At 69.0% G+C, this 57,095-nt stretch carries 52 protein-coding genes and 1 pseudogene (2 of these 53 only partly in view); 34 read left to right on the plus strand and 19 right to left on the minus strand.

Annotated features, from left to right (window positions below; genetic code table 11):
* Positions 1-1,201 carry the 3' portion of a M1 family metallopeptidase gene (locus tag ACIBD9_RS20190; RefSeq protein WP_396719685.1) on the plus strand. Its footprint begins 140 nt before the window's first position, so only the last 1,201 of its 1,341 coding nucleotides appear in the window; its start codon lies off the left edge, out of view; its stop codon occupies positions 1,199-1,201.
* 103 nt (positions 1,202-1,304) lie between these two features.
* Here ACIBD9_RS20190 and ACIBD9_RS20195 read toward each other — a convergent pair whose 3' ends face one another.
* Complete coding sequence (locus tag ACIBD9_RS20195; protein ID WP_396719687.1) at positions 1,305-2,576, minus strand: CehA/McbA family metallohydrolase; 1,272 nt, start codon at positions 2,574-2,576, stop codon at positions 1,305-1,307.
* 179 nt (positions 2,577-2,755) lie between these two features.
* Here ACIBD9_RS20195 and ACIBD9_RS20200 point away from each other — a divergent pair, with 179 nt between their 5' ends.
* The 5 genes from ACIBD9_RS20200 (at position 2,756) to ACIBD9_RS20220 (ending at position 9,239) form a co-directional block, all read left to right on the plus strand.
* Positions 2,756-2,962 carry a hypothetical protein gene (locus ACIBD9_RS20200; protein ID WP_396719689.1) on the plus strand — a complete coding sequence of 69 codons (207 nt, stop codon included), beginning with the start codon at positions 2,756-2,758 and terminating at the stop codon, positions 2,960-2,962.
* A 145-nt stretch (positions 2,963-3,107) separates the two neighbouring features.
* Positions 3,108-4,019, plus strand: a complete 912-nt coding sequence (locus ACIBD9_RS20205) for a GNAT family N-acetyltransferase (protein WP_396719691.1) — start codon at positions 3,108-3,110, stop codon at positions 4,017-4,019.
* A gap of 130 nt (positions 4,020-4,149) precedes the next feature.
* Positions 4,150-4,776, plus strand: coding sequence for a DUF642 domain-containing protein (locus tag ACIBD9_RS20210; protein ID WP_396719693.1), 627 nt, complete (start codon positions 4,150-4,152; stop codon positions 4,774-4,776).
* Between the two features lie 550 nt (positions 4,777-5,326).
* Complete coding sequence (locus ACIBD9_RS20215; RefSeq protein ID WP_396719695.1) at positions 5,327-7,771, plus strand: non-reducing end alpha-L-arabinofuranosidase family hydrolase; 2,445 nt, start codon at positions 5,327-5,329, stop codon at positions 7,769-7,771.
* Positions 7,772-7,910: 139 nt separating this feature from the next.
* A complete protein-coding gene (locus tag ACIBD9_RS20220) occupies positions 7,911-9,239 on the plus strand; it encodes a ricin-type beta-trefoil lectin domain protein (protein WP_396719697.1) in 1,329 nt (442 codons plus the stop codon).
* A 205-nt stretch (positions 9,240-9,444) separates the two neighbouring features.
* Here ACIBD9_RS20220 and ACIBD9_RS20225 read toward each other — a convergent pair whose 3' ends face one another.
* The gene (locus ACIBD9_RS20225; protein WP_396719698.1) at positions 9,445-9,882 is read right to left on the minus strand and encodes an ATP-binding protein; all 438 of its coding nucleotides are present in this window, start codon (positions 9,880-9,882) and stop codon (positions 9,445-9,447) included.
* Between the two features lie 192 nt (positions 9,883-10,074).
* On the opposite strand from ACIBD9_RS20225, the gene ACIBD9_RS20230 reads away from it, so the two are divergent.
* Positions 10,075-11,295: a PP2C family protein-serine/threonine phosphatase gene (locus tag ACIBD9_RS20230; RefSeq protein ID WP_396719700.1), complete on the plus strand. Its 1,221-nt coding sequence runs from the start codon at positions 10,075-10,077 to the stop codon at positions 11,293-11,295.
* Positions 11,296-11,300: 5 nt separating this feature from the next.
* Here the strand turns inward: ACIBD9_RS20230 and ACIBD9_RS20235 are convergent, their stop codons facing one another.
* From ACIBD9_RS20235 to ACIBD9_RS20245, 3 genes are all read right to left on the minus strand, one after another.
* The gene (locus ACIBD9_RS20235; protein ID WP_396719702.1) at positions 11,301-11,756 is read right to left on the minus strand and encodes a hypothetical protein; all 456 of its coding nucleotides are present in this window, start codon (positions 11,754-11,756) and stop codon (positions 11,301-11,303) included.
* A gap of 258 nt (positions 11,757-12,014) precedes the next feature.
* Positions 12,015-12,617, minus strand: coding sequence for a response regulator (locus tag ACIBD9_RS20240; RefSeq protein ID WP_396719704.1), 603 nt, complete (start codon positions 12,615-12,617; stop codon positions 12,015-12,017).
* The gene (locus ACIBD9_RS20245) at positions 12,614-13,768 is read right to left on the minus strand and encodes a sensor histidine kinase (protein WP_396719706.1); all 1,155 of its coding nucleotides are present in this window, start codon (positions 13,766-13,768) and stop codon (positions 12,614-12,616) included. Before ACIBD9_RS20245 ends, ACIBD9_RS20240 begins: the two co-directional genes overlap by 4 nt.
* A gap of 107 nt (positions 13,769-13,875) precedes the next feature.
* Between ACIBD9_RS20245 and ACIBD9_RS20250 the strand changes: the two genes are divergently transcribed.
* The 3 genes from ACIBD9_RS20250 to ACIBD9_RS20260 are packed head-to-tail and all read left to right on the plus strand — an operon-like array spanning position 13,876 to position 16,183.
* Positions 13,876-14,757 (plus strand): ABC transporter ATP-binding protein, encoded by an 882-nt coding sequence (locus ACIBD9_RS20250; RefSeq protein WP_396719708.1) that lies wholly within the window; start codon positions 13,876-13,878, stop codon positions 14,755-14,757.
* 29 nt (positions 14,758-14,786) lie between these two features.
* Positions 14,787-15,506, plus strand: coding sequence for an ABC transporter permease (locus tag ACIBD9_RS20255; RefSeq protein WP_396719710.1), 720 nt, complete (start codon positions 14,787-14,789; stop codon positions 15,504-15,506).
* The gene (locus tag ACIBD9_RS20260) at positions 15,503-16,183 is read left to right on the plus strand and encodes a GPP34 family phosphoprotein (RefSeq protein ID WP_396719712.1); all 681 of its coding nucleotides are present in this window, start codon (positions 15,503-15,505) and stop codon (positions 16,181-16,183) included. Before ACIBD9_RS20255 ends, ACIBD9_RS20260 begins: the two co-directional genes overlap by 4 nt.
* A 34-nt stretch (positions 16,184-16,217) precedes the next feature.
* On the opposite strand, the gene ACIBD9_RS20265 is transcribed toward ACIBD9_RS20260, so the two are convergent.
* Complete coding sequence (locus ACIBD9_RS20265) at positions 16,218-17,420, minus strand: low temperature requirement protein A (RefSeq protein ID WP_396719714.1); 1,203 nt, start codon at positions 17,418-17,420, stop codon at positions 16,218-16,220.
* A 319-nt stretch (positions 17,421-17,739) separates the two neighbouring features.
* Here ACIBD9_RS20265 and ACIBD9_RS20270 point away from each other — a divergent pair, with 319 nt between their 5' ends.
* Both ACIBD9_RS20270 and ACIBD9_RS20275 read left to right on the plus strand, forming a co-directional pair.
* Positions 17,740-19,902, plus strand: a complete 2,163-nt coding sequence (locus ACIBD9_RS20270; protein WP_396719716.1) for a hypothetical protein — start codon at positions 17,740-17,742, stop codon at positions 19,900-19,902.
* A gap of 184 nt (positions 19,903-20,086) precedes the next feature.
* Positions 20,087-21,172: a hypothetical protein gene (locus ACIBD9_RS20275; protein WP_396719718.1), complete on the plus strand. Its 1,086-nt coding sequence runs from the start codon at positions 20,087-20,089 to the stop codon at positions 21,170-21,172.
* A gap of 113 nt (positions 21,173-21,285) precedes the next feature.
* On the opposite strand, the pseudogene ACIBD9_RS20280 reads toward ACIBD9_RS20275, so the two are convergent.
* Positions 21,286-22,494, minus strand: a pseudogene (locus ACIBD9_RS20280) (low temperature requirement protein A).
* 247 nt (positions 22,495-22,741) lie between these two features.
* On the opposite strand from ACIBD9_RS20280, the gene ACIBD9_RS20285 reads away from it, so the two are divergent.
* On the plus strand, positions 22,742-24,082 hold the full coding sequence (locus tag ACIBD9_RS20285; protein WP_387174998.1) for a carbohydrate-binding protein: 1,341 nt from the start codon (positions 22,742-22,744) through the stop codon (positions 24,080-24,082).
* Positions 24,083-24,203: 121 nt separating this feature from the next.
* Here ACIBD9_RS20285 and ACIBD9_RS20290 read toward each other — a convergent pair whose 3' ends face one another.
* A complete protein-coding gene (locus ACIBD9_RS20290) occupies positions 24,204-25,154 on the minus strand; it encodes an N-acetylglucosamine kinase (RefSeq protein ID WP_396719720.1) in 951 nt (316 codons plus the stop codon).
* A 96-nt stretch (positions 25,155-25,250) separates the two neighbouring features.
* Between ACIBD9_RS20290 and ACIBD9_RS20295 the strand changes: the two genes are divergently transcribed.
* The 6 genes from ACIBD9_RS20295 to ACIBD9_RS20320 all read left to right on the plus strand — a co-directional run bounded on the left by ACIBD9_RS20295 (position 25,251) and on the right by ACIBD9_RS20320 (position 31,435).
* Positions 25,251-26,168, plus strand: coding sequence for a MurR/RpiR family transcriptional regulator (locus tag ACIBD9_RS20295; RefSeq protein ID WP_396719722.1), 918 nt, complete (start codon positions 25,251-25,253; stop codon positions 26,166-26,168).
* On the plus strand, positions 26,165-26,914 hold the full coding sequence (locus ACIBD9_RS20300) for a sugar isomerase domain-containing protein (RefSeq protein WP_396719724.1): 750 nt from the start codon (positions 26,165-26,167) through the stop codon (positions 26,912-26,914). The genes ACIBD9_RS20295 and ACIBD9_RS20300 overlap by 4 nt, the downstream gene beginning before the upstream one ends.
* A gap of 16 nt (positions 26,915-26,930) precedes the next feature.
* A complete protein-coding gene (gene ngcE / locus ACIBD9_RS20305) occupies positions 26,931-28,355 on the plus strand; it encodes an N-acetylglucosamine/diacetylchitobiose ABC transporter substrate-binding protein (protein ID WP_396719726.1) in 1,425 nt (474 codons plus the stop codon).
* Positions 28,355-29,263 (plus strand): carbohydrate ABC transporter permease, encoded by a 909-nt coding sequence (locus ACIBD9_RS20310; RefSeq protein WP_396719728.1) that lies wholly within the window; start codon positions 28,355-28,357, stop codon positions 29,261-29,263. The genes ngcE and ACIBD9_RS20310 overlap by 1 nt, the downstream gene beginning before the upstream one ends.
* 55 nt (positions 29,264-29,318) lie before the next feature.
* A complete protein-coding gene (locus ACIBD9_RS20315) occupies positions 29,319-30,206 on the plus strand; it encodes a carbohydrate ABC transporter permease (RefSeq protein WP_396719730.1) in 888 nt (295 codons plus the stop codon).
* A 62-nt stretch (positions 30,207-30,268) separates the two neighbouring features.
* Positions 30,269-31,435: a glycosyl hydrolase gene (locus ACIBD9_RS20320; RefSeq protein ID WP_396719732.1), complete on the plus strand. Its 1,167-nt coding sequence runs from the start codon at positions 30,269-30,271 to the stop codon at positions 31,433-31,435.
* Positions 31,436-31,494: 59 nt separating this feature from the next.
* Here ACIBD9_RS20320 and ACIBD9_RS20325 read toward each other — a convergent pair whose 3' ends face one another.
* The 5 genes from ACIBD9_RS20325 to ACIBD9_RS20345 form a co-directional block, all read right to left on the minus strand.
* Positions 31,495-33,390 carry a CocE/NonD family hydrolase gene (locus ACIBD9_RS20325; protein ID WP_396719734.1) on the minus strand — a complete coding sequence of 632 codons (1,896 nt, stop codon included), beginning with the start codon at positions 33,388-33,390 and terminating at the stop codon, positions 31,495-31,497.
* A gap of 120 nt (positions 33,391-33,510) precedes the next feature.
* Complete coding sequence (locus ACIBD9_RS20330; RefSeq protein WP_396719736.1) at positions 33,511-34,089, minus strand: TlpA family protein disulfide reductase; 579 nt, start codon at positions 34,087-34,089, stop codon at positions 33,511-33,513.
* Entirely contained in the window at positions 34,086-34,520 is a 435-nt protein-coding gene (locus ACIBD9_RS20335) for a hypothetical protein (RefSeq protein ID WP_396719738.1), read from the minus strand. Before ACIBD9_RS20335 ends, ACIBD9_RS20330 begins: the two co-directional genes overlap by 4 nt.
* An 85-nt stretch (positions 34,521-34,605) precedes the next feature.
* On the minus strand, positions 34,606-36,651 hold the full coding sequence (locus tag ACIBD9_RS20340) for a M6 family metalloprotease domain-containing protein (RefSeq protein ID WP_396719740.1): 2,046 nt from the start codon (positions 36,649-36,651) through the stop codon (positions 34,606-34,608).
* Positions 36,652-36,828: 177 nt separating this feature from the next.
* Positions 36,829-37,746: a dihydrodipicolinate synthase family protein gene (locus ACIBD9_RS20345; protein WP_396719742.1), complete on the minus strand. Its 918-nt coding sequence runs from the start codon at positions 37,744-37,746 to the stop codon at positions 36,829-36,831.
* Positions 37,747-38,003: 257 nt separating this feature from the next.
* Here ACIBD9_RS20345 and ACIBD9_RS20350 point away from each other — a divergent pair, with 257 nt between their 5' ends.
* Positions 38,004-39,233, plus strand: a complete 1,230-nt coding sequence (locus ACIBD9_RS20350) for a PucR family transcriptional regulator (RefSeq protein WP_396719744.1) — start codon at positions 38,004-38,006, stop codon at positions 39,231-39,233.
* 107 nt (positions 39,234-39,340) lie between these two features.
* On the plus strand, positions 39,341-39,622 hold the full coding sequence (locus ACIBD9_RS20355) for a hypothetical protein (protein WP_396719746.1): 282 nt from the start codon (positions 39,341-39,343) through the stop codon (positions 39,620-39,622).
* Between the two features lie 144 nt (positions 39,623-39,766).
* Here the strand turns inward: ACIBD9_RS20355 and ACIBD9_RS20360 are convergent, their stop codons facing one another.
* On the minus strand, positions 39,767-40,171 hold the full coding sequence (locus ACIBD9_RS20360) for a winged helix-turn-helix transcriptional regulator (protein WP_396719748.1): 405 nt from the start codon (positions 40,169-40,171) through the stop codon (positions 39,767-39,769).
* 54 nt (positions 40,172-40,225) lie between these two features.
* On the opposite strand from ACIBD9_RS20360, the gene ACIBD9_RS20365 reads away from it, so the two are divergent.
* A complete protein-coding gene (locus ACIBD9_RS20365) occupies positions 40,226-41,041 on the plus strand; it encodes an alpha/beta fold hydrolase (RefSeq protein WP_396719750.1) in 816 nt (271 codons plus the stop codon).
* A 51-nt stretch (positions 41,042-41,092) separates the two neighbouring features.
* Here ACIBD9_RS20365 and ACIBD9_RS20370 read toward each other — a convergent pair whose 3' ends face one another.
* Entirely contained in the window at positions 41,093-42,457 is a 1,365-nt protein-coding gene (locus tag ACIBD9_RS20370) for a BNR repeat-containing protein (protein ID WP_396719752.1), read from the minus strand.
* Positions 42,458-42,511: 54 nt separating this feature from the next.
* On the opposite strand from ACIBD9_RS20370, the gene ACIBD9_RS20375 reads away from it, so the two are divergent.
* Positions 42,512-42,955, plus strand: coding sequence for a zinc-binding dehydrogenase (locus ACIBD9_RS20375; protein WP_396719824.1), 444 nt, complete (start codon positions 42,512-42,514; stop codon positions 42,953-42,955).
* A gap of 291 nt (positions 42,956-43,246) precedes the next feature.
* Positions 43,247-43,666 carry a cupin domain-containing protein gene (locus tag ACIBD9_RS20380; protein ID WP_396719754.1) on the plus strand — a complete coding sequence of 140 codons (420 nt, stop codon included), beginning with the start codon at positions 43,247-43,249 and terminating at the stop codon, positions 43,664-43,666.
* A 131-nt stretch (positions 43,667-43,797) separates the two neighbouring features.
* On the opposite strand, the gene ACIBD9_RS20385 is transcribed toward ACIBD9_RS20380, so the two are convergent.
* A complete protein-coding gene (locus ACIBD9_RS20385) occupies positions 43,798-44,679 on the minus strand; it encodes a LysR substrate-binding domain-containing protein (protein WP_396719756.1) in 882 nt (293 codons plus the stop codon).
* 70 nt (positions 44,680-44,749) lie between these two features.
* On the opposite strand from ACIBD9_RS20385, the gene ACIBD9_RS20390 reads away from it, so the two are divergent.
* Entirely contained in the window at positions 44,750-45,229 is a 480-nt protein-coding gene (locus tag ACIBD9_RS20390; RefSeq protein WP_396719758.1) for a GNAT family N-acetyltransferase, read from the plus strand.
* A 100-nt stretch (positions 45,230-45,329) separates the two neighbouring features.
* Here the strand turns inward: ACIBD9_RS20390 and ACIBD9_RS20395 are convergent, their stop codons facing one another.
* Positions 45,330-45,842 carry a hypothetical protein gene (locus tag ACIBD9_RS20395; RefSeq protein WP_396719760.1) on the minus strand — a complete coding sequence of 171 codons (513 nt, stop codon included), beginning with the start codon at positions 45,840-45,842 and terminating at the stop codon, positions 45,330-45,332.
* 108 nt (positions 45,843-45,950) lie between these two features.
* The gene (locus tag ACIBD9_RS20400; protein WP_396719762.1) at positions 45,951-46,664 is read right to left on the minus strand and encodes a GntR family transcriptional regulator; all 714 of its coding nucleotides are present in this window, start codon (positions 46,662-46,664) and stop codon (positions 45,951-45,953) included.
* Positions 46,665-46,852: 188 nt separating this feature from the next.
* Between ACIBD9_RS20400 and ACIBD9_RS20405 the strand changes: the two genes are divergently transcribed.
* From ACIBD9_RS20405 to ACIBD9_RS20425, 5 genes are all read left to right on the plus strand, one after another.
* Positions 46,853-48,145, plus strand: coding sequence for a glycosyltransferase (locus tag ACIBD9_RS20405; protein WP_396719764.1), 1,293 nt, complete (start codon positions 46,853-46,855; stop codon positions 48,143-48,145).
* Between the two features lie 116 nt (positions 48,146-48,261).
* Positions 48,262-49,323, plus strand: coding sequence for an NAD(+)/NADH kinase (locus ACIBD9_RS20410; protein WP_396719766.1), 1,062 nt, complete (start codon positions 48,262-48,264; stop codon positions 49,321-49,323).
* A 275-nt stretch (positions 49,324-49,598) separates the two neighbouring features.
* A complete protein-coding gene (locus ACIBD9_RS20415) occupies positions 49,599-51,062 on the plus strand; it encodes a glycoside hydrolase family 76 protein (protein WP_396719768.1) in 1,464 nt (487 codons plus the stop codon).
* A gap of 94 nt (positions 51,063-51,156) precedes the next feature.
* Complete coding sequence (locus ACIBD9_RS20420; RefSeq protein ID WP_396719770.1) at positions 51,157-51,915, plus strand: GAF and ANTAR domain-containing protein; 759 nt, start codon at positions 51,157-51,159, stop codon at positions 51,913-51,915.
* Positions 51,916-52,108: 193 nt separating this feature from the next.
* Positions 52,109-53,599 (plus strand): serine/threonine-protein kinase, encoded by a 1,491-nt coding sequence (locus tag ACIBD9_RS20425; protein ID WP_396719772.1) that lies wholly within the window; start codon positions 52,109-52,111, stop codon positions 53,597-53,599.
* A gap of 163 nt (positions 53,600-53,762) precedes the next feature.
* On the opposite strand, the gene ACIBD9_RS20430 is transcribed toward ACIBD9_RS20425, so the two are convergent.
* Complete coding sequence (locus ACIBD9_RS20430; RefSeq protein ID WP_396719774.1) at positions 53,763-54,683, minus strand: fatty acid desaturase family protein; 921 nt, start codon at positions 54,681-54,683, stop codon at positions 53,763-53,765.
* 676 nt (positions 54,684-55,359) lie between these two features.
* On the opposite strand from ACIBD9_RS20430, the gene ACIBD9_RS20435 reads away from it, so the two are divergent.
* From ACIBD9_RS20435 to ACIBD9_RS20450, 4 genes are all read left to right on the plus strand, one after another.
* Positions 55,360-55,791, plus strand: a complete 432-nt coding sequence (locus ACIBD9_RS20435; RefSeq protein WP_396719776.1) for a phage holin family protein — start codon at positions 55,360-55,362, stop codon at positions 55,789-55,791.
* On the plus strand, positions 55,788-56,261 hold the full coding sequence (locus ACIBD9_RS20440) for a DUF3618 domain-containing protein (protein WP_396719778.1): 474 nt from the start codon (positions 55,788-55,790) through the stop codon (positions 56,259-56,261). Before ACIBD9_RS20435 ends, ACIBD9_RS20440 begins: the two co-directional genes overlap by 4 nt.
* Before the next feature lie 70 nt (positions 56,262-56,331).
* A complete protein-coding gene (locus ACIBD9_RS20445) occupies positions 56,332-56,676 on the plus strand; it encodes an ArsR/SmtB family transcription factor (protein WP_396719826.1) in 345 nt (114 codons plus the stop codon).
* A protein-coding gene (locus tag ACIBD9_RS20450; RefSeq protein WP_396719780.1) for a cation transporter crosses the window boundary here: on the plus strand, positions 56,676-57,095 show its 5' portion. 285 nt of this gene lie beyond the right edge of the window; only the first 420 of its 705 coding nucleotides appear in the window; its start codon is at positions 56,676-56,678; the stop codon falls past the right edge of the window. Before ACIBD9_RS20445 ends, ACIBD9_RS20450 begins: the two co-directional genes overlap by 1 nt.

Here is a 57,095-nt window from a genome sequence, read left to right on the forward strand (position 1 = left end):
CCGTCTCGGTGGCCGGGCGGACATCACCGCGGTGGCCGGGCAGTCGCTGTCGCGGTTCACCCTCGATCTCGGTCGGCTCCGGGTCCAGGACGTCCGGGTGGACGGGCACCCGGCGAAGTACCTGCACCGGCCGAACAAGCTGCAGATCAAACCCGAGCGGCCGATCGCCGCCGGGGACACCTTCCGGGTGGAGATCCGGTACGCGGGAAAGCCGGTGCCCATCTCCGGCCGGTGGGGCGAACTTGGGTGGGAGGAACTCACCGACGGGGTACTCGTGGCCAGCCAGCCGAACGGTTCGCCGTCCTGGTTTCCGTGCGATGACCAGCCCGGCGCCAAGGCCACCTTCCGGGTGACAGTGACGACCTCCTCCCCGTACACCGTCCTGGTGACCGGTGATCCCGTGCTCCAGCGGCGAGGCGCGGGCAGCACGACCTGGGTGTACGAGCGGCGCGAGCCCACCTCGCCGTACCTGATGAGCGTCCAGATCGGACGTTACGAGGTGGTGGACCTGGCTGTCGGTGAGGTGGTGCAGCGCGCTGCGATCCCGCCCGCGCTGCGCCGGAACGTCGCCCACGACTTCGGTCGGCACGGTGAGATCATGTCGGCGCTGCAGCGGCTCTTCGGGCCGTACCCGTTCCGGGAGTACGTCGTGGTGGTCGCCGACGACGACCTCGACGATCCCGTCGAAGCGCAGGGCATGGCCGTCTTCGGACGGAACCACGTCGACGGACGGCGCACGCACGAGCGGCTTGTCGTGCACGAACTGGCCCACCAGTGGTTCGGCAACAGCCTCACGGTGGCGGACTGGCGGCATATCTGGCTCAACGAAGGCTTCGCCACGTACGCCGAGTGGTTGTGGTCCGGTGTCTGCGGCGACCTACCGACGGACGCCCTGGCCGCGCGGTGGTACGCGTGGATCGCGGACCGCCCCCGGACCGTCATCGTCGCCGATCCCGGCGTCGACCGGATGTTCGACCCGCTGGTCTACAAGCGCGGTGCGCTCACGGTGCACGCCCTGCGGAAGCGGGTCGGGGACGAGTCGTTCTTCGCGCTCCTGCGAGCCTGGGTCGCCGAGCACCGGCACTCGACGGTGACGAGCGAGCAGTTCCGGCTGCACGCCCAGCGCTTCGCCCGCGCGCCCCTGGACGATCTGTTCGATGCCTGGCTCGACAGCCCGACGCTGCCTCCGCTACCTCGCTGACCACGCCGGGGCGCGACCATCTCGCGGAGCCGAAGCCGGTCCCGGCACGACCGACGCAGCCGTCTGCGGCTGGTCCGCCGTGCCGGCACCGGCACCTCGGAGGTCAGGGCCGGAGCCACCAGGGGCTGGTGTAGGCCACGCCGAAGTCGTTACACGGGTGACCGGCCGGGCCGGGGGTGCCGTTGGACAGGGACGGGTCGGAGATCCGGAGCACCACCCAGTCGCCGTCGGTGACGTCGAGCGGCACGGTGAAGTCGGTGACCCGACCGTTGACGGTGTCGATGACGTCGACGACGGTCGGCGCCGAGGTGCCGGGACGGAGGACCTGGATCCGTAGGGGCTTACCGTCCCAGGCCGAGCCGCGGTCCAGGTCCAGCAGGAACCGGACGTCGCCGGAGGACACGTTCAGCACCCCACCCATGCGTACGCCGTTGGCGGTGGCGTCCACCCGAAGCCCCGAGACACGGGTGGCGAAGGAACGGCGGGCGGCCATCGCCTCGAACACCGCGGCGCGGGTGTTCTCGGCGACCCACAGGCCGCTGCGCCCCTTGCCCTCGTGGAAGCCCCAGGTGGTGCCGTGCTCGTCGGTGACGCCGGTGAGCGCCGGCCGCCAACCGGCGTTCAGGCACGCCACCAGCGGCGACGCCATGCCCGACGACCAGCCCTCGAAGAGGAAGTCGTCGGTCCGGTTGAACATCTCCAGCCCCACGAGCTGATCGCGGGCCGAGGCGTTGAAGGAGAAGTTGTTGAACCGGCCCGCCTCCCGACCGGGGTGGTTGAAGCTCGCCAGGCCTCCGGGCCGGCCGGCGAGCCAGTTGTACAGGCTGCCGGGGCTGCCGGCCCGCAACAGGTCGGCGAAGTCGGAGGTGTTCCAGACGTTGATGTGCCCCTGCAGAGGATGCGACCACTCGAACCCGCGGATCGCGGTGAACTGGCCCGGGTCATTGGCCGCGTTGGCCAGGTCACCGGTCGTCCGCCACTCGGACGAACTGAGCCCGTCGATGGAGAAGAGCGTGGCGTGATCGGTCAGCGCGGCGACGTCCAGACCGGCCTCGCGCATCGAGGCGAACGCGGCCTCGGCGCTGCCGTCACCGTCCGACATGACCGTGTGGTTGTGCATGTCGGTGTGGACCAGCATCGTGCCCTGGGTGATCAGGGATGTCCGGCTGGCGCCGACCGCCGCGGTCGGGGCGCCGGCCGTCGTCGTGTTGGCCGCCCGGGCCGCGGTCGGTAGCGCGGCCAGCATCAGCGTCCCGCCGGCACCGGCGAGAAGCGCCCGTCGGCCGAAGCCTGCGGGGACCTCGACCTGTCCGTACGGCACCTCGTCGTCGGATCCATGATCGTGGTGGCAGTGGTGTGGGTGATGTCCAGTCATGAATATATAGATGTTGATGGACCTGGCTGAGACGTCACACCGAGTCGTCGGTCAGGCGAACAGTGCGGTACGCCTCATGCGGCAACAGCCTCGCCATCCACCGTTCACCGCGCAGCCGCCCGGCCACCACGTGCCAGGCGTCTACTGACGAGTGGGGGACAACGACCGGGAGGTGCGCCGTGGCGCTGCCGCTCAACGAAGCCCTACTCCTGTCAGCATGGCTTGTCGCGCTCGCCGCCAGCGCTGTCGCCATGTACTTGGGCGCCACGTACCGGCTGTCTGCTCGACCGGCCACCGCTCTGCGCACCTCGCGGACGGCCGCCGGAATCGCCGGCCTGATGCTGGGCGGCCTGGCGATCTGGGCACTGCTCACACTCGTTCGCTAGTCGGCGTGCGCGCCGACATGACCAGCCAGACCGGTCTTGCGGCGGCAGCCCCTAACGCAGGAATCTCGGCTGGCTCAGCGGATGCAGGTCCTCGGCCGTACAAATCCCGGTGTGCAGGTGGCACGACGGTGGCTAGCGTACGCAGATGAGCACTGTCCCGATGGCCGGACTGCGGCTGCGGTTCTTCACCGACCCGGGCGAGTTCCTGGTCGCCGCGGGTGACTACCTGCGCGCCGATCCGGTCGTCAGCACGGTCGTGACCACCGTCGCGCACCGGCTGATGTCCCGGCGGGCCGAGGGGATCTCGCAGCACGAGGGCAACTGGTGGCTGGTGGTCAGCGACGACTCCGGCGCCGTGGTCGGTGCCGCGATGCGCACCGCGCCGTACGCCCCCTACCCGCCGTTTCTGCTGCCCATGCCCGACGAGGCGGCCGTTGCGTTGGCCCACGCGTTGCACGAACGCGAGGAGGAGGTACGCGCGGCCAACGGGGCCCTGCCTGCCGTTGAACTGTGCGCCGCCGAGTTGGCCCGGCTCGGCGGGGGTCGGGTCCAGGTCACCCAGCACACACGGCTGCACGAGCTCGCCGAGTTGACGTGGCCGCCACCTGTACCCGGCGGCCTGGTGGTCGCGACCGTGGATGACGTGGGGCTGGTCACGGAGTGGTTCGCCGCGTTCATGGGCGACGCCGACGAACAGGCGGGCCGCCCACGCGGTACCAGTGCCCACGAAGTGCCCGACCACGCCGAGATGCTGCGCCGGCTGCATGCCGGACGGCTGTGGTTCTGGGCCGACGAGACGGGAAAGCCGGTGCACCTCACCGGCGCCAACCCACCGTCGTTCGGAGTGGCCCGCGTTGGCCCGGTGTACACACCGCCGGCCCAGCGCGGGCGTGGTTGGGCCAGCAACGCGGTCGCCGAGGTTTCCCGCCGAATCCAGGCCGAGGGCGCTCGGGTCTGCCTGTTCACCGACCAAGCCAACCCGACCTCGAACAGGATCTACGCCGCTCTCGGTTACCAGCCGGTCGTCGACATGGCCAACCTGGTCATCGGGAATTGAAGGGCCTTGCCAGGCTTTGCGGCGTCACCGTAACGTCACTCACGGGCATCGATTCTTCAGCGTTGGGTGGTCAAGTCGCGGAACGGAGCCCCGGCCCGCCCCAGCCGATGCCCACTTCGGAAGGACAAGCATGGTGACGAAGCGTCCGCGTACCCATCGCACGGCAATCGGAGTGGCGCTGGCCATGGCGCTGACCGCCCTCCTGACCGCCCTCACGGCGAGTCCAGCCGCAGCGGCCCCCGTCTTCGCCGACGGTTTCGAGAACCCCGCCATCCCCAACGACTTCACGGAGTTCGCCGCCGGCCAGCAGTTCGGCGCATGGACCGTCACCGCCGGCACCGTCGGCCTGACCCGGGACTGGCAGGCCGCGGAGGGCAACCAGTCACTCGACCTCAACGGGTTCAGCCCGGGTGCGGTCGCTCGTACGCTGCCCACGAAGCTGCTCACCACCTATCGAGTGAGCTACGCCCTCGCCGGCAACCCCGACAACGGCCCTCTCGTCGTGACGGGCAGGGTCACGGCCAACGGCCACACTGTCGACAGCTTCTCCTTCGACACTGCCGGCCACACGCCATCCGCCATGGGATACGTGTACAGGACCTTCTATTTCACGAACATCCTGTCCGCCGCCACGGTTCTGCAGTTCGCCAGCACCACGGCGGATGCCTTCGGCCCGGTTATCGACGACGTACGGGTCGAGAGCTGCCTGCTCGTCATCTGCCCCGGCGGCACCGCCGCCGCGGTCCGAATCAGCTAGCACCGGTCAGTCTGGTCGAGCACGTCCACGCCCCGGGAAGCAACCGGGTTGCGTGACGCCGTGTGACAGCCAGCAACATAGTGGACGACCAACAAAGCGCCTGACCTCGTCATCGACGGGTCAGGCGCTTTGTCGATCTTGTTCGCCCGAAGGGGCCCGAGCCTTCAATCTTCTTGTCCGTAACAGCTCCGAAACTACCGGTTGAAAAACTTGGAACTTTCTGCCAGCCTGAGAGCCATCGATAAGCGTGAACGTTAACATCATCCCTTCAGCACCGGAGGCGCCTCACGCGAGGGTCACAGGCCCACCCACCTGCGAGGTTCCCACGTCCACCACCTGGAGCCAGCGCCCGCAACCACCACCCAGCGGGCGAACGGACCCACTCATCGCAGCTCTCTACCCGCTGGTCAGGTAGCTCGAGTCGCCTCACACCCGGGCGGACGCCCGAGGCGAGTCCCGGGCGGACTGGGCATCGTGGCCGCTGCCATCCGAGCCGGGCCCTCGCTCGAACAGTGACAGAACCCCTCCCATCCCACCACCGGAGGATCACATGATTTCCCGGACCCGTTCCACCGGACGCACCCGACTGCGTACCCTCACGTTTTCCGGAACTGCCGCGATAATTCTGGCCCTGGCCGTGTCGCTGCTGCCGAACCTGGCCCAGGCCGCCGAAACGACCCTCGGCGCGGCCGCAGCCCAGTCTGGCCGCTACTTCGGTGCCGCAGTCGCCGCGAACAAGCTCAGCGACAGCGCGTACACGACGATCCTGAACCGCGAGTTCAACAGCGTCACTCCCGAGAACGAAATGAAGATCGACGCGACCGAGCCGCAGCAGAACAACTTCACCTTCAGCAACGCGGACCGGATCGTGAACCACGCCATCTCCCGGGGCTGGAAAGTCCGGGGCCACACCTTGGCCTGGTACTCACAGCAGCCGGGCTGGATGCAGGGCATGGAGGGCACCGCGCTGCGCAACGCGATGCTCAACCACATCAACCGGGTGGCCAGCTACTACCGGGGCAAGATCTACTCGTGGGACGTGGTGAACGAGGCGTTCGAGGACGGCAACAGCGGCGCCCGTCGTAACTCGAACCTGCAGCGCACCGGCAACGACTGGATCGAGGCGGCGTTCCGCGCCGCCGACGCGGCGGACCCGGACGCGAAGCTCTGCTACAACGACTACAACACCGACAACTGGACCTGGGCCAAGACGCAGGCCGTGTACAACATGGTGCGCGACTTCAAGCAGCGCGGGGTGCCGATCGACTGCGTCGGGTTCCAGTCCCACTTCAACGCGAACTCGCCGTACAACAGCAACTACCGCACCACGCTGTCCAGCTTCGCCGCTCTCGGGGTGGACGTGCAGATCACCGAGTTGGACATCGAGGGATCCGGCACGACGCAGGCCAACACCTACCGCAACGTGGTCAACGACTGCCTGGCCGTGACCCGCTGCAACGGGATCACGGTGTGGGGGGTGCGGGACTGCGACTCCTGGCGGTCCAGCGGCACCCCGCTGCTCTTCGAGTGCAACGGCAACAAGAAGGCCGCCTACACGTCCACCCTGGAGGCGCTGAACAGCGCCGGCCCCGGGACCACTCCCACGCCCACCACCCCGGGGCCCACCCCCACCGTCCCACCGGGCTCCGCCAGCGAGATCGTCGGCACGCAGTCCGGGCGGTGCATCGACGTACCCAACGCCGCTACCACCAACGGCACCCGGGTGCAGCTCTACGACTGCAACAAGCAGACCAACCAGGCATGGACCTACACCTCAACCAAACAACTCCAGGTGTACGGCACCATGTGCCTCGACGCGGCCGGAACCGGTAACGGCGCAGCAGTACAGATCTACAGCTGCCACAGCCAAACCAACCAACAGTGGAACCTCAACTCCAACGGCACCATCAGCAACGCCCAGTCCGGACGATGCCTGGACGCCTGGAGCACCACCAACGGAGCCCAAATCCAGCTCTACGACTGCCACGGACAAACCAACCAGCAATTCCGGCTCGCCTCCCTCGGCGGCCCCACCCAAACGCCGACACCGACGCCGACCACACCGACACCGACGCCGACCGGCGGTCCGTGTGATCTCCCCTCGTCGTACCGCTGGTCGTCGACGGGTGCGCTGGCGCAGCCGAGGTCGGGGTGGGTGTCTCTCAAGGACTTCACCCACGCGCCGTACAACGGCCAGCAGTTGGTCTACGCGACAACGCATGACACGGGTACGACCTGGGGCTCGATGAACTTCGGTCTCTTCTCGAACTGGAACCAGATGGGGTCGGCGTCGCAGAATCAGATGCCGTTCGCGGCGGTGGCGCCGTCGTTGTTCTACTTCGCGCCGCGCAACCTCTGGGTGTTGGCCTACCAGTGGGGCGGGCCGGCCTTCTCCTACCGGACGTCGACCGACCCGACCAACGTGAACAGTTGGTCAGCGGCGCAGACGCTGTTCACCGGAAGCATCTCCAACTCCAGCACCGGCCCGATCGACCAGGCACTCATCGGTGACGACCAGAACATGTACCTGTTCTTCGCCGGGGACAACGGCAGGATCTACCGGGCCAGCATGCCCATCGGGAACTTCCCGGGCAGCTTCGGATCGAACTACACGACGATCATGACCGACTCGACGAACAACCTGTTCGAAGCGGTTCAGGTCTACAAGCTCCAGGGCCAGAACCGGTACCTCATGCTCGTCGAGGCGATCGGCGCGAACGGACGCTACTTCCGATCGTTCACGGCCACCAGTCTGGGCGGTACGTGGACGCCGCAGGCCACGTCCGAGAGCAACCCGTTCGCCGGCAAGGCCAACAGCGGCGCCACCTGGACCAACGACATCAGCCACGGCGAACTGATCCGCAGCAACGCCGATCAGACCATGACCGTTGACGCCTGCAACCTGCAACTGCTCTACCAGGGGCGTTCTCCCAGTTCCGGCGGCGACTACGGCCTTCTGCCGTACCGGCCGGGTCTGCTGACGCTGCAACGCTGACGACCGGACAGCGCCGGGGCGGGCAGGCTCGGCACAAGACCGAGCTGCCCGCCCCGCACTCATCCACCACCAGGAGGTACCGACAGTGCGAGGACACGGGCACCACCCCCCGCCCGCAGGGAATACCCATGCCGACCGAGTGTCCCCCCGATTTCGGGGACGGCTGTTCAAGCTCGCCGCAGCCGGGATCGCCGCCGCAGTCGGGTTGTTCACCATCACCCTGGCGACCGGATCGGCGTCGGCCGCCGACAACCCGTACCAGCGGGGCCCGGATCCCACCCGGACCAGCGTGACCGCCGTGAACGGCCCCTTCGCCAACACATCGGTCAGCGTTCCGACCGGGTACGGCTTCAACGGCGGCAGAATCTACTACCCGACCGACACCAGCCAGGGCACCTTCGGGGCCATCGCGATCTCGCCGGGCTACACCGCGTTGTTCTCCGCCGAACTGGCCTGGATGGGACCGTGGCTGGCCTCGCACGGTTTCGTGGTGATCGGCATCGAGACCAACAGCCGCAACGACTTCGACACGGCCCGAGGCACCCAACTGCTCGCCGCACTGGACTACCTCACACAGCAGAGCCCGGTCCGCGACCGCGTCGACCCCAACCGGTTGGCCGTCGCCGGTCACTCCATGGGCGGCGGTGGCGCCTTGAGCGCATCCATCCGGCGCCCGTCGTTGAAGGCAGTGGTCGGCATCGCGCCGTACTCGCCGTCGTCGAACCTGGCCAACGACCGGGTGCCCACCATGATCTTCGCTGGGCAGGCGGACACGGTGGTCACCCCGTCCTACGCCACCGGCCTGTACAACAGCCTCCCGGCCACGACGGAGAGCGTCTACGTGGAGGTCGCCGGCGCGGATCACGGCTTCATGGTCGGACGGTCGAACCCGGTGATGGTCCGGACCATGCTGCCGTTCGTCAAGATGTTCATCGACAACGACACCCGGTACAGCCAGTTCCTCTGCCCGCTACTGGACTCCAGCGGCGTGGTCACCTACCGCAGCACCTGCCCGTTGCTGCCCTCGACGCCGACCACCCCGACGCCGACCCCCACCGATCCGCCGACCGCCCCACCCGGCTCCGCCAGCGAGATCGTCGGCACGCAGTCCGGGCGGTGCATCGACGTACCCAACGCCTCACGCACCAACGGCACCCGGGTGCAGCTCTACGACTGCAACAAGCAGACCAACCAGGCATGGACCTACACCGCAACCAAACAACTCCAGGTGTACGGCACCATGTGCCTCGACGCGGCTGGAACCGGTAACGGCGCAGCAGTACAGATCTACAGCTGCCACAGCCAAACCAACCAACAGTGGAACGTCAACTCCAACGGCACCATCAGCAACGCCCAGTCCGGACGATGCCTGGACGCCTGGAGCACCACCAACGGAGCCCAAATCCAGCTCTACGACTGCCACGGACAAACCAACCAGCAATTCCGGCTCGCCTCCAGCGCACGATGATCATGATCGGCTTTATGCACGACCCGTGCGAGGGCGCGCAGACCTGCAAGCTGCTGGGCGAGATCCACGACACCTGAACTGGCCGGACTGAGACGGGCGGGCTCGGCATCACGCCGGGCCCGCCCGGACCACCCGGACCCTCAGCTCCCCTCCACCGACCCACTCGAACGCGGCGACGCCCGCCTGCCGACCGCGCTGGTGACGGCTACCCGAGCAGGTCGCGGGTGCGTGCCGCGATGCGGATGGTGGTGCCTGCTGGTCCGCTGTCGACGAGGAGGTAGTCGGCCATGCGCCCGACCATCCATAGGCCCATTCCCCCAGCTTCGGACAGGGGCGGTCGCTCGGCCCGCGGAACGTAGTGAGCAGTGTTGAAGCCCCGCCCCTGGTCAGTGACCTCACAGGTGAGCTGACCGTCCAGGAGCAGGCGTAGGTCGCCTCTGCCGCCCCCGTGCCGAATCACGTTGATCATCAGTTCGTTGACCGCGGTGACCCAGTTCTCGATCTCGTCGTGGTCAAGGCCGCACCGGCGACTGACGGCCTCAACCTCATGCCGCACGCGGGCGAGGTCTGCGAGGGCGAACGACGACGAGAACAGCGGCTTTCCGGCCGTGGGAGCATGCTGGTCGAGCGGTGGGTTCGCCACTGCTACTCCTCCCTGTCGAGCCCGGAGCCGGTGACCTCACCGATGGGACGGCGAGGATGCTCTCCGGAACGTGTTCGCCGGACGACCAATGCATCGATGTGACATGGGAAGGTACCCCACTTCGGAGGCGCGACACTGTTGATCTCGCTGCGGGCGTGCTAGCGGCGGCGTGCCGGCGTCTAGGCTTCCTGGGTGGCCGATGCCGAGCTGATGACGAATGAGGAGCGGCTGCGCCGTATCGGGGCGATCACCGATGCCGCCCTGTCGGGGCTCAACGTCGCCGAGTTGCTGGACGAGCTGCTTGAACGGATCCGGGACCTACTCAAGGTCGATACCGCCACCATCCTGCTGCTGGACGACCACACCGGCGAACTCGTCGCGACAGCGGCCAAGGGCCTGGAGGAGGAGGTGCGCCGCGGTTTCCGCATCCGGGTCGGACGCGGCTTCGCAGGGCGAGTGGCGGCGACACGGGCGCCGGTCACGATCTACAACGTCACGCCCGATGACGTGGTCAATCCCATCCTGCTCGCCACGGGCATACGTGCCCTGCTGGGCGTGCCCATGCTCGTCAACGGCAACCTCGTCGGCGTACTACACGTCGGCTCCCTGGCCCTGCGGCGGTTCGGCCCCGACGACGTGCAGCTGTTGCAGCTCGTTGCCGATCGTGCCAGCCTCGCAGGTCAGGCCCGAGCTCAGGTCCTCGACCGGCAGGCAGCGCTGGCCCTGCAACACAGCCTGCTACCAGGCCGGCTACCCGCCATCCCCGGCCTGGAGCTGGCCGCCCGGTACGCACCCGGTCACGACCTGGGCATCGGCGGCGACTGGTATGACGTGTTCTCGTTGCCCTCGGGCTGGCTGGGTGCCGTCATCGGCGACGTCTCCGGCCACGGGCTGCCATCCGCCGTCGTCATGGGACGCATCCGCAGCGCGCTACGCGCCTACGCACTCGATTCCGACGATCCCGCCCAGGCGCTGACCTCCCTCGACCGCAAGATCCACCACTTCGAAGCGGGCACCCTCACCACCGCCGTCTACGCCCTGATCGCACCCGACCGCGCGACGGTGCATCTCTCCTCCGCAGGCCATCTGCCACCGCTGCTGGCTGTCCCCGGCCAACCCACCAAGCTCGTCAACCTGACGGTGGACCGGCCACTCGGCGTGGGCCGACCACTGGCCAATCGCCGCACCACCGTGCTGGACCTACCGCCGGGTGCGGCGCTCGTCTTCTACACCGACGGACTGGTCGAACGCCGCAGCGAAGTGATCGACACCGGCATCGAACGCCTCGCCGACGCCGTACGGTCCGGGCCAGCCGAGACGTTGTGCGACCACATCATGGCCACCACCGCGGAGGAACACCCCAACGACGACATCGCCCTGCTGGTCATCCGCCGTCAACCAGCAACGGAATAGGCGGCTCAGGCAGCTGATTCGGATCCACTACCAGAGCGGCTGCCGGTCGCTCCGTTGTTCGGAGCGCTCTCCGCTGATCGGCGGCCGTAGGACACGGTCGCCCCGACCAGCAACACTGCTCCTGCGAAGAAGTAGGTGTTGATTCCGATACCGGCCCAGAACTCGCCGGTGGAGATGTCCGACACCCCCATGAAGCCGCCGCGACGGATACCGGTGGCCATCAGGAAGTTCTCCACCATTCCTGGAACACCTCGGATGACGAGCAGCATGCTGCCGGACAACAGTGGCGTCAGAAGTAACCACCGGGGAAGGTGTCGAGCCTCCGGGCGGACTGTGGCTAGGACGACGGCCGCCCCGATGGCCGACATCGAGATGAGCACCACGTTGAAGATCACGTAGGCCCTCATGCCCCACGGTCCATCACCGGTTGGATCGTCCCCGGGGACGAACACCAGGATCACGTGGGACACCACAAAGAAGATCAACCAAGCGAAGGCGCCGTACGCCCAGTGACGACCTCTACAAGCGGGCATACCAGCACCCTCGCCAAGCCAACACCTCAACGCCTCCCTCCCTGAGTGGGTTTCACTCCCCCAGAAGAGCGAGGTTCGGGATTGTCAATGCACCAAACCCAGCTAGATGACCACCTCTCCGGTCGGCGGCGGGGATCACGACCTCGGACGCCCGGGCGGTCAGGGCGTTGTCGTGGCACGCGCCGGTTACAGCCAGTCGTGTTCGCGGGCGTAGCGGGCCGCTTCGTGGCGGGTCCGGGTCTGGGTCTTGCGCATCGCGTTGGAGAGGTAGTTGCGGACGGTGCCCGGGGCGAGATGGAGCCGAGCGGCGATGTCGGCGACCGAGTAGCCCTCGCCGGTGACCCGCAGCACGTCGGCTTCACGGTCGGTGAGGGGGCAGTCCTCGGTGACGGCGAGCGCGGACACGTCCGGGTCGATCCAGCGTTTCCCCGAGTGCAGGGTGGCGATGACCGAGGTGATGTGGGCCGGCTCGGCGGACTTGCTGACGAAGCCCTGGACGCCGAGCTTCAACGCCTTGCGCAGCACGCCGGGGCGGGCGTGCCGAGTCAGCATGAGGATCACCTGCTCTGGTCGCTCGCGACGGATCTCGGCGACCGCGCCCAGGCCGTCCACGCCCGGCATCTCCAGGTCGATGACCAGCACGTCGGGCTGGTGCCGCAGGGTGGCGGCGATCGCCGTCCGGCCGTCCTGCGCCTCGGCGAGAACGGTGATGTCGCCCTCCATCGGCAGCAGCGCGGCCAGGGCCGTGCGCAGCAGCGCCTCGTCGTCGGCGAGCACGATGGTGGTCATGGGCCGTCCTTCCCCGTGCCGGTGGGGGCCGCGTCGGCGCGAGCGGGTGGGAAGACCGCTGCGGTCAGGAACCGCTCGTCGGTCTGTTCCACGGTCAGCTCACCTCCGTCGTCCGCCACCCGTTGTCTGAGTGCCGCCAGTCCCCTGAGCTCGGGCAGCGCGCTGGCGGTAACGCCGTCGTTGACGATGGTGATGCCCGACGCGGCGATCGTGATCTGCACCTGTGTGGCCTGCGCGTGTCGCAGGATGTTGGTGGTCGTCTCCCGCAGCACCTGCCCGAGCAGTTCGCTGGCGGGGGCAACGACCTCGGCCTCCCGGGTCACCCGGACCCGGATGCCGGCGGCCTCGAACAGGTTCTTAGCGTTCTCGATCTCCGCGGTGAGGTTGAGCCGTCGTTGCGCGTAGGCGAGTTCCTTGGTCTGCGCGATGGTGTCGCTGACCAGCGCGTACGTCTCCCGCAGCTCCTTCTCCGCCCGAGCGGTGTCGCGGAGCAGTAGTCGCTGGGCCAGGGCGATCTTCAGCTTGACCACGTGCAGGGTGTGGCCCTGGATGTCGTGCAGGTCGCTGGCGAAGCGCACGCGCTCCCGGACCACGGCCAGTTCCGCCTCGCGTTCCCGGGTCTGTTCGAGCTCCCGGATGAGGTCGTAGAACCGCTCGCCCACCACCGTGAAGACCGTCACGACGATGGTGAGGACGGTCGGGATGAGGACGTACGTGACCAGGACGTGACCGATGTCGTCCCGCTGCACCAGCAGCCGCGCCGTGCCGACGGCGGCGACGTAGGTGAACAGCCCGGCCATGGTCAGAGCCCGACGCCGTCGCACCTCGCGTAGGGCGAGCGAGCCGACGGCGCAGACACCCCAGTAGGCGTTGGGGCTGCCGCTGACCAGGACCCCGAGCGGCCAGACCGCTGCCGCTACGAGCAGGCAGGGCAGTGCGACCCTGGCGAGGTCGTTGGCCGTCCACCGTTCGAAGGCCACCAGGGCCGCCACGGCCCCCGGCGCCAGGACGACGAGATGCCACCAGGTACGGGCGTCGGTGTAGAGCAGGACCACCGCGGCGAACACCACCGGAGGCAGTGACGTGGCGAGGTTGAGCCGGCGCAGCCTTCCCTGCGTCGACTCGGTGAAGCGCGGCGATCTTGCGGTCACCACTTCAGTATCCGGCAGCCAGGGGTCACGACCAGTGACACTGTGTCACACACGGTGGTGACATGGTGCCACTGACGGGTCGGCCGCGCCCGCGCTGTCATGGGTGCATGTCCACCACACCCGTCATCGAAGTAGAACGGCTGAACCTCACCTACGGCGACTTCCACGCCGTGAAGGACCTCTCCTTCGAGGTACGGCCCGGAGAGCTCTACGCACTGCTGGGCACCAACGGAGCCGGGAAGACCTCGACCCTGGAAGTTGTCGAGGGACACCGGAGGCCGACCTCGGGCACGGTACGCGTCTTCGGGCACAGCCCCGCCGACCGGCGAGCGGTACGTCCCCGGATGGGGGTCATGCTCCAGGAGAGCGGATTCTCCCCGGACCTCACCGTCCGTGAGTCCGTCGGCCTGGTCGGCCGGCTCACCCGACGCACCGACGACGTCGACCGGGTGCTCGACCTGGTCGACCTCACCGGCCGAGCCCGCCGCAAGGTGTCGCAGCTGTCCGGCGGGGAGAAGCGGCGGCTGGACTTCGCCACCGCCGTCTACGGCAACCCGGAGCTGATCTTCCTGGACGAGCCGACCACCGGCCTCGACATTCAGTCCCGCGACGCGGTCTGGGCGACGGTGGACCGGCTGCGGGAGAACGGCGCGACCATCGTGCTCACCACGCACTACCTGGAGGAGGCGCAACAGCGCGCGGACCGGATCGGGCTGATGCACGAGGGCGCCTTCCACCGGGAAGGAACCGTCTCCGAGCTGACCCGCACCCTGCCGGCGGTCATCCGCTTCTCCCTTCCGGCACCGGCGCCGAGGCTGCCGGTGCAGGCCACCGTCGACGCGGACGGGAAGGTCACGTTCGAGACCTTCGAGCTGCAGAAGGACCTGCACCTCCTGCTCGGCTGGGCGCAGGCCCACGCCGTGGAGCTGCGGGACCTGGCGGCGGGGCCGACCCGGCTCGACGACGTCTTCCGCGCCATCAACAGTTGATTCGTACTTCCCCGAGAGGCAGCCTCACCGTGATTGCCATCGCGTCCAGCGAACTGATCCAGATTTTCCGCAACCGGCTGGTGCTGATCACCAGCCTCATCATCCCGGTCGCGGTCTGTGTGTTCTTCGTCCGTCAGCACGAGACCTACGCCGCCATCGGGAGCCTCGGCTACATCGCCGCGATCGTCATGTTCACCGTGGCCGCGTTCGGGCTCTACGCCACGGCCGTGACCACCCTGGCCTCCCGGCGACAGAACCTCTTCCTCAAGCGGCTGCGCTCCACCGCCGAAGGCGACGCCGGCATCATCGCGGGCCTACTGCTGCCCGTAGTCCTTCTCGCCGTGGTGCAGGTGACCGCGATCCTGACCGCCCTGGCCGTGGTCGCCGGCGGACCGGCCAACGTCGCCCTGCTGGTGGTGGCGGTCCTCACGACCGTGGCCATGATGATCGGCCTGGCGCTGGCAACGGCCGGGCTGACGAACTCCCCCGAACATGCCCAGGTCACCACCCTGCCCGTTACCCTCGGTGTGATCGCCACGGCCAGCTGGGTGGGCATCTCCGGCACCGAGAACCTCGCCTGGCTCAAGCGGCTGCTGCCCGGCGGCGCGGCCACCGAGCTGACCATGAACGCCTGGAACGGCGGCGTGGCCGTGACCGACTCCCTGCTCCTGCTCGCGCCCACGCTCGGTTGGGTCGTCATCGCCGTCGCCCTCGCCACCCGACTCTTCCGCTGGGAGCCCCGCCGATGACCACCGAGCCCCGGTTGGACGCCCCGACCCTGGTGGAAGATCTCCTACTGCTCCTGTTCCAACCCAGGTCCGGGACCATCGCGGGCGAGAACACCCTCTTCTATGTCCTCGGCGGAGCGGTCCTCGCGGACCTCGCCCTCGGCGGTCACCTGGCCACGGCGGACCGGGGGCGGGTCAGGAGCGTCGCGGGCCATCCACCGTCGGATGGTCTCCTGCGCCCGGCGTGGGACTACCTCGCCGAGAAACCGCGGGGTGTGCAGATGGCGCTGGCGGCGATCGGTCCCGCCCTGCGCAAGCCGGTGCTGGAGCGGCTCATCGCGCGAGGCGACATCGACCAGGAGCCCCGTAAGGTGCTCGGCCTGTTCCGGACGACGGCCCTGCGGGAGGGCAGGACCGAACGACGCGCCCGCCTGCTCGCCGACGTTCGGCAGGTCCTGGTGGACGGTACGGAGCCACAAGCCCGTGTCGCCGCGCTCGCGGCGCTGCTCTCGGCGAGCGGAACGCTCCCGCAGTTCGACCGCGAGATCCCGTGGACGTCGTCGGTGATCAGCCGAGCCAAGGAACTCGAGCGGGGCGACTGGGGTGCCGACGCGGCGGCGGCAGCGGTGACCCGCACCGTGACGGCCACCGTCGTCAACAGCGCCATCGTGGCCATCACCGTGCTTCCTCGAAGCTAGGGCGCGAGACCGCTCCGATGGGCTGGTGAGCCGCTCACAGTCTGGAATTGGGCGGGTGCGGCCGTTCGGGCGGTTTCCCCTTGGCATGGATGGCGTCGGAAGCGGCGATGCCGGCGAGGACGACGACGGCGGTGACGCCCACGGCCAGCGGTGGCAACAGGATCATGGACGGTGCGGCGACGGCGAGCGCCAGAGCGCCGACGATCCGAGAGTGGGACACCCGGTCGAATACGGCATGTTCCACCAGGGCTCGCCCGATCAGGAAAAGCATCGGTCCGCCGAGGACCACGAGAATCCAGGCCGGGTTGGTGTGCCCGAACGGGTGCTCGATCACGATTTCGTATCCGACGGCGACGGCGACGATGCCGGCCACCATGAGTACGTGCGCGAGGAAAGCCTCCCGGATGAGGTGCGAGGGCGCAGCGGCGGCTCTGATCGCTTGGGGTAAAAGCTGGCCCGCTCTGAAGAGGTAGACGCGGAACAGCAGCACGGTCGTGATGAATGAGACCGCGAACGCTGCTGCGGCTCCGCCGTGCTGGAAGGATGTGTCGCTGTAGGCCGAGCCCGTCGTCAGAATCAGTTCGCCGAGAGCGATGATGAAGAATTGTCGGTAGCGCTCGGACAGGTACTCGGCCAAAACGGGCCACTGCCGTTGGGTGGGACGGGACCACGGCGCGGGATAGAACAGCAGCAGTGCCGCGCAGTCGATGGCGATCGCGAGCGTCCACAACAGCCCTCGGCCCAGATCCGTCACGATCGCGCCAGCGATCCACGGCACGGCCGACAACGTGAACCAGAAGAACACCCCGGCCGCCCGGCGCTGAGCTTCGTGGCCGCGCAGTATCGGCACGATGACCAGCCCACGAACGATGTGGACGGCGACGTACGCGCCAGCGAAGGCCAAGCTTCTGTCGCCGAACGCGTGCGGCACCGCGACTGCCATCACCAGCGCGCCGAGCATGGCCGTGTAGACCAGCAGCTGCAGCTGCGGTCTCTGTGGATCGTAGAGGTCGGTGACCCACGCCGTGACGAACCACAGCACCATGAAGGCCAGCAGCAACAGCAGCGTCTCGCCGGCCTCGATGAGGACGACCCGCCGCGCGGTAAGTTCCTCGACCAGCCGCTGTGAGACGCGATTCAGAGCAAAGACGAACACCAGGTCGAAGAAGAGCTCCAGAAGGCTCGGCCGCTGCGGTTGCCCCGGTTTTCGAAGCAGCGCTGCTGCCCTTGTCGACATGGGCCGCCCGTTTCTGCCGGCTTCGCCTATCTGGGTATTGGTACCACGCCGGGCAGGTCGTCGAGTCGATACCCGAAGAATGCCGGCGGGCCACACACCTTTCGATAGTCGTCGCGATCCTCATTCCTCCGATGGTCGGTCCGTCACCTCGCACCGACCCGCCGGCCAGGGTTGCATCTCCCTTCGTGGGGTACGCCGTTGCGCCACGCGGGCGCCGTCGGATCAGCCGAGCGGGTCGGTGTGAGTCGCGTACACGCCGGGGGGCCGGTGCCGGATGGATCAGCGAGACGCGGGCGGGCGCGCTGGGGTTGACGGCCTCGTGGAACTGCGGGTGCACGGGGTGTCCGCCACCGGCCCGGATGACCTGCTGGATCGACCACACGTGCAGCAGGTGGCGGGCGATCACCGGGGTGGCTTCTACCGACCCCGGCCGGGTAACCACGAGGGCGGCGAGGCGGGCGGAGTGACGCTGGAGGCGTACCGCTGGAACAATCTGCCCGCCGGCAACGCGGTGCGAACGCTGTCGATGGTGATCCTGTTGCCCTTCATGCTGATCAACCTCGCCATCTGGATGCGTCCGGCCGGAGCCGGCGACCCGGTGATCAAGGCCTTGTGCCGGTTGTTGGCACTCACCCTGACCGGGATGTACGTGCTGAGCATGGTGGGGATCGCGCTGGATGTGATCGCGTGGAAGTGCATGTCCTCGCCCGAGTGCCTGGCCGGACGCAGTTGGCTCTCCTGGCTCGGGGGCCGTCCTGCCGGACTGCGCCTGGCGGTGCTCGCGCTCGCGCCGGCTGCGGCCATCAGCCTGGTGTGGGGGCTCAGCGCCCGCCCGGCACTCCCGTTTCACGTCTTCCCTGCGGCCGATCATCCCCTTGCGGAGCACCGACTCACCGCCGTCGGCCGGTGGGACAACGAGCCGCTGGTCGGTCGACTGCGCTCGATTCACGTCGCGGCGGCGTTTGCCACGCTGGACCTCAGCCTGCTCGGTGCCCGGGCCGCACAGGGTTTGTCGCTCGGCACCGTCGCGCTGGCGGCAGCCGCCGGACTGTTGCTGGTCACCTGTGCGGCCTTGCTCTGCACTCCGCCCCTCAGCGCGCCCACGGAAGGGCGGCTCGACCGGTTGGTCAGCGTCCTGCGCGCGATCGCCCTCGGCCTGACCGTGGTGGTCTGGATCCACGTTCTGACCAGTTCGGCCGACTGGCCGGAGAGGAACGGACTGCCCGGCTACAACCTGACAATCGTCGGGTTGTTCGTCGGTCAGGCCGTGCTGCTGGCTGCCCTGGCTGCGGTGCTGTACTGGCACCGGGACCGACAGTCGGACGCCGCGCCCTCGCTCGGGTTCGGCGCCCTGGCGGCCTCCGTCGCCGCGATCAGTCTGGCGCTCACGTTCTCCGCCGAACTGGCCTATCGGGTGTCCGACGTCCTCAACAGGGGTGCACCGACCGCGGAGGCGCTGATCACCAGCCCTCCGCGTGCCTGCATCTGGGTGATTCTCGGCTTCTCGCTGGCGGTGCTGGTGACGCTGGCCGTCGCCGGCGTGGTGTCGCTGTCGTCACGACCGGAACGGAGACGCGCCGCGGCGTCGATAGTTGCTCGCGACTTCCCGAACCCGCCGAACGATGCCGGGCCACGGCTGAGGCAGGTGCGCAAGGCCATCGCCCACGCCCGGTTCACCGAGCGACTGGTGCCACTCGCGGTGCTCTACGCCTGCCTGGCCGGAATCGGCATGACGATGGTCGCGCTCGGCCTGCTGCCGACGCCTCCCGGCGAACTGGTCCAGCGCTACGTGGGGCTGCCGGCCAGCTTCGTCAACTTCAGTATCGGCGTCGGCAGCTATCTGATCGCCGCCATCATCATCGGCCTGATCGTCGGTGGGATCTTCGCCTATCGCACCCCTGGATTCCGCCGCTACGTCGGCGTGCTGTGGGACCTGGGCACCTTCTGGCCCAGAGCCGCGCACCCGTTCGCGCCACCGTGCTACGCCGAACGGGCCGTTCCCGAACTGACCTGCCGGGTCACCCACCTCGTCGACTCCGGCAACGCGGTGGTGCTCACCGGACACAGCCACGGCTCCGTCCTGCTCGCAGCGACGGTGCTCCAACTGCCACCACGGGTCACCGACCGGATCGCGCTGCTGACCCACGGCTCGCCCCTTCGACGGTTGTACGCCCGGCTCTTCCCCGCGTACGTCAGCGACGCCGTGATTCACGAGGTCGCCGAGCGGGTCGACTGGCGGTGGGTGAATCTGTGGCGGGACACCGACCCCATCGGCGGCCGAGTCTTTCCCCCGCAACGCCCCGACGAGGCACCCGTCGCATCCGAGCGAGTGGCGACGGTGGACCGACGGCTTCGCGACCCACGCGGCGTCACAGCTCCGGCCGGCGACATCTTTCCGCCACCGATCAAGGGACACCGGCCCTGCGAATCCGATGCGGCGTTCGACGAGGCGGTACGTAATCTCGCCGACCACCTCCGCTGAGCCAGTGGTCGCGCGCAGCTCCTCCGCGTCGTCCACCCGATCCGCCGTCCGCAGCACCGATCCCAGCGGTGTGCGGCCACGAGTGGCGGACAGCCGACACCGGAGCACGATGTAGCCGACTGTGACCATGAAATCACTGCGTGCACACTCCTCTCCGACATGTTCCCGTCGACTGGAGGAACAGATGCGTCTCCGATCATTCGTCACCGCGGCACTGGCCGCCGTCCTGGCCGCCGGCGCACTCGCGCCGGCGGCACCGGCCGCGGCGGCCACCGCCGACCGCTGGGGCTTCGCGTACGTCAAGGACCCCACCGTGCCGGTCTGGACGGTGTTGGACACCAGCCGGCAATGGGGTAGCTGGAAGACCGCCTTCCCGGCCGCCTGGGCCGACGGCGTCAAGCTCGCACCCGGCCGGTTCCAGGTCCGCTTCCCGCAGGTGGGTGCCAGCTCGCGGGGTGTACCGCACGTGACCCCGGTGAACCGGACCGGTCACTACTGCGAGGTGGTTCGCTGGTTCCAGTCCGGCGCCGACGAGATCGTCGACGTACAGTGCCACAAGCCCGGCGGCACGCGCGAGGACACCCCGTTCACCGTGCTCTGGACGACCAGTTCGGGCGTGCTGCCGGCCGGCACCTCCCACGCGTACGCGCAGTGGGGCGGCGGCGTGGTGGCGCAGTCGTACAACTCCACGGGCGTGGTGAACACGGTCGGGCCGGTGGGCGTCGGGCAGTATCTGGTGCGGCTGCCCGGGGTGGGGCTGGCCGGGGTGCTCGCCGGCAACGTGCAGGTGACCGCCGTGCAGCCAAACGCCGGCCCTCGCCGCTGCAAGGTCTACTCCTGGAGCGCGGTCGGCAGCGACGTGCAGGTCTACGTCTTCTGCTACGACCAGGCCGGCGCGTTCACCAACACCGACTTCGTCCTCTCGTACCACCGTCGGCGGCCGGTGATCGGCTCCCTCGGCCCGCCGTCGTACTTCGGTTACCTGGGTACCGCCGTCGGCGGGCCGACCAACGACAACTCGGTGCTCGGTGTCGGCGCGAACACGGTGGCGCCGCTGGCACCCGCCGGCCGCTACCTGGCGACCTTCCCGCAGGTCGGCATCAGGGAGACCCACGCCCAGGTGGTGGCGCAGGGCGCCGGCAGCAACTACTGCCATCTCACCCAGTCCTGGACGTACACCACCAACGCCGACGTCGACGTGATCTGCTTCGACAACACCGGCGCAGTCACCCCGCACCGCTTCCTGGCCACCTTCACCAGCCGACTCTGACGCCGCCCCGCACCGCGCCGGTGGTGGAGTTCCCATTGCCGGCGCGGTAGAGGCGCAGCACCAGTGGCAGATCCTGACAGCCACGGCCCGCGGGTGGCAGGCATCAACGCTTGTCATCCCGGTCGACCGCCAGGGGGGGTGCCTCCCGCCGACGTGGTGAGCCGACCCTGCCGGACGGATCGCCGAATCAGAACGAGGTCAACGGCCACGGCCCCGAACAGCGCAGCATTGGTGGCCAACGAGATGATCAAGGGTTGGAACAGGAGCAGCACGGGGCTCAGCAGGCCGAGAATCGCCAGGCCGACCAGCCCGGGCCACGGCAGACGGTGGAACACCAACAGGTGGTACACGATCCGACCGATCAGGAAAAGCACGGCTCCACCGACCATGAGCATCACCCAGGCACCTTGTGGATCACTCAGCGGGTCGGTGACGAGCACTTCGTTGCCAACCGCGGTGAGCAGCGTTCCCCCGATCACCAACGCGTGGCACAGCGCGACGGAGACGGCCATCCGTGGGCGATTCTGATCGAGAATGCTGCCGATTCGCAGGTCACCGGGAATCAGGTAACCGCGCCAGAGCAGCACCACGTTGAGGAACGCCAGTCCGAAGGCGAGCGTGCGCAGCCCAGTGATTTCCGCACTGGCGTAGGCGAGACCACTGACCAGGATCGCCTCACCCAGGGCGATGATGAACACCTACTGGTACCGCTCCGACAGGTGCTCGCCGACATTGCGGAGGCTCTCGTCCGGCACTCGGCCCAGCCCCGGAGTTGGCCAGCCGAGCCAGGCTATTCCGTAGTCGATGGCCAGGGCGACCAGCCACAGCACCACCCGCTCGTCCTCCGGCCGGAAGGCACCGACCAGCCAGGGCACGCCGGAGATCGCGAACCAGATCATGATCAGCAGCGACCGCTGTTGCAGCGGATGCCCGCGGAGCAGCGTCAGCAACACCGCGCCCCGGAGCAAGTGCACGAGGACGTACGCCCCGGCGAAGATGAATCCGTGCGCACCGAACGCGTTCGGTATCGCGGCCACCATCACCAGGCCGATGAACATGATGCTGAGAACGAGCCCCTTGATGATCAACTGGTTGGGGTTGTACCAGTCGGTCGCCCAGGCGGTCGCGATCCAGATCCAGTAGACGCCTGCGAACAGGATCAAGGTCTCGAACGCGTTGCCCCAGGTCAGGTCATGGAAGAGCCGCCGCGACAGCAGGGTCAGCCCGAGGATGAGGGACAGGTCGAAGAAAAGCTCAAGGGCCGACGCCTGGCGTGGGTGCTCACGCTTACGCAGCAGCCCCGCCACCCGGCTGCCTGCCACTGTGCGTCCGCCTCACCCGTTTCGTCGCACTCTTCGTATCACGGGATCGGGACGGGGCGGGACGTTACGACTCGCTCACCCTCGGCGCGCTCCGAACCGGCGACGTCCGAAGGGCCCCGTGTCGCCCCGCGCATACCGGCCTTCGCGCTCCCCCAACTTCCCGGGATCTGTAAACAACCCTTGATATTAAACTTCACGAACGTCAATATGTGGAGGACGCGGGTCGTCGACGCCTGGGGAGTGAGCCATGAGAAGCCGTCGGATTTTCGCAGTGGTAGCCGGGGCGGCGATGGCCGTCACGGCCGCCGTCGCCTTCGTCCCCAGCAGCATGGCCGCCGTGTCCTCGGCCAACGCCGTCCCGATGGTCGCCTGCACCGCCCCGGCCTGGGCCGAGGGCAGCACCTACCAGGCGGGCGCCCAGGTCACCTATGGTGGCCGGCTCTACCAGGCGCTGGTCACCCACACCGCGCACCCCGGCGCCGGCTGGAACCCCGCCGCGACCCCGTCGCTGTGGCGCGACCTGGGCGCGTGCTCGGGAACCACCCCGCCGCCCACCACGCCACCACCGACGACCCCGCCTCCCACCACTCCACCACCGACCACACCTCCCCCCACCACGCCGCCGCCCACCGGTGGGACCTGCGCGGTGAAGTCGCGGCCCGCCGGCAAGGTGTTGCAGGGCTACTGGGAGAACTGGGACGGCGCCTCCAACGGCGTACACCCCGGCCTCGGCTGGATCCCGATCACCGACAGCCGGCTCACCCAGCACGGCTACAACGTGATCAACGCGGCGTTCCCGGTGATCCGCTCGGACGGCACGGTCCTCTGGGAAAACGGAATGGACGCTGGCGTGAAGGTGGCCACCCCGGCCGAAATGTGCCAGGCCAAAGCGGCCGGCGCCACCATCCTGATGTCGATCGGCGGGGCCGCCGCGGGCATCGACCTGAGTTCCACCGCGGTCGCCGACCGGTTCATCGCGACGATCGTGCCGATCCTGACGACCTACCACTTCGACGGCATCGACATCGACATCGAGACCGGCCTGACCGGCAGCGGCAACATCAACACCCTGTCCACGTCGCAGGCCAACCTGATCCGGATCATCGACGGCGTGCTCGCCCGGATGCCGTCGAACTTCGGCCTGACCATGGCACCGGAGACGGCCTACGTCACCGGCGGCAGCGTGGTCTACGGCTCGATCTGGGGCTCGTACCTGCCGATCATCAAGAAGTACGTGGACAACGGCCGGCTCTGGTGGCTGAACATGCAGTACTACAACGGCAGCATGTACGGCTGCGCCGGCGACTCGTACCCGGCGGGCACCGTGCAGGGCTTCACGGTGCAGACTCAGTGCCTGAACAACGGCCTGACCATCCAGGGCACCACCATCCGCGTGCCGTACGACAAGCAGGTCCCCGGCCTGCCGGCGCAGAACGGGGCGGGCGGTGGCTACCTGTCGACGTCGTTGGTCACGCAGGCCTGGAACTCCGTGCCCGGCCTCAAGGGCCTGATGACCTGGTCGGCGAACTGGGACGGGTCGAAGGGGTGGACCTTCGGCGACAACGTGAAGCGCCTGCAGGGCCGCTGACCGGTGACGGCGCCGGGCCCACCGCCAGCCGGTCTTCCGGCCGCCGGGGGCCCGGCGAACCAGAACTTGGTCCCCTGCGACAGGTAGGCGTCGTGCTACTTGCCGCCCGCGCGGCGGTCCGTCAGTGGCCGGTCGGGGACGCTGCCCGATCGGGTCGGAGCATGCGGTGGTGCAGGCGTGCCGCCTCCTCCCGGCCGGTGATGTGACGTAGGGCGAGCCAGGCGGCCCCGATGGCCGGGTCCCGGGCGGTCGCGGCCGGGCCGGAAAGGGTGGCCAGGACTGCCGTTCGCACGGGTGTGGTGTTGGTCAGGAGGCTACCGGCGAGCACGACCGGGCCGTCCGGTGGGCCCAACTCACCGAGCGTGGCGACCAGTCGAGTGGCGGCCTGGACGGTCAGTCGCTCGGCGAGGGCGTCGCCGGCCGTGGCGTGGGCGCACACCAGTGGTGCCAGCGCGGCGAATGCCGCCGGCTGCTGGCGGCCGGCCCAGTGCACGAGTTCGTCGCAGGTGGTCACGCCGGCCTGCGCCGCGATCGTGGCCGCCAGCCCGGGGGCCACCGGGGGACCCGACCAGGCCCGGGCGATCGAGCGAACCGCCTGCAGGCCCAGCCACAGGCCCGAGCCCTCGTCTCCCAGTAGCCAGCCGAGGCCGTCGGCGGTGTGGCTGACGCGCCGGTCGTCGATGCGGGCGGCGACCGCGCCGGTGCCGGCGATGAGCACTGCTCCCGAGGCCGCCGACGTGCCTGCCGCGAAGGCCGTCACCGCGTCTCCGACCATGGTGACCGGGCAGGTCAGCCCGCATCGGGCCCACTCGGCGGTGAAGGCCGCCGTGATCTCTGGAACCGCCATGATGCCCGCGCCGGCGATGCCCGCGACGCCGCTGCGCACAACTGCGGGGTCGTGCTCCCCCAGGGCCTCGCGCACCGCCGCGCCGATCGAGCGGGCAGCTGCCGCCCCCGCCGCCGTCGGGTTGCCCGGGCCCGCTGAGCCGCGGCCCACCACCGTGCCGTCCCGGGTCGCCAGGACCGCCCGGGACGCCGTGCCACCGGCGTCAACACCCAGTACGAGCACCATGCCACACATCGAAGCATGGAAAATTCTTGTTGACTAGGCAGTCGGGTGGTCGTAATTTTCATCTTCATAGCTACTCGACGAAAAGGATGATCACTGGTGACGGGTGAGAGTGGTGGGCTGCTGGTACGGCTCCGGATGGAGGGGCCGACCATGCCGGAGGCCCTCGCGAAGATCGCCGAGGCCATCCTCGACGATCCGGAGACGGCGGCGCACGCCAGCATCGTCGACCTGGCCGAACGATCCGGGACCTCCACGGCGACGGTCACCCGCTTCAGCCGGGCACTCGGCTTCAAGGGGTACGCCAACCTGCGCGTGGCCGTGGCGACCGAGACCGGGCGCGCCGAGCAGGCACGCTGGGAGACCGACATCTCCGGGGACATCGCGCCGGAGGACCCGATCGTCAGCGTCCTCGACGTGATCACCGCGGCGGACACCCGGGCCATCCAGGCGACCGCGTCCGGCCTGGACACGGCCGCGGTCGAACGGGTGGCGGCCGCGATCGCCGCCGCCGGCCGGGTGGAGATCTTCGGGCTGGGCAGCAGCGGCACCGCCGGCAGCGAGATGGCCTTTCGACTTGAGCGCATCCGCATCCCGGTGCGATACCGCGCCGACACACACACCGCCCTCACCAATGCCGCGCTGCTCGGGCCGGGCGACGTCGCGATCAGCCTGTCGCACTCCGGTCGAACCCGCGAGGCGATCGAGATGCTGGCCGAGGCCGCCGATCACGGCGCGCTGACCGTGGCGGTCACCTCGTACGCCCGCTCACCACTGGCCGAGGTCGCGGACGTCGTCTTCACCACCTCGGTGCACGAGACCACGTTCCGCCTCGCAGCCCTCTCCGCGCTGCACTCGCAGCTACTGATCCTCGACCTCATCTACGTCGCCGTGGCACAGCGCACCTACGAGCGCACCGCCGAAGCTCTCGAACTCACCGTGCGGGCCGTCGACGCACACCGGATGCCGGACACCAATGCGAACCGCAAGCGAGCACGGAAGGAAAAGCCGCTGTGACGATCACAAGCGCGGACTATGTCGAGGTCATCACCAAGGCCATCGAACGTGTCGGCACCACGCAGGGCGACCGGGTGGCGCGGGCCGCCGATCTGTTGACCGCGACGCTGCAGGCCGGCGGGGTGATCCAGGCGTTCGGCTGCGGACACTCCGAGGCACTCGCCATGGAGATCGCCGGTCGGGCCGGCGGTCTCGTGCCCACCAACAGGATCGCCCTCCGCGACATCGTCCTGTACGGCGGCGAACCCACGAGCGTTCTCAGTGACCCGCAGCTGGAGCGCACGCCCGATGTGGCGCACCGCCTCTACGCACTCGCCCCGATCAAGCCCGACGACGCGTTCGTCATCGCCTCGAACTCCGGCGTCAACGGCGCCGTGGTGGAGATGGCACACCTGGTGAAGCAGCGCGGGCACGCGCTGATCGCGATCACCTCGGTCGAGCACTCCGCCCGGGTCGAGTCGCGGCACGACAGCGGGCTCAAGCTCGCCGACCTCGCCGACCTCGTACTCGACAACGGCGCACCGTACGGCGACGCGGCCCTCGACTACGGCGGTGGCGCGGTCGGGGCGGTCTCGTCGATCACCGCAGCGCTGCTGGCCCAGCAGATCGTCACCGAGGTGGTGGCGCGGCTGCTGGCGCTCGGCGTCACCCCGCCGGTCTATCTGTCCGACAACGTGCCGGGCGGGCGGGAGCACAACAAACTCATCGAAGCGCGGTACGCCGGGCGCATCCGACGTACCGCATAGGGAAAAGGCCCAGCTGATGAACCGTTCACCCCTGTCCGGACCGTACCCCACGAGACGAACCGTGCTGCGCGCGGCCGCAACCGCCGGCATCGCGCTGCCCCTGCTGAGCGCCTGCGTGACCGGCGGCAGCGACGACGAGGACCCGGCCGCCGGCAACACCGGTAGCAAGAGCGCCGACAACCCACTGGGCGTCAAGGCGGACGCGCCACTCGAGGTCGTGATCTTCAAGGGTGGGTACGGCGACGAGTACGCCAAGCGCGCCGAGGCGCTCTACACCCAGAGGTACGCGGGCGCGAAGATCGACCATCAGGGCATTCAGAAGATCGGCGAGGCGTTGCAGCCCCGGTTCGTCGCGAACACCCCGCCGGACGTCGTGGACAACACCGGCGCCAGCCGCCTCGACATCGCCACGCTGGTCACCGCCAAGCAGGTCAGCGATCTCAGCCAGTTGCTCGACGCTCCCGCGTACGACGACCCGGGCAGGACGGTGCGCGACACGCTGCTGCCCGGCGTGGTCGACGACGGCACGTTCGACACGGTGCCGCTGACGCTCAACTTCACCTACACCGTCTGGGGTCTCTGGTATTCCAAGCCGCTCTTCGCCGCGAAGGGCTGGACCTTCCCGACGACCTGGGACGACATGCTCACGCTCTGCGCGACCATCAAGGCGGCCGGCATCGCGCCCTGGACCTACCAGGGCAAGTACCCGGAGTACATCAACGACCCGCTGCTCAGCATGGCCGCCAAGACCGGCGGGCCGGCGCTGATCAAGGCCGTGGACAACCTCGAGCCGAACGCGTGGAAGGCGCCGGGCCTGATCGGCGCGGCCGAGGCTTTCGCCGAGCTGGCCGGCAGGGGTTACCTCATGTCCGGCTCCGAGGCGCTGTCCCACACCGAGGCGCAGGCGGCCTGGTCGCAGGGCAAGGCCGCCTTCATTCCCTGCGGTTCCTGGTTGGAAAGCGAGCAGAAGGGCATCACGCCGGCGAACTTCGACATGGTGATGGGTCCGGTGCCGTCGCGGACGACGGCGGACGCCCTGAAGCAGACGGCGGTGCAGGCGGCGAGCAGCGAGTCGTTCCTGGTACCGGCGAAGGCCAAGAATCCCGCCGGCGGTATGGAGTACCTACGGATCCTGTTCTCCAAGCAGTCGGCGAAGGCGTTCGCTGAGACCGCCGGGACCCTGCCCGCCGTGGCCGGGGCCACCGACGGTCTCACGCTGAGCAGCGGCCTCGGCTCGGTGCGCGACGCGGTCAAGGCGGCCGGCACCGAGACCTTCACCTACCGCTTCCGCACCTGGTACGCCCCGCTGGCCAAGGCCGTCGACGACGCCACCGGCGAGCTGGTGAACCGGCGGATCACCGCCGCCCAGTGGTCGGCCCGGATCCAGAGGGCGGCCGACGGGCTGGCCAAGGACTCCACGGTGAAGAAGTACACCCGCTGATGAGACACGGTCGGTGGCGGTTTCTGGCCGGCGCGCTGGTGCCCGCGCTGGTGCTGCACGCCGTGTTCGTGCTGTCGCCGTACGCGCAGGCCTTCTACCTGTCGCTGACCGACTGGACCGGCGTCGCCGGCGAGGCGCGTTTCGTCGGGGTGGGCAACTACGCCCGCCTCGGCGGCGACTCCCTGTTCCTGCACGCGGTCCGGAACAACGCGGTGATGTTGGTCGTGGTGCCACTGGTGACCATCGGCATCGGATTGTTCCTGGCGAGCATGATGCACCTCGGTGGCCGCGGTGGACGACGGGGGATCGCGGGCTCCGGCGCGTACCAGATCGTCTACTTCTTTCCGCAGTTGTTGTCCCTGGTGGTCATCGCGGTGCTGTGGGGGTTCGTCTACAACCCCAACAACGGGCTGCTGAACGGGGCGCTGCGGTCGGTCGGCCTGGACGGGTTGACCCGCAGTTGGCTCGCGTCGCCGTCCCTGGCGCTGGTCGCGGTGATGGCGGTCCTGGTCTGGTCGTCGGTGGGCTTCTACGTGGTGCTGTTCAGCGCGGCGATCGACAGCATTCCGCGGGAGCTGTTCGAGGCGGCGTTGCTCGACGGAGCCGGCGGTTGGGCGACCTTCCGCACGGTGACCTTTCCGCTGGTGCGGGAGAGCGTGCACGTCGCGTTCGTGTACCTGGGCATCGCGGCGCTGGACGCCTTCGCCGTCGTCCAGGTGATGACCGTCGGGCCCGGCGGACCGGACGGCGCGACCGAGGTGATCGGGCTGTCGCTCTACCGCAACGCCTTCCAGTACGGGAAGTTCGGCTACGCCTCGGCCATGGGGGTCGCCCTGTTCTTCGCCACGCTGACCCTGGCCGTGCTGGCGCTGCGGTCGGGCCGCAGGGAGAGGCTGGAGCTGGCATGACCGACTGCACCGCGGCGCGGCAAGGGCCAGGAGGGCATGTCGAGGGAGGATCCGCATGACCGTGACACGTGAGCGATCGACGGCGGTCGCCGCAGGGCCCGCCCCGGGACGCCGCGTCCGGCGCTCCGGAGCCGCCTTCCCGGTGCACCTCGCCATGCTGGCCTGGGCCGTCGTCACCGCGCTGCCGCTGATCTGGGCGGTGGTCAGTTCCGTCAAGACCGATGCCGAGATCCTCAACGAACCGTGGTCCCTGCCCGCGGCGCCACAGTTCGACAACTGGTCACGGGCGTGGACGCAGGCCAGCATCGGCCGCTACTTCCTCAACAGCGTCGTCGTGGTGGGTGGCGCACTCGTGCTGACCATGCTGTTGGGCGCGCTGGTCGCCTACGCCCTGGCGCGCTACGAGTTCCGCGGCAACCGGTTGATCTACTACACCTTCGTCGCGGCGATGTTCTTCCCGGTGTTCCTGGCACTGGTGCCGCTGTTCTTCGTCGTTCAACAGTTGGGGCTGCTGGGCACGTACCGGGGTCTGATCCTGGTCTACGCGGCGTACGCCGTACCCTTCACGGTCTTCTTCCTGCACGCGTTCTTCCGCACGCTGCCCGCCGAGGTGGCGGAGGCGGCCTTCATCGACGGTTGCTCGCACGGCGGGGTGTTCTTCCGCGTGATGCTGCCGATGGCCCGGCCGGGCCTGGTGGCGGTCGGCATCTTCAATTTCCTCGGGCTCTGGAACCAGTACCTGCTGCCGCTGGTTCTCAATCCCGACCCGGACCGGTACGTCCTGGCGCAGGGTCTGGCCGCCCTGTCGGTCAGCCAGGGGTATCGCAGCGACTGGAGCGGCCTGTTCGCCGGTTTGACCATCGCCATGCTGCCGGTGCTCGTCGCCTACGTCGCGTTCCAACGGCACATCCGCGCCGGTATGACCGCCGGCGCGGTCAAGTAGGTCCCCATTCCACCCCCACCCATCGGAGGACCCGACTCATGTCCATCGACAGACGTAGATTGATGGGGTTCGCGGGAGTAGCGACCCTGCTCGGCACGCTGGCGGTCTTCGCCAGCGCACCGAGTGCCTCCGCCGCCGAGTGCGGCTACCTGTTCGACGACTTCTCCTACACATCGTCGAGCGACAGTTCCCTGACCGCGCACGGCTGGACCCCGCGCAGCTACTCCGGCGGCCCCGGCGTACCCGGGGCGACCTGGTCGCCGAACAGCATCACCTTCCCCAGCGTCAGCGGCCAGAAGGTCATGCAGCTCACCGCCTCGACCGACGGCACCGGCGCCGGCACCAACCAGGCGGAGCTCTACAGCACCCAGAAGCGCTACCTCGAGGGCACGTACGCCAGCCGGGTGCGTTTCACCGACACCCCCACCAGCGGCAACGACGGCGACCACATCAACCAGACGTTCTTCACGATCAGTCCGTTGAACGGTGACCTCGACCCCACCTACAGCGAGCTGGACATCTCCGAGTACCTGCCCAACGGTGGGTGGGGCGAGACCGGCCCGATCAACTACCAGACCACCTGGTACACCTACCGCAACGACCCCTGGTACGCGGACAACGTGCACTCGGAGCAGCGCAGCAGTCTCAACGGCTGGCACGACCTGGTGGCGACCGTCGCTAACGGACACGTCATCTACTACATCGACGGCGTCCAGGTGGGCGACCACTCGGGCAAGTTCTACCCGCGGCAGACCATGACGATCAACTGGAACCTCTGGTTCATCGACACGACGGCCCACACCGGCGGGCTGAGCACCTACACCCAGCAGGTCGACTGGGTGTTGTTCGCCAAGAACCAGGTCCTGACCCCGGCGCAGGTGACGTCGAAGACGACGGCGTACCGGTCGGCGGGCAGCACGTTCGCGGACACCGTCGCCACGACGGGCACCTGCTCAAACCCGACGAACCCACCGACCACGCCGCCGACCACCCCGCCGACGACTCCGCCCACCACGCCGCCGCCGGCCGGCACCTGTGCGACCGCGCCGGAGTGGGCCTTCACCACGGCCTACACCGGCGGCCAGACCGTGAAGCACGAGAAGAGCAAGTACGGCGACCCGAGCGGTCCGTCGTCGGGTGACGGCAAGCACCTGTGGCGGGCACGGTACTGGACGCAGGGCTCCGAGCCGGGCTGGACCCAGCAGTGGGAGGATCTCGGCCGCTGCTGAGCGCGACTGAACGGAGGTAAGGACGGCCGCTCGCCAGGCTCGGCGAGCGGCCGTCCGGGTCAGAGGCCCGCGGCGTGCGCGGCCGCGGTGCCGCCGACCACAGGTAGGACGATGTTGCTGCTCTTCAGTGCCACCTGCAGGTTCGCGGCGGTGGTGTCCGCCTGGCTGGAGTACTGCGGGTAGCTGGCCACGATGATCACACCGATCCGGTGGCCGGGCTTGAAGACGTAGTCCTCCGGCAGCAGCGGGAAGCTGAAGTTGTACGACTCCCCCGGCACCAGAGGCACGGCGACGCGGATCGACTGCCGGTTCTGGGCGTCCATGATGCCCTTGGTGACCAGCTCGTAGTCGGCCGTGGCCACCCGCTTCGCCGTCTGCTTGTAGCAGCCGTCGTCGGTCGGGCTGCTCTCGCCCCAGCAGTCCTCCGTGGTCAGGGTGATGATTCCCTCGCCGGAGGCCCGGTGGGCGACCCGCTCGTCGGTGCCGTAGTCGACCAGGATCGCACCGAGGTTGGTGTCGGTCTGGTCGGCGGAGGCCCGCAGTTGCACGGTCGGTGTGCCGGAGATGTGCAGCGGCGCGGAGAGGGGCGCGGAGAGGAAGGCCAGCCGGTTGGGCTGCACCACGTCCGGGTCGAGGATCATGGTGTTCTGGCTCTGCGTGCGGCTGTCCTGGAACGACCCGGTCGCCGGCTTCGCCGTGGGCACCAGCCCGAGACCGCCCGCGCCGGTGGCGCCGGGCTGGAGGAACACCTCCGTGTCGGCCTTGCCGGGGATCGGCCAGTCGGCGTGGGTCTCCCACACGTCGGCGGACCGCTCCAGGTCCACCCGCGGCTCATCCATGATGCCGTTGGCGACGCCCTGCAGCCAGAAGTCGAACCACCGGTGCAGCGTCGACACCCACACCGCGCGGCGCGAGTCGAACGGGTCGACGTGGCCCTCCTGCGACAGCCACAGCTTGCGCGGCACGTTGTTCTCCGCCAGGGCGTACCAGAACTTGCTGAAGTGGTCCGGCCGGACGTTGTCGTCGTTGAGGCCGTGGTAAAGCAGCACGCTGGCGGTGACGTTGGGGACCTTCTTGACGTAACTGCGCTCGTTCCAGAAGGCCGTGTAGTCGCCGTGCTCGTCGCCGTCGGCGGCGCCAATCGCGTCGCGCACCGGCTTGCAGTAGTCCCGGCGCTCGGGGTTGGTGACCGTGTTGGCCAGCGACGCCACGTAGCTGTTGCCACGGGTGACCACGCCGTTGCTGCGCACGTAGTCGTAGTACTCGGTCGGTCCGCTGATGGGCACGACCGTGGTCAGGCCCTGCACACCGGTCACCGCCGTGGCCATGGCCAGCGAGCCGTCGTACGACTTGCCGATCATCCCCGTCTTGCCGTTGTGCCAGTCCGCCTTGACGATCTCACCGGCGGCGTTGCGGGCGGTGGCCCGGCCGTTGAGCCAGTTGACGGCCTGCTTGGCGCTCAGGTTGTCCTGGTTGGCGTTGGTGGTCGGGCAGCCGGTGGAGTTGTTGGTACCGACCATGTCCAGCAGGATGACCGCGTAGCCGCGCGGCACGAAGTAGTTGTCGTAGAACAACGGCCACTTGTCCAGCAGCCCGTCGCCGTCGAGGTCCGCCTTGCACTCGGACTCGTTGCCTCGGCAGACCGTCGAGTAGTACGGGCTGGCGTCCATCACCACGGGGGCCTTGAGCCCCTGCGCGGTGGCCGCCGGCCGCATCAGGTCGAACGCGATGATGTCGCGCAGACCGTCCTTGTCGCTGTCGAAGGTGGAGTCGATGAAGAGGCGCTCCCGAATGGCGTCGGCGTAGCCGAACACCGGCTGGGTGACGCCGTCCTGGACGACGATCGACGGCGGGCTGTCCGCCGCCAGCGCCTGCGGCGCCGCGCCGAGGGCGGCGAGCACCGTCGCGGACAGTACGGCCACGCCAGTGCGCCAGCGCGTTCCCACTGTAGGCATGCATTCTCCTTGATGTGTCCGAGGCTGCGTACGCTACGAGCCGGTGGCCGGTGCCACCACCTGCACGTGTAGGAACTTCGTCGGGTGTGGTTCGACGCGGGCCACACCGCGGCGACGGGACTACGGCGGGCCGGCCAGCACCAGCTCCCGTAGCCACCGGTCGAGTGTCGGGGCGTCCAGGCCACCCGGCCAGCCGCGGAGCAGGGCGCCGCCCTTGGCCACCAGCACCACGGCCGGCGGCTCCCGCACCGCGTACGAACGCCAGACCGTCTTCTCGTCGTCCAGGACGACCGGATACTCCACCCGGTGCGCGCGCAGGTAGTCCTGGACCTCGTCGCCCTGGTCCGCGCCGGCCACACCGACGAAGACCACCCGGTCGCGATAGTTGCGGGCCAGCTCACTGAGGGCGGCCTGGCGGCTGGCGCAGGTGGTGCACCAGGAGCTGAAGAAGGTGAGCACGACGGGACGCTGCGCCCACAGTTCGGCTGCGGCAAACGGGGTGCCGTCGGTCAGCGCGCCGGTGAACGCCGGGGCGGCCGGGGCGGTGCCGGGCGCCGGGCGCAACGCCAGGTCGGCGGGGACCGGCCCGGGCAGCGTCGCCGCCCCTCCAGCGGGCGCCGGCGCGGGCTCGGGGTCGGGCGTGCTGCATCCGCCCAGCAGCACCGCCGCGAGCACCAGCGGCAGCAGTGCCCGCCTCATGACGGCACCACCGCCACCAGCGCCGGGCCCTCGCTGCTGTCCGGCGTCAGGTCGAGCGCCGGACGGCCGTCCACCTCCAACCGGTAGGAGACCCGCTGCGGCACCCGCACCGGAACGGCGAACTCGCAGTAGGTGGGCAGGCGCTCGACGCCCAGGTCCTCGGCGAAGGCGGCCACTGCGGTTCCCGCCGGCAGTTGCCCGCTGGCCAGCGCCGCCCCGTCCGGGTCGAGCACGCGGAACGGCGCCCGGTTGTGAAAGTGCTGGTACGGACCGGTGCCGGCGCAGTCCACGCCCGCGGCCCGGATGTTGATGTCGCGAACCAGGACCCGGACGGTCGTCGGGGAGACCGCCTCCTGAGCGCCACCGCCAGCGCCGCAACCGCTCGCGCCGACTAGCAGCAGGGGCAGCAGCGTCACGATGCCTCGCCGCACGTCATCCTCCTCTCGCCCGCCTGCCGGGTCCGCGGCGGCAGGCCGCCGCGGACCCGGCAGGATCGGGGTCAACCTCGGGCGCCGGTCAGGACTTCTCGACCCGGCACTGCTTGGTCACCGTCTTCGTCGGGTCGCTCTCCGAGGTCGCGGTGAGCTTCACGAAACCGGTGGCCGCGGCTGCGGCGGTGGCACCCACCGACACCGTGACCGTGGTGGCCTTGCCGAACTGCGCGGTGGCCAGCTGGTTGGGCAGCCAGGCCCGCCAGCCCTTGCCGGCCACCTCCGCCGACAGGCGGTAGACGTCCGACTTCAGGTACGCGCTGACGTTCTCCGGGTGCTGCTGCCCGCCGGCCGAGTACGAACCGGTGTTGGTCAGCTCGAACGAGCAGGTCACCCCGCGGTTGGTCGGCTTGCCGCCGCCGGTCACCTCGCCCTTGCCCAGCAGCACGTCGTGACTGCTCGGCCCGCCGGTGCCGTCCAGCGAACGCACCGCCACGGTGTAGGAGAGCGAGCCGGCCGAGTCCCGCTTGAGGTCGATGACGTAGAAGTGCAGCCGGTTGGCCTCGTCGACGTACTCGTACTGGCTGCCGGTGTCCGCGCCGGCGTGGAACAGCGCGTCGGAGAGCTGCCGGTAGTCACCCATGGTGATCTTCTGCGGGGTGCCGTCCGGCCGGTAGAAGTCGATCATGTCGATGTCCTGCGGATTGGCGTCCACCACCCACTGGAACGGCGCGCTGTCGGCGTTCTTCGTCTTGCTCAGCAACACGCCACTGTCCGGGGTGAAGGAGTCCGCCCCCATCCGGTCGACGACCTCGACGGTGTAGTTGTTGAAGTTGCCACCGTCGCACAGCGGGTCGGTGCTGACCCCACACGTCGGCGACAGGTCCTTGTTCAGCGCGATGTTCACGCCGCTCAGACCCTTCGGGCCGGCGTCGACCGCCCGGGAGGTGACCTGCGCGACCACCATGCCCGAGGAGGCCAGCGCCTCCCGCGACAGCCGCAGCACGTGCTCCTCACCGAGCAGGCCGATCTTGAGTTTGTCCCGCACGGTGTGCAGCGAGCCCATCGAGCCGCCGTTGGTCGGCGGGATCTGCCAGCGGGTGTGCGGACCGCCCGGGCCGTTGAACGACCCGCGCGACATCATGCTCCAGATCCCGGTGTACGCCCTGCGCAGCGGCTCGCCGTACGGGTTGTTGTAGTTGTCGCCGATGCCCAGCAGATGGGTCAACTCGTGGGCGTAGACGCCCATGCCGGAACTCTCCCCCTGCGTCGACGAGCCGCCGCCGGCGTTGGGCCACAGTGTCGCCGCCGCCTTCCACGAGGTCCAGTCCACGTAGCGGGTCTTCGCCCAGTTCGGCAGGTTGGGGTCCGGTGGGCCCCAGGCGTCCGGCACGTCCTCCTTGTTCTGGAAGATCATCTGCCCGAACTCCTGCCAGGTCGACGACTCGTCCTGGCCGGCGCTGAGGATGAACACCAGCTCGTACTGGTTGGCGACCTCCTCGCCGACGGCCGCCCGCCAGGCGCCCAGGCCGTCGGTGCGGATGTTCTTGCCGCACACGTCCCCGCTCGGACAGGCGCCCGGGTTGAACCCGTTGTCCAGCCCGTACTGGTAGGACTTCGCCGGCATCTGGTACGGCCCGAACCCGGTGAGGTCGACGCCGTAGCGGCCGTTGGAGTCCTGCATCCAGTACTCGTGCAGGGTGTGGCCCTTGTTGAGGGTGTTCGGGGTGTTCAGGAAGTCCTGGTAGAACTTCGGGACGTCCGCCCGGGGAATGTTGGTCGCGACGGACTGGGGGTTGCCGAAGACCGTCGAGCGGGCCCGCTGGGAGACCGCGAACGTCTCGTCAGGATAGTCGAGCGCCACCAGGGCGATCTTGAAGTTGCGGATCGAACCCGACACGCTCGGGTCGGCCCAGTTCCTGCCGGGCACGGCCTTGTAGTCGTTCCACGTCATCGTGTCCGGGTTCTGCCAGGCCTGCGGGTCGAGGACCTGGAACGGCGCGGTGCCGCCGGCCGGGTTGGCCGGGGCCGCGGCGGCCTGCGCCGCCCCGGTCGCCACGAGCGTGGTCACCACGGCCGCGGCCAGCACGGCCCGTCTCAGCCGGGTTCGGTGGGGGGTAGCACGGTGCACGGAACCACCTCTCGTCGGGGAAACGCGGCGCTGGCGTCCCGGTGGGGGGTATGGCGGAACACCTGTCAGCAGGCCGCGCAGCGAATCTAGGAGTACGGGCCGGTGCCGGTCACCGTGCAGATGTCGGCAGGTGGGCCGGCGACTTCCGACACCTGAAGGACCGACGCCACCGGTGGGTCAGCCCGGGCCGGCCCCGGAAGCCGGTTCGGCCGTCGCCGTGAGGGCCCGCAGCACGTCCCGGCGCACCCGGTCGGCGGCAGTTCCGGACAGGGGTCCGCGCGGTGGGCGGCACCGCCCGCCGAACCGCCCGGCGCACTCCATCGCGAGCTTGACGGCCTGCACGGCTTCCGGCCGGGAGGCCCAGCCGAGTATCGGGTGCAGCTCGGCATAGAGCGGCAGCGCCCGGCCCAGGTCGCGGGCGACACACAGCTCGTACAGACGCACGGCCTGGCGGGGCAGCGCGTTGGGCAGGGTGGCGACCCATCCCGTGGCGCCGCACAGCACCAGTTCGAGCACCACGTCGTCCGCGCCGACCAGCACGTCGACGTGCGGGCAGAGATCCCGCAGGCGGTGCAACCTGCGTACGTCGCCGCTGACCTCCTTGACCGCGACGACCCCGTCTATCTCGGCGACGGTCGCCAGCAGGTCCGGCGTGAGGTCCAACCGGGTGTCGTACGGTTCGTTGTGGGCGACCACCGGCAGGCCGACCGCCGCCACCTCCCGGTAGTGGGCGACCACGTCGGCGACGCGGGCGGCGGGCCCGTCGGGTGGCCGCGCGAGTACGCCGTGGGCGCCGGCCTCGGCGGCCTGCTCCGCCCAGCGGCGGGCCTGCCTGCTGCCGTAGCCGCCGACGCCGGGCACCACCGCGCAGCCCGACGGCGCGGCCTCCACCGTCGCCTTGACCACGGCGGCCCGCTCGTCGTCGGAGAGGGCCTGGTACTCCCCCATCGACGCGCACGGCGCGACCCCGTGGCACCCCTCGGCGGCGAGCCAACGGACGTGTTCCTGAAGCCGGTCGAAGTCGACCGACAGGTCGGCGCGAAACGGCGTGGCGATGGTGACCAGCACACCCCGCCAGGGCCTACCAGCTCCCACTCGGGAAACCCCTCTCCGCGCCGGCACCGCCCACCATCCCACCCGCACCGCGCGGGGCGTCGCCGGTGCGATCCGTACCGGAACCCTAGGAACGTCTGCCGCCACCGGTCTTCGGACAGATGCCGGAACAGACGCGGTGCCGCACCTCTTTTTGTCGTGACTTCGACAGTGGACCTTGCGCGATGACCCACCGGCACCGGAGGGTAAGGACTGGCGGTCGCGCGATCCCTGTCACGCAGCGCAACCATGGGAGTTACATGCACGGTGAGCTCCAGCGAATCGTCGACGCCGTCGCCGCCCGGGTGGGGCGACCCGCCCTCATCGAGGACCGCCGACAGCGGGTGGTCGCCTACAGCGAGCACGACGGCCCAATGGACGACGTCCGCCGGACGTCGATCCTGCGCCGGCAGACGACGCCGGAGGTGATCGCCTGGTTCCGAGACAAGGGCGTGCTCACGGCGCACGCGCCGATCCGCACCCCCGCGTGCGCCGAGTTGGACCTGTTGGCGAGGGTTTGCGTGCCGATCCGGCACGACGACCTGCTGCTCGGGTTCGTCTGGTTCATCGACGCGGACGGCTCGATGACCGACGCCGACATCGCCACCGCGACCGGCCCCTTCACCGACCTGTCGCTGGCCCTGTACCGGGAGAACCTGCTCGGTGAGCTCGCCTCGCAGCGAGAGACCGAGGCCACCCGCACCCTGCTGGTGGAGAGCCGGCAGGCGCGCGAGCACGCGGCGCGGGCGCTGCTGGAGGAGGGCGTGGTGGTCGCCGACGGGTCGACCGTCGCGCTCGTCGCCCAACTCGTGCCGGCCGCCGGGCGGCAACCCGACGAGGTGTCCCGCATCGCCCTGGAACAGGCCCTGGTCACCACCCGCCGGTGGATCGGGGTACGGGAGACGCTGCACCTGGTCTGGCACGACCACGGGGTGCTGCTGGTCTGCGGCGACCGGGTCGCCGGCCGGCCCTCGCCGGAAGCCTCCGCCGGGCACCTCGACGAGGCGCTGGGCACCGCGACCCGGGGCCTGGCCTCGGTGGACCGGACCGTGACCGGGATCGGCCAGCCACGCGCCCGGCTGTCCAACGCAATCGAGTCCTACCAGGAGGCCGCGCAGGCCGCCCGGGTCGGTACGCAACTGCCCGCGCTGGGCCGGGTGGTCTCCTGGGCCGGTCTGGGCATCTACCGGGTGCTGTCCCAACTGGACAGCCAGCACCTCGACGTGGCGGGCGTCCATCCCGGGCTGGAGCGGCTGCTGCGCGACGACGCCCACCAGGTGCTGCTGGAGACCCTGGAGGCCTACCTCGACCTGGCGGGCAACGCGCATGCCACCGCCGAGAAGCTTCGACTGCACCGGACCACCCTCTACTACCGGCTGCAACGGGTGGAACAGCTCGCCGGGACCGACCTCAAGGACGGCAACGAACGGCTGTGCCTGCACCTGGCCATGAAGCTCGGTCGGCTCACCGGCCACTACCGCACGTCGTGACGCCGCCGCCCAGGCCGGCCGTTGTCGCTGCCTGCACGCCCAGCGGCAGCGCGCCCGTGGGCGAGACAGACCGATTGGACGAGCAGCGGAGTGGGTAGATACCGGACATGGCGAAAGATGATGATGCGATTTTGATTGGTGGTCCGCGCGACGGAAGCCGGTACGCGGCCAACGATGCTGGGCTGGTGGAGTTGGAGATCGATGGGCTGATCCACCGCTACATCCACACGAGCCAGCATCGCCAGGTCGATGGCGCCGAGTTGCGGGTCTACAACTACGACGGGGAGGTCTCTCCACAGGGCGCCCAGTCCGGGGTTGAGGACGCTCAGGACCGGGCGGCCTCGCCCCTCGCTGACGCAAACAATTCGGACACCGAGTCGCGAAACTAACAGACGCGGATTCCGTTTTCCCGCTGTTTCGGCTGGTGGCCCCCCTTCGTCGGCTGGCCACCAGCCGACGCCACCGCCGCGTCGGCCATGATCTTGATGACCAAAAGCCGGCCGCCGACCAACCCGCTCCGCGGCGAGGCGCCGCTACTGGGCAGGTCCGCGACGGCTCTCTTCAATTGCTGAAATGTGCTGCTCGGCCCACGCTCGGACCACTGCCAGCGGGGCGTCCAGGGAAAGTCCCAGGCTCGTGAGCCCGTAGTAGACGCGGGGCGGCACGCTCGCCTCGACCCGGCGAGTCACCAGGCCGTCGCGACAGAGGCTTTGCAGCGTCTGCGACAACATCTTGTTCGACACCCCAGGGGCACGGCGCCGCAGTTCCGCGAACCCGAGCTCTACCGGATGATGCTCCGCCAGCACCTTGATCAGCATCGACGTCCATTTGTCGCCGATCCGGTCCAGCAGTTGCCGAGTCGGACATTCCGGGCTGAATATATCCCCGGTTACCCCCGGCTCACCAGGTGGCGCGAAAGTGCCGTCTTGCCAAGCCATCACGCGTCTCCCATGTTAAGCAGGTAACCAATGGTAACCAGCAGGAGACCAGACATGGAATTGCGCAGGATCCGGACCAACGGCACCGAGTTGAACGTCGCCCTGGACGGCGCGGGCCCGCCAGTGCTGCTGATGCACGGTTGGCCGCACACCTGGCAGGTCTGGCGCGAGGTGCTGCCGTTGCTCGGCGGGCGGCGCCGCGTCATCGCACCAGACCTGCGAGGGCTCGGCGACAGCGCTCGCGCGGCGGACGGCTTCGACGCGGTGACCGGCGCCGGCGACATGCTCGGCCTGCTCGACGCGCTGGGCGTCGAGCAGGCCGAGGTCGTCGCCCTGGACGCGGGCGTGCCCGCCGCTTTCCTGCTCGGCGCCCTGCACCCGGCCCGGGTGCGCCGCTTGGTGCTGATGGAGGCGACACTGCCCGGCCTGCCCGGCGGCTTCCCGACACCACCGTGGTGGTTCGGCTTCCACTCGCCCCCTGGGCTCGCCGAGACGGTGCTCGAAGGCCACGAGGCCGAATACCTCGACTGGTTCCTCACGGCCGGCACCTTCGAGCGTCGGGGTGTGCCCTCGGAAATCCGAGACGCCTTCGTCAGCGCTTACACCGGCCGTGAGGCGCTGCGCTGCGGCTTCGGCTACTACCGCGCCGCCGAGCGGAACGCGGCAGCGATCTCCGCGGCCGGCCGGCTGACCCCTCCCACCCTGGCCGTCGGCGGCAACACCGTCGGCGACCTGCTCTACCGGCAGCTCACCTCGATCGCCGATGACCTGACCGGTGAGCTGATTGCCAACAGCGGCCATCTCGTACCACTGGATCGCCCGGACGCCGTCGCGCAGTTGCTCGGCATCGACTCCGCCACGTCCCGTTAGCGAAGCGGCGGCGGCATCGAGTTGACCGGGAGGTGCCCCCGGCCGGGTCAGTCAGTTCCCGGCGCTGGTGAAGTTCAGGACATCGATCCGGCTGCCGCCCTGGTGCGGTGCGAAGACGCTGGCGATGTTGTTGGACTTCAGCAGGCGGTGGTCGAGCAGCGGATCGGAGGTGAAGGTCGCCGTGGACCGGTAACGCACGGCCCAGTCCGACCAGACCGAGGCTCGGGACGCGGTCGCGACCTGCAACACCCCCGTGTTCGAGTCGGCGCTGACCACGAACAGGTTGTCCCGGGAGTCGACGCCGATGTCGCCGCGACTGACACCCGCCTGGTAGCCGAGGATCCGCTGGCGCCACTGGCCGGTCGCCGCCTCACGCCAGTAGTGGACGAGCACGGCGCTGGTGCGGGCGCGAGTGAAGGCGGTGTCATCGGGTGCCGACGGCGGCAGGTGGGAGGCCAGGACGTGTACGTTGCCCGCCGAGTCGACGGTCTGCGATTCCTGGTTCATCAGGCCGCGGTTCTGTCCGATCGCCCAGAACCGCGCCGCGGCGTTGGTCGTCGAGATCGGGCTGGAGTCAGCGGTGCCGATCAGCGCGCCCGAACCACTGCGCCACGTTCGGCCTCGGTCCGTGCTGTACGCGTAGTAGAGGTCGTGGTTGGTGCTCGCGTCGAAGGTCTCCCGGACGGTCCAGGTCATGTGCAGCACACCCTGCCCGTCGTATTGGAAGCCGAACAGGTAGGCATTGTTGCCGAGCGTGGTGCCATTCATGATCTTGCCGACGAAGTTCCACGCGCCAGCCCGATATTCGAACAGGACCTGGTTGCCGTTCCCACTCTCCCCGGTACGGATCGTCAGTTGCAGACTGCCGTCGGGCATGGTGGTGAACTGCGGATAGGTCATGACCGCCATGTCGCGTCCGGCGAGGCTGTTCTGCACGGCGCCGAAGATGCCTGGTGACCAGGTGGCGGTGTCCGGTGAGGTGGCGATGCCGGCCACCGACTTGCGGTAGCGGAACCGCTGGGAGTGCATGTCGAACGAGAGGTGGATGCTTCCGTCCTCGTGCGAGAGCCCGATGCTGATCACGTTGTGTGAGTCGGTGGTGGTGGTGCGGTAGTCCGTCAGGCGGATGGTCTGCCACGTGCCGTTCGTCGGACGCCGGGAGACGTTGACGTAGCCCTGCTCGTCCCAGAACGCCGCATACTGCCATCGGCGGTGCGAGACGATGCCGTCCTGCTGGAATGATTCGCCGTTCATCAGGCCGGTGTAGCTCTCCGCGGTGCGGCCCTGAATGGTCAGCGTGGTCGTGGTCGGCGTATTCACCGTCGGGGACGCCGCCGAGGCCGGCGAGCTGGAGGTGCCGACCAGCAGGAGCCCGACCAGCGCCGCGCTCGCCCTGTAACGTTTCAAGACCGTCATCGAAGATCCTCTCGTGGTGACCAGTGCTCAACTGCAGCTTATAGATATCGGTAAATTGGATCTGACCGCGGCCGTCGACTCCGTGGCCTTGGTGCGACCCACCTGCTGGACCGGTCCGGGGCAGGAGGTTCGGACGATCCCACCGGCTACGACGTCATCATCGACGTCGTCGCGGGTCCGGGCATGCCCGCGTTCCTCGACCGACTCAACCCCAACGGCCGGCCCGTGGCTGTCGGCGCGGTCGGCGGCCAACCGCCCGCGGACTTCGGGACGAGGTTGATGGCCGCGTTCCAGAAGTCGATGTCGTTCGCCACCTTCAGCGCGGCGACGGTGACGGAGGCCGCTCGACAAGCGGTGCGAGCGGAGCAGTTCGCCGCCGCCGACCGTGGGGAGCTCCAGACCGTGGTGCACGAGATCCTGCCGCTGGAGCAGGCGGTGGTGGCGCACCAGAAGATGGACGCTGGCGAGGTCTTCGGAAGAATCGTTCTCACGCCGTAGTCACGGATAATGCAGGGCCCCCGTCCGTGCGGCTGCACGATCCGCGGCCGACATCACGCCACGACCGCTCGTTCGCTTTCGCGTCCGCCGCAGCAGGGGCCGCACGATCGGCTGACTCGTCGTGAACGTTGACATCTCCCCCGCCGGCTTCGTGCTGTCATTCGGTCAGAAGACCTCCACGAAGCTCTATCGGACTGCCGCCTGCCCTGAACCGTCGTGGCCGGGGCCACCGGACGTACACGGGTGGCACGAACTGATGTCTGGTCTCTCTTCGACAGAACGGTCGCTGGAATGAGTGGGCACCACATCGGTCAGGACGTTTTCAGGTCGGTTCTGCCGCACGACTTGGATTGGCAGCCGTTCGCGGGGTTCCCGCCGGCGGCCCGTCTCGCCGTCGTGGTGGGCGACGCATCGAAGCCCGAGCCTTTCGTGGTGCGGGTCAAGCTGCCTGCGGGCGAGAGACTGATGCCGCACCGGCACCGGGAGGATCGGGTCTACACAGTCGTCTCCGGGGTCTTCTACATCGGGTTGGGCGATGAGTTCGACGAGGAGAAGTTGCAGGCTTACCCGCCAGGCGCGGTCGTGATTCTGCCGGGAGGGACCTCCCATTACCACTGGGCAAAGTCCGGTGAGTACGTCACACAGGTGACTGCGATCGGTCCCATTTCACTGGAGTACGTCGACGCCCGCGACGATCCACGGAAACAGTGAGGCCCTGCCGCGACGCGGACCCGGGCCGCCGCCGCGGAGGCCGATGCGTCATCCCCGGGGATGCTGGTCACCGCGACGGCTTCACTCACGGCTGCTCCACCGTCCATCGGACCGGGCGCCGGGACGCGGGATCAGGTCGGCCCACCCTCGGTTCCGAAGCCCGTCGAGGTGACCCGGTCGTCACCCCGACGACGCAGGATTTGCAGCTCGGTGGTGGCCCCGGTGCCGGTCAGCGGCAGCACGCGTACCGAAGCAGGCACCACGGCGGACACGCTCGCCGGGGCGATCGTCACCCCGAGACCAGCCGCGACCAGGTGCGCCACCGTGGCCCAACTGCTGGCGTCCTGGACGATGCGCGGGGTGTAGCCGGCCTCCAGGCACGGCCGGAGATTGCGCTGGTATGCCCGCTCGCCGGCCAGCCTCGGAAAGAAGACGAACGGGTCGTGCCGCAGCGCCGCGGCATTGATCGCCAGATCGCCCGCGTGCGGGTGCTCGGCCGGCAGGACGGCGACAAAGGACTCGACGGCGAACGCGGTGGCGACCAGTTCGTCGTGGTCTTCCGCGTCCCGGACCACGCCGAGATCGACCTCGCCGGTCAGCAACCGGTCGATGATGTGCGCCGTGTACGCCTCGTGCAGGCGCAGGTGGACGGCCGGATGACGCTCGCGGAAACGACGGATCGGCGCAGCCAGCCCGAGCTGGATCGCCGAGCTGACGAAACCGATGTCGAAGCGCCCTTGCTCCCCGCGCCCGATCCGGCCCGCCTCGTGCACGTCATCGGCCACGGTGGCCAGCACCCGCCGGCACCGTTCCAGGTACGCCTCCCCCGCGGGCGTCAGCGCCACCGACCGGGAGGTGCGAACGAACAGCGGCGTACCGATCATCGCCTCGAGCTGACGGATCTGCTGCGAGAGCGGCGGTTGGGCCATCCGCAGCCGCGCCGCGGCCCGACTGAAGTGCAGCTCTTCGGCGACGGCGACGAAGTAGCGCAGGTGGCGCAACTCGGGTTCCATACTTCAACGATACGGATTCCTCCGAACAAGATATTGGACGTTTGGATAGCAGCGATGTGACGATTGATGCATGACCTCGAGCACGCTGACCATCACGTCCATGACGACCGCCGCAGAGGCCGACGCCTTCCGGACGCTGAACGAGGAATGGATCTCCCGCTTCTTCACCATCGAGGAGTCGGACCGCAGAACTCTCGACGACCCGTTCGCCGCCATCGTCGACCCGGGTGGCGACGTGCTGATCGTCCGCGACGGCGGGAAGATCGTCGGCTGTGTCGCTCTGGTCCGCAGCTCGGACGACGTCTTCGAGCTGTCGAAGATGGCCGTGGCCCCGGCGGTACGCGGCAAGGGCATCGGTCGGCAGCTGATCGAGGCGGCGATCGACCGCGCCCGCACGCTCAACGCGTCCACCCTGTTCCTGGGCAGCAGCACCAAGCTCCCCAACGCGGTGCACCTCTACGAATCCGCCGGCTTCACGCACGTCAGCCCGGAGCAGATCCCGCTACCGCCGTACGCCCGCGCCGACGTCTTCATGCAGATGGTGCTCTGACGGTCAGGCCTGGCACCGATCGGTTTCCGGGTCCGTCGGACAGGAATCACCGCCCGGTCTCGCTCTGGACCCGCTCCGTCGGCAGCTGAGGCTTCAGACGTCACCCGGCCGGTTCGATACGCAGGACGGCGCCAGCGCCGCTGATCTTGACCACCTCGAAGCGCATGACGTCGTTGATGGTCGCGACGGTCCCCGCCCGGCAGCTCATTTCGACACCGCCGCCGCCTTGCGACGACACGCCGCCGCCACCCGAACAGCCCGAAACGCTGTAACCCGACCCGGTCAGAGGCGCGACCATCTCGACCGCGGCGGCGGTGATCCCCGTAACCTCGATCGGCCCGAGACCGTACCTCTCCGGTACGGCCACCACGTCGCCCACGGCGACCTCGATCTGGCACGTCCCGTCAGCGCACGGCCCGCTCGGTGACGGCGACGGCGACGGCGACGGCGACGGCGACGGCGTGGCCGCCTGGGTCGGAGTCGATGCGCCGTCGGAAGCCGACGACTCGGCGCCGGACCCATCCGGAGAATCCGCCGAACACGACGTGAGGGCGGCGAGCACACCTACGGCAACGACCGCCGTAGACGACATCCTCCGCAGCACGGTAGCCATGGAATCCAGGCTACCGGTAAGACCAGTGCGCCGACCGCCGACGAATCGTGACCGCCGGCCCTGTGCCTGATCGGTGCCAGCGCTGGCACCCCAGCCAGCTCCGCCGCCTTAGTGAGGCAGCCGCCGTCGTTCGGAATCTTGGCTGAGGTCCGACGCGAACAGGTCACGTGCCGCTCGGCCACTGTCTCTGATCAACTGCGGTAGGTACTCGGCAATCTCTTCGGGCTGCCGGCCTGCGATGTGTCGGTTCCAGCGGTCGATGAGCTGCCGTAGCTGTTCCGGGACTTCGCGGCCCCTGAGCAGGGTGACCCACAGGCGCGACATCTGGTCCGAGAGCTGCTCGAAGGTTGACCGCAACCAGCGGTTCGCGCTTGCGATGGCCAGGAGCTGGAAGACACGCCTCGACAGCTCAGAGAAGCGCAGGACCGCCTCCACCTGATACTCACCGCCCGTATCGGGCGGGGACCACTCGCTCAGCAGCCCGGCAAGCTCTTGCGCCTCGACGTCGGAAAGGCGCTCCAAGCCCAGACGGACAAGCTCGGGGCCGATGAGATCCCACGCCTCGACCAGCTCCGACACTTCCTGTACGTCGAGGGGGCTCACGACGTAACCGGCCCGGGGCAGCGTGATGACCAACCCGTCGCGGTCCAGACGAGCGAGCGCCCGACGAATCGGAGTCAGCCCGTATGGAGTCGAACGGGCCAGTCCCCGCTCCGTGAGCGACGACCCGGGCGGGAGCTCACAGGTCACGATCCGGGTGCGCAGAGCAGCGTAGGCCTGCTGCGTCAGCGAAGCCTCCCCGGTCGCACCCTGGTCGGTCACAAGAGGAAACCCTAGCCCGCCCCACCACCCCGACCCCAGGCGACATCGCACGCTCTCGGCAACCGGACTTGACCACCCACCGCCACGACAGGCATGCTCGGCACTGAAATTTCAGCCAGGTCAACGGGGCCGACTCCCGGTTTCAAACGGGCCTCGGAACGCGGTCGACCAGAGGGGATCTCAGCAGCATGAAGGCATTCGTGCTCGCGTTCGGGACGCGTGGCGACGTACAGCCGTTCGTCGCCCTGGGGCGCGCGCTGTCCGACGCCGGCCACGAGGTGCTGGTGGCCGGGCCGGCGTGTTACGAGTCGCTCGCCGCCGCCGACGGCGTTCCGTTCGCGCCCCTAGACGACCGGTGGAACCGGCTCACCGACGAGCCCCACATCCAAGAGGCACTCGCGACGAACTACCGCGGGCTGAAGGCGAAACGGACAGCCGTCGAGGTGGTGCGCCGGACCCGGCAGTACATGGCCGCCGTGCTCGACGACATCACCTCGGCCGTTCCCGCCCAGACCGACGTCGTTGTGCACCACACCATGCTCCCCGGCCAGCACCTCGCCGAGGCTCTCGGCGTCCCCTCGGTCCCGGTGGCACTCCAGCCGAACTGGGTTCCGACCAGCGCCTTTCCGTGCCCGATGTGGGCCCCGTCGTGGCTGCCCAGATCCTTCAACCGTTTGAGCTACCGGCCGGCCGCGCTCGCACCTCAGATGCTCCTCGGAGCGGTAGGGAAGCATTGGCGTGCACGACTCGGACTGGTGTCCCGGCGTGGATCCGGTGACCCGTTCCGCCGCCCCGACGGAGGCCCCGCCTTCGTACTGCAGGCGTTCAGTCGCCACGTCCTGCCGCAGCCGGCCGACTGGCCCGGACACGCGCCCGTCACGGGATACTGGACCCTCGCCAGCGAGGGCCAGGGCCCGTCGCCCGCCCTGGCCAGGTTCCTCGACGGCGGAGCACCGCCGATCTATGTCGGCTTCGGCAGCATGCGAGGCCAGAACCCCGAGGCGATCGGCGAGATGGTCCAACAGACAGTCCAGGAAACCGGCCTGCGAGCCGTTGTCGCAACCGGTGCCGGCGGGATCGCCCTGGCAGGCTCGAACACCGACAACGTCCACGTCGTCGACGAAGCTCCGCACGACTGGCTCTTCCCCCGCACCGCAGCGGTCATCCACCACGGCGGAGCAGGAACGACAGCTGCCGCACTGCTCGCCGGACGCCCCCAGGTGATCTGCCCCTTCACCGGTGACCAGCCGTTCTGGTCCGAGCGAATGCGATCCATCGGGGTTGCCCCAGACCCCATCCCACAGCGGCAGATCACCGCCGAACGCCTCATCCAAGCAGTCGAAGCGACGAGATCCGACACCACGACGTCCCGTAGGGCCGCTGAGATTGGAGAGCAGGTGCGCTCCGAAGGCGGAACACATCGCGCAGTCGAACTTCTGCTCGAACTCACGACCCAGCAAGCCACCCGCCCGGGTCAGTAGGGTGGTCTTGCACGCGGATCACCTTGTCAGGCCAAGCAGCGTCCTCAGAGTGGCAGCCAGCCGCAGCGTCCGCACGCCAAGATGAGGTCGGTAGCCGAGAGGACGTGGAGGGTCGCATGCTCGTTGGCGTCGTCGTGCACCCGACCCGACCGCAAGCTGCTGAGACGGCGAAGCTGGTGTCGCGGATCTGCGCCGAGCACGGTGCGGCGTCGCAGGCCCTGAACGTCTGGCAGGACGAGTGCAGCCCCGCCGACGTGCTGGCCGACATGGCGCAGCGACCGCGGCTCGTCGTCACTATCGGCGGCGACGGAACTCTCCTACGCGGACTGGCCGTCGCCGTCGAGGCCGACGCACCCGTTCTCGGCGTGAAGGCCGGCCGGGTCGGCTTCCTCACCCCGTTCGCGGCCACGGACCTGCCGAGGGTGCTCGGCGCCGCCCTGACCGGCCGCGCACCCATCCAACAACGCATGCTGCTCACCCTGCGGGCGTCGCGCCCGCTGCAGGTCCCACCGGAGCTTCGGACCCTGCTGCGCTACGGCCGCGGTCCCGCACCCGCCCCGCCCATCCCCCGCCCGAGCACGCCCGACCAGATGGGTTGGGGTGTCCCGTTGGGCCTCAGCGCCCTGAACGACGTCGTGTTCGAGAAACTCGGCCGGGACCGGCAGACCAGCGTCGCGGTGTACCTGTCCGGGCGGCTGTTCGCCACCTACTCCGCCGACGGCGTCATGGTCGCTTCGCCGACGGGCTCCACCGCGTACTCGTTCGCCGCAGGCGGGCCGGTCCTGTCGCCGCGCCTCAACGCCCTCGTATTCACCCCGGTCGCCCCGCACATGGCGTTCAACCGCAGCATGGTCACCGCCCCGGACGAACCCGTCGGTGTCCAGGTGCTTCCGCGATCGGGTCAGGTCGCCGTCGTCGTCGATGGGCGCGTACACGGAATCCTCGACCCCGGCGACTGGGTCGCCGTCTACCCTGCCCGACGCCGCGCGAAGCTCATCGTCGCGGACGTCGACGACTTCTTCGGCCGACTCCGGGACCAGTTCTCGCTGGCCGATGCTCCCGCCGCCCGCGCCGACACCGACAACCAGCCCCCGCTGCTGGTCTACCGCCCGGACCTCCCGATCCCGGAAGACCTACAACACCTGCACCTGCCGGCGAACGAGTCCGGTCCGGTCTGAGCTTCACGGCTCACGCCTCCAACAGCTGTCCGCTCGCGCCGGGGTCCACGCGCCCGCGTGGAGCTGCGGAACGCCGTGGTCGGCCGCCGCAAACTGGCCGGGGCGGACCATCTGGACATTGATGTCCATTACTATTAGCATCTGCTTTGCCAGCAGCGGCGTGCAGGCCAAACAGGCGGACGTTCTCGGATGTTCACCTTCCGTCCCGGCGCATCGCTACGTGCGGAGTGCAGGGCCGACGACGCTACGTCGTCCCGCCGACTCCCGGAGGAAGCATGCTGGCACTCTCCCGGCTCACCGTGCTGTTGGCAGCCGGCATGCTCGCCGGGTTAGGCGTGACGGCGACGCCCGCCGCGGCGACTGCCGCTCCCGCCGCCCTGGCCGCGATCTGCAACCGGCACTGCGACGGTCGTGACGCCGCGTTGGCGCCGTCCGACCGGGCCCCGGTCACCGCGACGATCTACGGCCGGCAGATCTCGCTGCACTTCAACGACATCGACGCCATGGCCTGGTCCGTCATCGACAACGGCAACTCAGGCGACCAGACGTGGCTTGAGCGGTCCTTCGACGGCGGGCGCACCTTCGCCGCCGACGGCCGGCTCGGCCTGACTCCGATCCCGACCGGCGTCGGGACCGGCCGCACCGCCATGTACAACGTGGACAACTGGACCACCTACCGCGTCGGGGCGCTGCGCGCCTGCGGCAAGGCCGGTGACCGGCCTGAGACGGCCTGTACCGCGTGGGCCCGGTCGACCTGGAACGCCAGCAACCGCCGGACCGCCGCCGCCACCGGGCTGATGATGAGTTACAACCTCGACACCGGCCTGTTCGACACGACCGGCTGGTGGAACTCCGCTAACGCGCTCACCGCCGTGATCGAGAACATCCGGGTGAGCGGGATGGGCAGCTACCGGTACGCGATCGCCAACACCTACGACCGCAACGTCAACAAGTGGCTCGGCCAATTCCGCAACGAGTACCTCGACGACACCGGCTGGTGGGCCATGGCCTGGATCGCCGCCTACGACCTCACCGGCGAGGCGCGTTACCTGGCCACCGCCCGCGCCGCCGCCGATCACATGAGCGCCTACTGGGACACCCGGTGCGGCGGCGGCATCTGGTGGAGCACCGCCCGGGCCTACAAGGCAGCCATCGCCAACAGCCTCTACCTGCAGGTGACCGCAGCGCTGCACAATCGCATCCCGGGCGACACCGCCTATCTGCAACGGGCGCGGCAGGAGTGGGCCTGGTTCCAGGGCACCGGCATGATCAACAGCTCGAACCTGGTGACCGACGGGATCAGCCTGTCCACCTGCCGCAACAACGGCAGCGCCGTGTGGTCGTACAACCAGGGTGTGCTGTTGGCAGGGTTGACCGAGCTGCACCGGGCCACCGGCGACGCGGCGCTGCTGACCCGGGCCCGGCAGATCGCGAACGCCGCCACCACCAGCAGCCAGCTCAACTCGGGAGGCATCCTGCGCGACCCGTGCGAGCCGAACAACAACTGCGGGGCCGATGGCGCATCCTTCAAGGGCCCACACGTCCGTGGGCTCGGCCAGCTCAACGCCGCGCTCGGCGACCATCCGTACACCGGCTATCTGCGGCTGCAGGCCGACACGGCATTCGCCAACAACCGCACCACGCTGGACACCTACGGCCTGCGTTGGGCCGGACCGGTCGACGTCACCGACGCGGCCCGCCAGCACATCGCGGTGGACCTGCTCAACGCCGCCCCGTAGCCGGACGGGCACCAGGCTCAGCCAGCCGCATCGGGTGATGCGTAAGTTGACTCCCATCGGGCACTGGACCAGCGACTACCGAGGGAGATTTCTGATGGCGAAGCCACCGTACTCACCGCCGGGATCCCGGCAGGAGGTACGTGGCTTGCTCGCGGGTGCTCTGGTCAGTCTCGCCGAAACCCCGACCGACGCGTCGTTGATCGATGATCTGCTGCAGCGGATCGTGCGGTTGACCGCTGACCTCGTGGCCCCGGTGAGCTACGCGTCGGTCACCCGGACGCGCGGCGACGCGCCGACAACGGTCGCCATGAGCAGCGAGATCGCACTCGCTGTCGACCGTGCCCAGTACGCCGACCAGACCGGGCCGTGCCTGGACGCGCTCGACACCGGTGTGCCGGTCGCCGTGCCGGACATCGCGGCGACCATGGCCTGGCCCGGGTTCCGCGAGACGGCGCTGGGCCTGGGTCTGCGAGCATCGCTGTCCATCCCGCTGTTCGCCGGTGCCGGTGTGCCCGTCGCCGCGCTCAACCTCTACGGCCACGATCCCGACACGGTGGCACCGCTGACCGCTCGAGTCTGGACGGTGTACGACCCGGAGCGCACCCCCACCCCAGCCACGGATCCGCCGTCGTCGGACCCGGGCACCGAGGAACTCATCAGCGGACTCACCGAAGCCTTCGCCGTGCGCGCCGTCATCCAGCAGGCCCTCGGCATGATCATGCACCAGCGCCACAGCACGGCCGAGGACGCCTACCTGATCCTGCGGGTCACGGCGGCCGAAACCGGCAGGTCACTCATCGAGGCCGCCACCCTTACCAGACACCACGACGACAGGCCGATACCCGGAACCTAGGGCACTTGAGCAGCTGCCGAGGTCACGCCCTCACCGGGGCCACCCTGCCGTTCCAGTACGGCGAAGGGCGCTGTCGCTGCCGACCTTTACTTGGGTGGGCGTCCGACGGGAACTTTGATCATGAAAACCTCTGACGAGCGTCAGATTGCGTCGCCATGCCGCTGCCGGCCCACTCTGGCAAGCTGTCCCAGTGATGGCCGGTGATCTCTTGGACGGCAGGTATCAGGTCGAGAGCAGTCTTGGCGCTGGTGGCATGTCGGTGGTCTGGCGGGCGTGGGACCGCGTTCTCGAGCGCGCGGTGGCGGTCAAGGTCCTGGCCGGCACACAAGCCTCCGCCCGAGGCGCACGACAACGCATCCGGGCAGAGGCCAGGGCCGCAGCGGGCCTCTGGCACCCGCACGTCACGAGTGTGTACGACTACGGCGAGCACACGGATGCCACGGGCCGTCACGTGTCGTACGTGGTGATGGAACTGCTGCCCGGCGAGACGCTGTCTCAGCGACTTGCCACCGGTCCGCTGCCGCCGGCCGCCGCGATGCGGACGTGCGCGCAGGTCGCCGAGGCGCTGGCCGCCGCGCATGAACGCAATCTGGTGCACCGGGACATCAAGCCGTCCAACGTCATGCTGACGCCGGCCGGTGTGAAGGTGGTGGATTTCGGTATCGCCACCAGTGTCGGTCGGCCGGAGCTGGAGGCGGACGGTCAACTGTTGGGCACCGCCGCCTACCTCGCGCCCGAGCGGCTCGCCGGTGGCACCGTCCTGCCTGCCTCCGACGTCTACGCGCTCGGACTGTTGCTGTACCGAACGCTGACCAACGAGCTGCCCTGGTCGGCGGAGACGCCCACGCAGATGTTGACTGCTCACGTGTACGTCGATCCGGCACCGCTGCCTGATATTGAGGGAGTGTCACCGGAGGTTCGCGGTCTCCTCGATCGTTGCCTCACCAGGGATCCCGCGGATCGGCCGGACGCCGCGGAGGTGGCGACGGCCCTGCACGGTCTGACCGATGACGCCGAGCGGCGGGCGGAGCAGGCGGCGCAGCGGGTACCCGAGTTGGCCCCGACTACCGCCGGTTCCTCTGCCAGTCGGCGTCGCCGCATCCCAAACGGCGTGTTGATCCCCGTTCTGCTGGCGACGGCAGGGACCATGTCGCTCCTGCTCCCCCAGTTCATGCCTATCGATGGCAGATCGGGCGGGGCCGCGACTCGTGACGGTGCCACCCCACCCGGCACCGCCTTCGATGCGTCTGCCACTGAACCACCTGCTCCCCGGCAGACTTCCGCCGAGCCCGCACCATCCTCACGACCAAGCCGCACGCTGGTCGCTCCGGCTGGGCCGGCTGGGCCTACCGCCGGAGGCGGTCCCTCGACCAGCCCTGGCCCTCCGACGGCACCCAGCCCCGGGGAACTGCCGAGGCCGTCCGGTGCCGCACCGGCGCCGCCCTCCCCGAAGCCCGGTACACCCCTTCGGGCGCTCGGTGGTGTGGTGACTGTGCTCTGCACCGGCGATCAGGCTCGCGTTGTCAGCGTCGATCCTGCCCCCGGATACAGCCTCAGAAACTACGACCCGGGGCCCATCAAGGAGATCCAGGTGGTGCTGCTGTCCCGAGGCAACAAGAGCGAAATCAGGGCGCGGTGCGATGACGGTACGTTGTTGCCGAAGATAAAGGAGAGCCGTCAGTGAGCGTACGACGCGCACTCTGGGTGGGCACATTGCGCTGGTCGAGAGCTGATCACGTTCCGCACCAACTCCGAGCCGACCGAGTGATCGACGGCGCGGCGAGGGTCGCCGTCGAGTTGCGCCAGAGGCATCACCGCCGGGACCGGCACCGTGGACGGGCACGGATTCAGTCGTTGTCCGGTGGGGTCGATCCGGCCCCGATTGTCCGCAGGTGTGCCAGCCCTTGGGCCCAGGACTGGATCAGGGTCGTTTCGTGGTAGGCGACGCCATGTTCGGTGCAGAACTGGCGGACCAGTGGCTGGGCGTGGCGCAGGTTCGGCCGGGGCATGCTGGGAAAGAGGTGATGTTCGATCTGGTAGTTGAGGCCACCGAGTAGTGCGTCGAGGAGCCGGCCCCCGCGCACATTGCGGGAGGTGAGGACCTGCCGGCGTAGGTAGTCGAGGGTGTCGGCCTCGGTCAGGATGGGCATCCCTTTGTGGTTCGGGGCGAAGGAGCTGCCCAGGTAGAGGCCGAAGAGAGCCTGATTGACCAGGATGAACACGATCGCCTGGGGAACACTCAGGACCAGGAGCACGGCCGCGAGGTAGCCGGCGAAGTGTAGGACGAGCAGTCCGGCCTCTGTCCGTCGGCGCCTGAGTCCGCCGCGCCAAACGACCGCCCGGACGCTGGCGGCATGCAGATGCAGACCCTCCATCATCAGCAGGGGAAAGAACAGCGCCGCCTGGTGCCGGACGAACAGCGCCCGTAAGCCGCCCTGCGTCGCGACCTGCCCCGGGATGAACGACAGCGGAGCCACCGCCAGGTCGGGGTCGCGGCCCTCGGTGTTTGGGTGGGCGTGGTGGCGGTTGTGCTTGTCAACCCACCACCCATAGCTGATCCCGGTCACCAGGTTCCCGCAAACCAAACCGACCACGTCGTTCGCCCGCCGGGACCGGAAAATCTGCCGATGCCCGGCGTCGTGACCGAGGAACGCCAGCTGCGCGAACAGCACTGCGATGCCCGCTGCGGTAGCCGTCTGCCACCACGACGACCCGAGCCGGACGAACACCACACCCATCAGCGCGAGACAACCCAGCAACACCGTCACCCGCGCCGCGTAACGGCGGGGCTGCCGGTCGAGGAGACCCGCGCCCCGGACCAGGCGGGACAGGTCGGCGTAAGCACTGCCACGGTCACTGCGGGCGTCAAGATCTGTATCACTCACCGTCGCCACTCCTTGTAAGCCACGGCAACCAGCTCACTGACTCCGCCGTCAGCCAAGACAGGGGTACGCACTCACGCGTGGTCCCGCAGAGATCGAGCAAGCGCACCGCCACTGATGTTCAGTCTTCCTCAGAGCCGCCTTCTCCACCGGGAAACCGGCTCACGGCCCCCGAGGTGGGTGAGACTCCGCTCATGCATGTCCGCCGATTAGGCCCGTAGCTTGGTCGGCCGAGTCTGACAATCAGGACTATGCAGGCACGATGGGTTCAGGGGGTAGTCATGGCACGAAAGAGGAAGTCCACCGCGCGACGAGCGCTCATCCTTGCCTTCGCGGTCGGCGCGCTAACCGGAGCGGCGGGCACACTCACGCTCCGACGTCGCGGCCAGGATGGTGCCTTCCCGACAGATGTCGGTGGCCCGCTCGACGCTGAACTCACTCGGCCGCTCGGCGGACGGATCGACGCGTCGCCGCAGGGACCTCCTGTCAGCCTGCCCGCGCCGCCGCGCAACTGACCCGCGCAGCGTCTCGGAGCACGTCCGGCGAGAGAGATGTGAGACTGATGCCAGAACGACCTAGCGGCAGCCCCGGCGCCGCGTCTGCTGACACGCCGGTCGCCGAGTTGGTGCAGCGCGCCACCGACCAGATCACCCGGCTGGTGCGCGACGAGCTCACAATGGCACGGGCGGAGATGACCGCCAAGGGCAAACGCGCAGGCACCGGCGTCGGGCTGCTCGGCGGCGGCGCCATGCTCGGCCTCTTCGCCGGCGCGACCGCCGTCGCCACCATCGTGCTGACCCTGGCCGCGATCATGCCCGACGCCGTTGCCGCCCTGATCGTCACGGTGATCCTCGCCATCGCCGCCGCCATCGCCGCCCAACGCGGAAAAAACAAGGTCAGCGAGGCCCTGCCCGCCACACCCGCAGCTACCAGAGACAGCCTACGAGCCGACGCCGAGACGATACGTGGGGCAGCAAGCCGGAGACAGCCATGAGCACACCACCCGCAAGCAGCGACCCGGATCGAACCCGACGCGACATCCAGCAGACCCGCGCCGAACTCGGCGAAACCGTAGCCGCATTGGCCGCCAAGACCGACGTCAAAGCCCGTGCGCGCACCAAAGCCACCACCGCCGCCGGCGGACTCCGACAGCGGGTCACCCAAGCCGGCCAGTCGGCGAAGACCAGAGCAACACAGCTGGCCCACACGATGAGCCAGAAGGCCTCTCAGCGCGCCAAGCCGGTCGCGCAGCAAGCCCAACGGGCCACCAGCGCGATACACGACTCAGCGAAAGCCGGCGCAGAGACCAGCGGCAAAGCCGAGTCGACCCTCATCACCTCCGCTCGCGCCGCGTCCACCAGAATCGGCAGCTCCATCCGCGCGAAACCCGTACCGATCCTCGCCGCCACCAGCACGGCGGCCACCCTCGCGATCATCGCCTACCGACGCCGCCGATACCGGTAGGCAGATGACTGGTTCGAGCCACGTCAAGGCCCGCGACCGATAGTTCAGCATCCTGTTTATTCACCCGATGATGTACTTTCGGGTGGTGGAGACCCTGACGCACGGACAGGTCCTGGCCCGCTTCGGTCACGCCCTGTCCGACCCGGTCCGCGCCCGGCTCCTGCTCGCGCTGCGCGAGGGGCCTGGATACCCGGCGGACCTCGCCGACCTGCTGGGCACCAGCCGGCAGAACCTGTCCAACCACCTGGCGTGCCTGCGGGGCTGCGGGCTCGTCGTCGCGGTGCCAGAGGGCCGGCGTAGCCGCTACGAACTGGCTGACGCCCGCCTCGCGCACGCCCTCGGAGACCTCCTCGGCCTGGTCCTGGCCGTCGATCCAGCCGCCTGCCCCGCCGTTGAATCCGAGGGGTGCCGCTGATGAATGCGCCACTTCCACTGCTGTCAGTTGGGCCGTCGCCGGCCCGCCGGTCGATCCTGATCCGGCGGGTGCGCCTGTTCGTCGCCGCGACAATCACCTACAACGTGATCGAGGCGGTCATCGCCATCAGCGCCGGGAGGATGGCCTCCTCGACCGCGCTGATCGGGTTCGGGCTCGACTCCGTCATCGAGGTGGCCTCGGCCGCCGCCGTGGCCTGGCAGTTCTCCGGACCCGACCACGAACGCCGGGAGCGCGCCGCGCTGCGGGTCATCGCGTTGTCGTTCTTCGCTCTGGCCGCGTACGTGTCCGTGGAGTCGATGCGCGCGCTCGTCGGCGCGGACCGCGCGGAGCACTCCACGATCGGTCTGGTCCTGGCCGCGGTGTCCCTGGCGGTGATGCCGGTCCTGTCGGCCGCTCAA

This window comes from Micromonospora sp. NPDC050784 (assembly GCF_044456765.1).
Taxonomy (GTDB): domain Bacteria; phylum Actinomycetota; class Actinomycetes; order Mycobacteriales; family Micromonosporaceae; genus Micromonospora; species Micromonospora foliorum.

Excerpts from the sequence above, each read along its gene's own strand:
- ACIBD9_RS20370 (WP_396719752.1), bottom strand. The coding sequence starts at position 42,457 with ATGACGGTCTTGAAACGTTACAGGGCGAGCGCGGCGCTGGTCGGGCTC.
- ACIBD9_RS20320 (WP_396719732.1), top strand. The coding sequence starts at position 30,269 with ATGGGGTTCGCGGGAGTAGCGACCCTGCTCGGCACGCTGGCGGTCTTC.
- ACIBD9_RS20285 (WP_387174998.1), top strand. The coding sequence starts at position 22,742 with ATGAGAAGCCGTCGGATTTTCGCAGTGGTAGCCGGGGCGGCGATGGCC.
- ACIBD9_RS20240 (WP_396719704.1), bottom strand. The coding sequence starts at position 12,617 with ATGACCACCATCGTGCTCGCCGACGACGAGGCGCTGCTGCGCACGGCC.
- ACIBD9_RS20440 (WP_396719778.1), top strand. The coding sequence starts at position 55,788 with ATGAGCACACCACCCGCAAGCAGCGACCCGGATCGAACCCGACGCGAC.
- ACIBD9_RS20385 (WP_396719756.1), bottom strand. The coding sequence starts at position 44,679 with ATGGAACCCGAGTTGCGCCACCTGCGCTACTTCGTCGCCGTCGCCGAA.
- ACIBD9_RS20435 (WP_396719776.1), top strand. The coding sequence starts at position 55,360 with ATGCCAGAACGACCTAGCGGCAGCCCCGGCGCCGCGTCTGCTGACACG.
- ACIBD9_RS20420 (WP_396719770.1), top strand. The coding sequence starts at position 51,157 with ATGGCGAAGCCACCGTACTCACCGCCGGGATCCCGGCAGGAGGTACGT.
- ACIBD9_RS20315 (WP_396719730.1), top strand. The coding sequence starts at position 29,319 with ATGACCGTGACACGTGAGCGATCGACGGCGGTCGCCGCAGGGCCCGCC.
- ACIBD9_RS20260 (WP_396719712.1), top strand. The coding sequence starts at position 15,503 with ATGACCACCGAGCCCCGGTTGGACGCCCCGACCCTGGTGGAAGATCTC.
- ACIBD9_RS20325 (WP_396719734.1), bottom strand. The coding sequence starts at position 33,390 with ATGCCTACAGTGGGAACGCGCTGGCGCACTGGCGTGGCCGTACTGTCC.
- ACIBD9_RS20215 (WP_396719695.1), top strand. The coding sequence starts at position 5,327 with ATGATTTCCCGGACCCGTTCCACCGGACGCACCCGACTGCGTACCCTC.
- ACIBD9_RS20410 (WP_396719766.1), top strand. The coding sequence starts at position 48,262 with ATGCTCGTTGGCGTCGTCGTGCACCCGACCCGACCGCAAGCTGCTGAG.
- ACIBD9_RS20390 (WP_396719758.1), top strand. The coding sequence starts at position 44,750 with ATGACCTCGAGCACGCTGACCATCACGTCCATGACGACCGCCGCAGAG.
- ACIBD9_RS20355 (WP_396719746.1), top strand. The coding sequence starts at position 39,341 with ATGGCGAAAGATGATGATGCGATTTTGATTGGTGGTCCGCGCGACGGA.
- ACIBD9_RS20265 (WP_396719714.1), bottom strand. The coding sequence starts at position 17,420 with ATGTCGACAAGGGCAGCAGCGCTGCTTCGAAAACCGGGGCAACCGCAG.
- ACIBD9_RS20380 (WP_396719754.1), top strand. The coding sequence starts at position 43,247 with ATGAGTGGGCACCACATCGGTCAGGACGTTTTCAGGTCGGTTCTGCCG.
- ACIBD9_RS20205 (WP_396719691.1), top strand. The coding sequence starts at position 3,108 with ATGAGCACTGTCCCGATGGCCGGACTGCGGCTGCGGTTCTTCACCGAC.
- ACIBD9_RS20250 (WP_396719708.1), top strand. The coding sequence starts at position 13,876 with ATGTCCACCACACCCGTCATCGAAGTAGAACGGCTGAACCTCACCTAC.
- ACIBD9_RS20310 (WP_396719728.1), top strand. The coding sequence starts at position 28,355 with ATGAGACACGGTCGGTGGCGGTTTCTGGCCGGCGCGCTGGTGCCCGCG.
- ACIBD9_RS20365 (WP_396719750.1), top strand. The coding sequence starts at position 40,226 with ATGGAATTGCGCAGGATCCGGACCAACGGCACCGAGTTGAACGTCGCC.
- ngcE (WP_396719726.1), top strand. The coding sequence starts at position 26,931 with ATGAACCGTTCACCCCTGTCCGGACCGTACCCCACGAGACGAACCGTG.
- ACIBD9_RS20275 (WP_396719718.1), top strand. The coding sequence starts at position 20,087 with ATGCGTCTCCGATCATTCGTCACCGCGGCACTGGCCGCCGTCCTGGCC.
- ACIBD9_RS20210 (WP_396719693.1), top strand. The coding sequence starts at position 4,150 with ATGGTGACGAAGCGTCCGCGTACCCATCGCACGGCAATCGGAGTGGCG.
- ACIBD9_RS20395 (WP_396719760.1), bottom strand. The coding sequence starts at position 45,842 with ATGGCTACCGTGCTGCGGAGGATGTCGTCTACGGCGGTCGTTGCCGTA.
- ACIBD9_RS20415 (WP_396719768.1), top strand. The coding sequence starts at position 49,599 with ATGCTGGCACTCTCCCGGCTCACCGTGCTGTTGGCAGCCGGCATGCTC.
- ACIBD9_RS20405 (WP_396719764.1), top strand. The coding sequence starts at position 46,853 with ATGAAGGCATTCGTGCTCGCGTTCGGGACGCGTGGCGACGTACAGCCG.
- ACIBD9_RS20360 (WP_396719748.1), bottom strand. The coding sequence starts at position 40,171 with ATGGCTTGGCAAGACGGCACTTTCGCGCCACCTGGTGAGCCGGGGGTA.
- ACIBD9_RS20195 (WP_396719687.1), bottom strand. The coding sequence starts at position 2,576 with ATGACTGGACATCACCCACACCACTGCCACCACGATCATGGATCCGAC.
- ACIBD9_RS20425 (WP_396719772.1), top strand. The coding sequence starts at position 52,109 with ATGGCCGGTGATCTCTTGGACGGCAGGTATCAGGTCGAGAGCAGTCTT.
- ACIBD9_RS20445 (WP_396719826.1), top strand. The coding sequence starts at position 56,332 with ATGTACTTTCGGGTGGTGGAGACCCTGACGCACGGACAGGTCCTGGCC.
- ACIBD9_RS20350 (WP_396719744.1), top strand. The coding sequence starts at position 38,004 with ATGCACGGTGAGCTCCAGCGAATCGTCGACGCCGTCGCCGCCCGGGTG.
- ACIBD9_RS20330 (WP_396719736.1), bottom strand. The coding sequence starts at position 34,089 with ATGAGGCGGGCACTGCTGCCGCTGGTGCTCGCGGCGGTGCTGCTGGGC.
- ACIBD9_RS20290 (WP_396719720.1), bottom strand. The coding sequence starts at position 25,154 with ATGGTGCTCGTACTGGGTGTTGACGCCGGTGGCACGGCGTCCCGGGCG.